Below are 56,706 nucleotides of genomic sequence, written 5' to 3'. Positions count from 1 at the left end.
GCCGCGGCGATGAACATCTTCAGCTACTGGAATTCCGACAAGATGGTGCTGTCGATGTACGGCGCCCGCGAGGTCGACGAACGCTCGGCGCCGGAATATTACGGCATCGTCAAGCGCCTCGCCGCGCGCGCCGGATTGCCCATGCCCCGTGTCTTCGTCATCGATTCGCCGCAGCCGAACGCGTTTGCGACCGGCCGCAACCCTCAGAACGCCGCCGTCGCGGCGTCGACCGGGCTGCTGCGGACGCTCTCCGCCGACGAGGTCGCCGGGGTCATGGCGCATGAGCTGGCGCATGTGAAGCACCATGACACGCTGACCATGACGATAACGGCGACCATCGCCGGTGCCGTGTCCATGCTTGCGAATTTCGTCTTCTTCTTCGGCGGGCACCGCGACGAGCGCAGCCCCTTCGGCGCCATCGGCGCGATCGCGGCCGCCCTGCTGGCGCCGATCGCGGCCATGCTGGTGCAGATGGCGATCAGCCGGACGCGCGAATATTCGGCCGACCGCACGGGCGCCGAGATCTGCGGCGAGCCGCGCGCGCTCGCCTCCGCCCTCGCCAAAATCGCCGGGGCCGCCGGCCATATTCCGAACGAGGCTGCCGAGGCCAATCCGGCGACGGCGCACCTCTTCATCATCAACCCCCTTTCAGGGCAGCGGATGGACAATCTCTTCTCGACTCACCCGGCGACGGAGAATCGCATCGCGGCGCTGATGGAGCTCGACCGGCAGATGGGCGGCACGCCGACCTATTCGGGACGCGTCGACCTACCGGGCGGCTTCGGCACGCGCCGGGCAACGAGCGGCACGCGCGGCCCCTGGGGAGGCTCCGGCAATGGCGCCTCCTCCGGCCGGGGTCCCTGGGGTTGACCGCCCCGACGGGAGGCCGCCCGAACCGCAAGCCTGGAGCCGGGAAACCCGCCCGCGCGAATGTGGATCCCGGATACGCCGCGCGCGATGCGGCGTCCTTTGCCTATGACCTGATCCTCGGCGAGGGCGTCGCGATCGACGTCGCCATCGAGGCGGATGGCAGCCCGTTCCGCCGGCTGGAGACGCGCGACCGCGCGCTCGCCCGCGCCATCCTCGGCACGACGCTGCGCCGGCGCGGCCAGATCCGCGAGGCGCTCGGCCGCTTCCTCGACAAGGCTTTGCCGCGCAAGAGCGGTCGCCTGTCGGCGATCCTCGAGACCGGAGCGGCGCAGATCCTGTTCATGGATGTCGCCGACCACGCCGCCGTCTCGATCGCCGTCAACCTCGCTGCGGCCGACCGTGACGCACGCCATTTCAAGGGTCTCGCCAATGCGGTCCTGCGGCGAGTGGTCGGCAGCCGCGAGGCGATCCTCGCCGAACAGGACGCCGAACGCCTCGCGACGCCGCCCTGGCTGTGGACGCGCTGGACGGACGCCTATGGCGCCGACACGGCCCGCGCCATCGCGGCGGCCCATCTGGTCGAGCCGCCGCTCGACCTGACCGTCAAGGGCGATGCCCCGCTCTGGGCCGAACGGCTGGGCGGGCTCGTCCTTCCGACGGGATCGGTGCGCCTCGCGGGCCACGGTCCGATCGAAAGCATGCCCGGCTTCGACGAGGGGGCCTGGTGGGTCCAGGACGCCGCGGCCGCCCTGCCCGCCCGCCTCTTCGGCGATCTTCGCGGCAAGACGGCCATCGATCTTTGCGCCGCGCCGGGCGGCAAGACGGCACAGCTCGCCGCGGCCGGCGCCCGTGTCACTGCGGTCGACATTTCGGAGCAGCGGCTCGGGCGGGTGCGTGAGAATCTCGCGCGCCTCCGTCTCGACGCTAAGGTGATCGCCGCCGATGCCGGGACGTTCGTTCCCGCCGAGCCCGTTGACGCCGTCCTGCTCGATGCCCCCTGCTCCGCCACCGGCACCATCCGCCGTCATCCCGACGTCGCATGGCTGAAGCATCCCGACGATATCGGCGCGCTGGCGACCATCCAGGCGCGGCTGATGCGGCATGCGACCACGATGCTGAAGCCGGGCGGTACGCTCGTCTACTGCACCTGCTCGCTGGAGCGGGAGGAAGGCGAGGAGCAGATCCATCGCGCGCTGGCCGAACTGCCGCTGGCGCTCGAACCCGTTGCGCCGGGCGATGTCGGCGGGATTGGGGAAATCTGCCGCGACGGCTTCATGAGGACCTTGCCCAGCGATCTTCCGATGGAGGATGCTCGCCTTTCGGGCCTCGACGGCTTCTTCGCCGCCCGCCTTCGCAAGATCGCCTGAGAGGCATCTCCCGCGAGGCGGTTCAATTCGAGGACAGTGGCCGCTAGATTGCAGCGCGATAGTATGGGCGATTCGTCGTGCGGGCGCTGGCGGCTGAAAAAGGGGCATTGAGTATGGCGCTCGGCGCGGGAACCGGAAAGGGACGACTTGTCCGGTACGCGGCCGCTTCGGCCTGGCGCCGGGCGCGCTACGACTTTCATGCCGGCCCGTTCTATCGCTGGCGCTATTTCGGTCAGGTCCCCGAGCGGCTGCTGATCGCGCCGACCGATCTTCGCACCGCCGATCCGACCATTGCGCACGACATCTATGCCGGCCGCTTCGTCTTCGCCGGCGACGTGGTCGACGTTTCCGGCTTCTCCGTCTTCGAGATCGAGGCGCCGTCGCGAGCCTGGGCGGCGGGCCTGCACGGCTTCGGCTGGCTGCGGCATCTGCGCGCGTCCGACCTCGCCGTTTCCCGCTCCAATGCGCGGGCGCTCGTCGACGAGTGGATCCGCTTCCAGCGCAGCCATGATCCGGTCGCGCGCGATCCGGAGGTGACGGCGCGGCGCGTGATGTCGTGGCTGGCGCAGACGCCGCTCGTTCTCGACGGCTGCGATCACGGCTTCTACCGCCGCTTCATGCGCATGCTGACGCGGCAGGTGCGACTGCTGCGGCGCGTTTCGCGCGATGTGAGGCCCGGCCTGCCGCGCCTCCGCGTTGCCATGGCGCTCGCCGCTGCCAGCCTCTCGCTCTCCGACCAGACGCGTTTCGCCCGCCAGGCCTCGCGCTTCGTCGACCAGGAACTGAACCGCCAGATCCTGCCCGATGGTGGCCATATTGATCGCAACCCCGGCACGGTGCTCGAGGTTCTCGTCGATCTGCTGCCGCTCCGTCAGGCGTTCACGGCGCGCGGATTGCAGCCGACGCCGGCGCTTCTCGGCGCGATCGACCGCATGATGCCGATGCTGCGCTTCTTCCGGCACGGCGACGGCTCCTTCGCCAAGTTCAACGGCATGGGCGAGACGCAGCTCGGCCTGCTGGCAACCGTGCTGGCCTATGACGATGCGCGCGGCGCGCCGGTGCGCAATGCGCCCTATGCCGGCTACCAGCGGCTCGACGCCGGCGAGACGGTCGTCATCGCCGACACCGGCCCGCCGCCGCTGCCGGTCCTTTCGACGACGGCCCATGCCGGCTGCCTCGCCTTCGAGATGAGCGTCGGCCGCCAGCCGCTGATCGTGAATTGCGGCGTGCCCGGCCCGGGCGCGACCGCGCTTCGCCGCCTCGCGCGCACCACCGCCGCCCATTCGACCGCCACGCTGAACGATTCCTCCTCCTGCCGTTTCCTGACCGGCGGCTACCTCGCCGAACGGCTGGGCGAAGTGATCATCGCCGGACCGACGCGGGTTCCGGTGACCCGCCAGGAGGAGCGCGGCGCCGTCGTCGTGACGGCCTCGCATGACGGCTATGTCGCGCGCTACGGCATCCTACATACGCGTCGCCTGTCGCTCTCGCGCTTCGGCGACCGCCTTTCGGGCATCGACAGCTTCACAAGCCCGAGCGGCAGCGCCATCGCCAAGGGCGGCCGGGATTCCTTCGCGATCCGCTTCCATCTGCATCCCGCGGTCCAGGCCAACCGTCTCGCGGGCGGTCACGGCGTGCTGCTCGTGCTGCCCGACGGCTCCGCCTGGCAGTTCGAGACGGACGCGCAGGAGCTCGCGATCGAGGAGAGCATCCGCCTTTCCGACATTCGCGGCAGCCGGCGGGCCGAGCAGATCGTGATCCATGGCCGGGCGCTCCGCCAGGCCGAGGTCAAGTGGCAGTTCCGGCGGGTCGCCGAGGCCGGCGGCCGCCGCTCGTCCGATCACGACGATGCCGAGGATGATCAGCCGGCATAGCCCGAGGTCTGATACGGCCCAAGGCGTGTTCACGGCTGCACAGGGCGCGGATTCGTGTTATCGCGCGGCAGCCCCATGACACCCAAGAGGATTTGAGATGGCCGTGCCGCCGCCCAAGGTCGCCGCTCCGGACCTGGTTCCGCTCACCCGCGCCCTGTTCTCGGTTTCCGACTCGCGCGGAATGATCGATCTCGCCCGGGCGCTCGACGCGCGCGGGGTACTTCTTTTTGCGACAGGGTCGACCGCCAAGGCGATTGCAGCGGCCGGCATGCCCGTCACCAATGTGGCCGACCTGATCGGCTTTCCCGAGATCCTCGGCGGGCGCGTGAAGACGCTGCATCCCAAGATCCATGGCGGCCTGCTCGGCATCCGCAACGATCCGGTACATGCGGCGGAGATGGAAGAGCACGGCATCGAGCCCTTCGATCTCGTGGTCTGCAATCTCTATCCCTTCGAAGCCACGGTCGCCGCGACCGACGACTATGCGACGATCGTCGAGAATATCGACATCGGCGGGCCGGCGATGACACGCGCCTCCGCGAAGAACCATGGTTTCGTCTCCGTCCTGGTCGATCCCGACGACTATGACGCGCTGCTCGCCGAGATCGAGGCGCATGGCGGCGCGACCACGCTCGCGGCGCGCAAGCGCTGGGCGGCCAAGGCCTTTGCCCGCACGGCGGCCTATGATGCGGCGGTCTCCGGCTGGTTCGCCGGCCAGGTCGGCGACACCACGCCGAAATGGCGCAGCCTCGGTGGCACGCTGCGCGAGGCGCTGCGCTACGGCGAGAATCCGCACCAGTCGGCAGCGTTCTATGCCACGGGCGAGAAGCGCCCCGGCGTGGTGACGGCGCGGCAGGTGCAGGGCAAGCAGCTCTCCTACAACAACATCAACGACACCGACGCGGCCTATGAGCTCGTCGCCGAGTTCGACCCGGCGGTGACGCCGGCCGTGGCGATCATCAAGCATGCGAACCCGTGCGGCGTCGCCACCGGCGCCTCGCTGCTCGAAGCCTATCGGCTGGCGCTGCGCTGCGATCCCGTCTCGGCCTTTGGCGGCATCGTGGCGCTCAACGGCACGCTCGACGCCGAGGCGGCGCGCGAGATCGTCGAGGTGTTCACCGAGGTGATCATCGCGCCCGACGCGACCGATGAGGCGATCGCCATCGTCGCGGCCAAGAAGAACCTGCGCCTGCTGCTGGCGGGCGGCCTGCCCGATCCAGCCGCGCCCGGCCTCTCGATCCGGACGGTCGCCGGCGGGTTTCTCGCGCAGGACCGCGATGCCGGCCGCGTCGCGCTCGGCGATGTGCGGGTGGTGACCAAGCGGGCGCCGAGCGAGGCCGAAATGGCCGATTTGCTCTTCGCGTTCCGCGTGGCGAAGCACGTGAAATCGAATGCCATCGTCTATGCGAAGGGCGGAACGACGGTCGGCATCGGCGCCGGCCAGATGAGCCGTGTCGATTCCTCGACCATCGCCGCCAAGAAGGCAGCGGAGGCGGCGCGGGCGGCGGGTCTCGCGGAGAGCCTCGCGATCGGCTCCGTCGTCGCGTCGGACGCGTTCTTCCCCTTCGCCGACGGCCTGCTGGCCGCAGCCGAGGCGGGCGCCACCGCGATCATTCAGCCGGGTGGCTCGATCCGTGACGAAGATGTGATCGCGGCCGCGGATTCTGCGGGTCTCGCCATGGTCTTCACCGGCATGCGTCACTTCCGGCATTGACGCCGGCCGGTCATGGGTGATGATTTCGCCCGCGCCGCCGAAGGGCCTCCGAGCGGGTTCGGAGAGCGAGACATCGGGCGGGGAAATCGTTACAAGGTCTGTCGCCCGGCCGCTCGCCCGGCCTGGCGCAGAGGCATGCGGTCGGTCATGGACCTGGCCGATCTGGTGTGCCGCAGGGAGAGTTCATGACGGCCGCAGTCAAAACTGTCTTGTTTGTCGATTACGACAGCCTCTATCTCAGCCTGCGAGCACGCGATCCGGGGATCGCTCGTCGCTTCGCCTCCCGGCCGGGAACCTGGATCGAGGCCATCGAGTCCGGGCTCCTCGCAACGCCGTCCGGTGAAAACCCCGTTCGCCGCCGCATCCTGATGCGCCGCTGCTATGCCGACCCGAAGCTGATCGGCAAGGCGCGGGCAGCCTTCCAGGGTCAGGGTTTCCAGATCGTCGACTGCCCGCCCCTTCCGGGCCGCGAGCGCAACTCGGCCGAAATCCATATGGTTCTGGATACGATCGATGCGCTCGGCCACCAGACCGGCTTTGAAGAATTCATCCTCCTGTCGGCGGATTCCGACCTGACGCCGGTGATCTTTCGCCTGCGCTCCTACAATCGCCAGACGACGATCTATTCGACGCTCCTCACGCCGGCGAGCTACCGCGCCGTTGCGGACAACGCGATCGACGAGGCCGCGCTGACCGCCATCCTGGCGACGACCGCCGATTCCGAGTCGCCTGAGGCCGAGGAGGTCGAGGACGATGCGGCCGGCCGGCCGGCCGGCGAGCGCGACGATCTCGCGACGCTTGCCCGCCGCATCCATCAGGCGACCAATGTTCCGCTGTTCCCGCCCAAGGTCTATGCCGAGCTCTTCCGGGCCCTTGCGCACGAGATCGCGGAGAACGGCTACCACTTCCAGGCGACCGCCGAGAATGTCGCCGCCCGGCTGATCGCCGCCGGCCGCAACGCCTCGCGCCGGCAGGTCGCCTTCGTCGTGAAGGGCCTCGCGCTGAAGGGCCACGTCTTCTCCGTGACCGACACGCCAGAGCGCCTCGCCGAGGTGTTCAAGGAGCAGGTGCTCTACCTCGCCCGCAATGCCGGCCTCGAAATCGACGACGCCGTCGAGATGCAGGTGAAGATCTGGGTCGGCGGGCGCTCCGGCCCCTCCGACATCCCCGCCCTGCCCCCGCCGCAGCCGACGATCGCCGTCGCCCCGAGCGTCAAGGCCGCGCCGCAGCCGGCTGCACCCCAGCCTGCCGCGCCGCCGCCTTCCACGGCACGGATGACGCCGATCCCGTCGCCGCCGCCGATGCCGGCATCGAGCGAGCCGGCCGCAAAGCCGCGGCCGATCATCGTGCGCGCTTCGGAGCCGCCGATGCCGCAGCCGATCCGCCCGATCACCGTTCGGCCGGCCGAGCCGGCGGCACAGCCCGAGCCGCAGCCGATCGCGCCCGGGCCCGCGCCCGTTCGCCCTGCACCAGAGCGCCGCGTCGCCGCGCCGCCCCCGGCAGCGCAGCCGCAGCCCCAGCCCCAGCCCCAGCCGCAGCCGACGGTTCAGCAGCAGCCCGAGCCTGTCGTCCCGTCGGCCCCGCCGGCCATCGATGCACCGCAGCCTGTGATCCGGCCCGCGCCCCCGGCGCCGCGGCCCGCGGCCTCACGGCCGGCGGTCGAGGTCGAGGAGCCGGTGCGTCCGCGGACGCCGATCAGCCCGCCGCGGGCCCGGACGGTACGCACGGGAACGACGCCCGAGGCGACGCCGCCTGCCCCGCCGCCACCGGCCCCGCCCGTACCGGCACGCAGCGCTTCGGTCGGTCCGGTTCGGCCGCCGGCACGACGCCCGGCGCCGGCCGCAGCCGCCGAGGCGCCGAAGCCCGCTGCGGATGGCGAGAAGGACAAGGATCCGATCGAGAGCTCGATCCTTGCCGCGATCGCCGAAGCGGTCGATGTGCTCGTGGTCGAGGATGGGACGGAGCCGCAGGTCGCCGAGGCGGCGGACACGGCGATTGCCGCGGAGAGCATCGCGGAGTCGACGCCCGCAAAGCGGTCGGCGCCGAAGCAGCAGCAGGCGCCCGTCGAGGATGACGGCGATATTGGCGACGAGATCCAGCGCATCCTCGCCGCCTACAGCCAGAACAGGAAGCCCTCCGGCAAATAGCCGGAGGGCTTCGCCCTCATTCAGCCATTGGCGATATACTGGCCGCCATTGATGGTGAGCACGGCGCCGGTCATGAAGGCGCTGGCATCGGAGGCGAGATAGGCGACGAGCGCCGCGATCTCGGAGGCCTGGCCGAGCCGACCGACCGGGATCTGGGCGATGATGCCCTCGAGCACCTTCTCCGGAACGGCAGCGACCATGTCGGTGTCGATATAGCCGGGGCAGATGCAGTTCACGGTGACGCCCTTGCGGGCATTCTCCAGCGCGAGCGCCTTGGAGAAGCCGATCACGCCGGCCTTGGCGGCGGAATAATTGACCTGGCCAAGCTGGCCCTTCTGGCCGTTGATCGACGAGATGTTGACGATGCGGCCGAAGCCGCGCTCGCGCATGCCGTCGATCACCGGACGGGTCATAGCGAACATCGAGCCGAGATTGGTGTTGATGACGCTGATCCAGGCGTCATGGTCCATCTTGTGGAACCAGCCGTCACGGGTGATGCCGGCATTGTTGACGAGGATGTCGACCGGTCCCAGCGCCGCCTCGACCTCGGCAATGCCCTTCACGCAGGCCTCGTGATCGGCGACGTCCCATTTGAACGTCTCGATCCCGGTCTCGGCCTTGAAGGCCTCGGCCTTCTCCACATTGCCGTGATAGGTCGCGGCCACGGTATGGCCGGCCGATTTGAGGCCGATGGCGATGGCGGCGCCGATGCCGCGGGTACCGCCGGTGACGAGGGCTACGCGTGCCATAGTTCTCCCTGCTCCCTGGAAAGGAGGGGCCGGTTCAATCCGGCCGCCTCACGACAAAGTCTGGCCAGCGGCCGGCTCAGCGCTCGATCGTCATGGCGATGCCCATGCCGCCGCCGATGCACAGCGTGGCGAGGCCCTTCTTCGCATCGCGGCGCACCATCTCATGCAGCAGCGTCACCAGAATGCGCGCACCCGACGCGCCGATCGGATGTCCGATGGCAATGGCGCCGCCATTGACGTTGACCTTGGACGTATCCCAGCCGAGGCCCTTGTTGACGGCGCAGGCCTGGGCCGCGAACGCCTCATTGGCCTCGATCAGGTCGAGATCGTCCTTGGACCAGCCCGCTTTCTCGAGCGCCTTCTTCGAGGCCGGGATCGGGCCCGAGCCCATCAGGGCCGGATCGACGCCGGCGGTCGCCCAGGACGCGATACGGCCGAGCGGCGTGACGCCGCGCTTCGCCGCCTCGGCGGCGGTCATCAGCACGACGGCCGCCGCCCCGTCATTGAGGCCGGAGGCATTGCCGGCGGTCACAGTGCCGTCCTTGGCAAAGGCGGGGCGCAGCTTGGCGACGGCGTCGAGGGTCGCGCCGGCGCGGATGTACTCGTCATTCTCGACGACGATATCGCCCTTCTTGGACGAGATGACGAAGGGGATGATCTCGTCCTTGAAGCGTCCCGCCTTCTGGGCCGCCTCGGCCTTGTTCTGCGAGGCGACGGCGAGTTCGTCCTGCTGCTCGCGCGTGATCTGATATTCGCGCGCCACATTCTCCGCAGTGACACCCATGTGATAGCCGTTGAAGGCATCCCAGAGGCCGTCCCGGATCATCGTGTCGATGAGGTTCAGGTCGCCGAACTTGGTGCCGGCGCGCAGATACGCCGCATGCGGCGCCAGCGACATCGACTCCTGCCCGCCGGCCACGATCACCGAAGCGTCGCCCGAGGCGATCTGCTGCATACCGAGCGCGACCGCGCGGAGGCCCGAGCCGCACACCTGGTTGAGACCGAAGGCCGTAGATTCGATCGGCAGTCCAGCCGCGATCGCCGCCTGTCGCGCCGGGTTCTGGCCCTGCGCGCCCGTCAGCACCTGGCCGAGAATCACCTCGTCGACCTCGCCCGCCTCGGCCTTGGCCCGCTCCAGCACGCCCTTGATCACGGCGGCGCCGAGCTGATGCGCGGGCGTCGACCCGAACGATCCGTTGAAGGAACCGACCGCGGTACGGCCCGCCGCCGCGATCACGATATCGACTTCATGGGCCATGGCGTAATCCTTGTTTGGAGATCCCTCGAGCGAGAGAAGACCGCGCCGTCCCCGCTGTCAACCAGAGGCGGCAGCGCCCGGCAGCGCCCGTGCCTCTCTCTTGTGCTGCGTCGCAGCGTTTGCGCAGCAAGAGTGCAGCAATGCGCCGCACAAAAGGATGGCGGCTGCTGTCAAAAGCACCTATCGTGACAAAAGGAGAGGAAGAGCCGGTCCTGGCGCTCGCGCGCTTCTGGCGCGCCCGACGCAACCGGCGGTATATGTCCATTGGCACTCAGGGAGCGGGTATGGCCAAGGATCAAGAACCGACGACGATCAAGAAATACGCCAATCGGCGGCTCTACAATACCGGTACCTCCACCTATGTGACGCTGGAGGACCTCGCATCCATGGTGAAGTCCGGCGAAGATTTTGTCGTCTATGACGCGAAGTCGGGCGATGACATCACGCGGTCGGTCCTCACGCAGATCATCTTCGAGCAGGAGAACAAGGGGCAGAACCTTCTGCCGATCACCTTCCTGCGCCAGCTGATCCGCTTCTATGGCGACTCGATGCAGAATCTGGTGCCGACCTATCTCGATTTCTCCATCGACAGCCTGACGCGCGACTCCGACAAGCTTCGCGGCCAGATGGCGAATGCCTTCGGCCCGAGCGCCTTCACCGCGATCGAGGAGACGGTGCGTCGCAATACGGAGATGTTCGAGCAGGCAATGCGCATGTTCCTGCCGTTCAGCGGCGGCCGGCCCGAGCCGAGCACGCAGGAGCGGCCGCGCACTGAGCCCAAGGCGGAGACGCGCAGCGAGGGCAAGGCCGACGGCGAGTTCGACACGCTGAAGCGCCAGCTCGAGGAGATGCAGAAGAAGATCGACGCGCTGGCCGGGAAGTCCTGACCGCTCCTGGCCTCGCTTTGCGAGCGGCGCGGCGCCTGTCGTGCCGATCGCCATTGCAGCGCGCCGCCACGCTTCCCATTTCTTTCCAGGCAGCTCTATCGAGCGCCTGGAGGTGATGAACGATGTTCGGCTGGAAGCGCGGCAGGAAGGCAGAACCCGTCGAGATCCACGGCCCCGATGATTTCGTGGCCGAAAGCGAGCGCGTACAGCGCGGTCTCTGGCAGACCCTGCGCCGTTCGGCGGGACGCATTCCCTTCGCCGAAGACGTGGTCGCCGCCTATTTCTGCGCGATGGATTCCAGCACGCCGTTTCGGGTCCGCGCGACGCTGATGGGCGCGCTCGCCTATTTCGTCATGCCCGTGGATGCGGTTCCCGACATTCTCGTCGGCATCGGTTTCGCCGATGACGCCACCGTGCTGATGACGGCTGTCACCATGCTGGGCGCGCATTTGAAGCCGGTTCACCGTGAGGCGGCCCGGCGCGCGCTCGATCGTGCCAGCAGCGAAGCAGCCTGATGCACGTTTGCCCCTCTAGGGCCATTTTCTTGCCCCATGAACTCCCTGCGTCGTGCTCGGGGGAGCGCGGCGTTTCGCGCAGGCGGATTGGTTCACGGAATGTTAATGTGACACCGCCAATTTGAGTTGGTTCCGAAGGCTGGTGGTATCCTCGCCGCCGGTGATTTGAAACTTGGGTGAGAGGATAATGAACGCAATCAGGATCGCGACCACGGCGCTTCTCCTCGGCGGCCTCGCCGGCGTGGCGCACGCTCAGACCCCGAATCGCGTCGGCACCTTCAAGGACTGGAGCGCCTACGCCTACGCGGACAAGAAGGGGAAGGTCTGCTACGCCGCCTCGCAGCCCAAGTCGCAGGAACCCAAGGGGGCCAACCGCGACCCGGCCTATTTCATGATCACGGCGCGGCCGAGCGAGAATGTGCGCTCGGAGGTGTCGGTGATCATCGGCTACCGCTTCAAGGACGGCTCGAAGGTCACCGTCGACATCGACGGGCAGAAATTCTCCATGTTCACCAAGGAGGATGGCGCCTGGATCGAGAACGCCGCGGAGGAAACCGCGATGATCGAGGCGATGAAGAAGGGCCACGCCATGTCGGTGTCCGGCACGTCGAGCCGCGGCACGGTCACGACCGACAATTATTCGCTTTCCGGCATCTCGGCCTCGCTCGATGCGATGGGCAAGAGCTGCCGTTAGGCCGAACTGATCCCGAGATCAGCCAACGAATTTGACGGGCGCCCCACGGCGCCCGTTTGCTTTTGCGCCTCAGGCCGGCAGCACGATGCCGAATCGGGAGCCGCCGCCCGGCCGTGCGGTGATCGCCAGCCGCCCGCCATGGGCGTCGACGATCTCGCGCACGATGGCGAGGCCGAGCCCTGCGCCGCCCGTGTCGCGTCCGCGCGAGGCCTCCAGCCGCTCGAACGGCTCCAGGATGCGCTCGCGGTCCGCCTCCGGGATGCCCGGACCGCGATCCTCGACAAAGATCCCGATCTCGTCTCGCCCTGCTTCGATCGACAGCTCCGCCGACCCGCCATAGGCGACGGCATTGTCGATCAGATTGCCGAGCGCCCGGCCGAGCGCCAGCCGCGACGCCAAGACCTGTATGGGCTCCGCCGGAGGCGTGAAGACGACCGGCGCGCCGGCCTCGATGCGCGAGCGGGCGATGTCATCGACCAGCGCCACGAGGTCGACCGGCGCCCGGGCCGCGGCGCTGCGTGTCGACTTGGCATAGGCGAGCGCCTCCTCGACCAGGGCCTGCATATCTTCGACATCGCGCTCCGCGCGATCCCGCATCGCGTCGTCCGGCAGCATCGCGACGCGCAGACGCAGCCGCGTCAGATGCGTGCGCAGATCATGCGCGATGGCTGCGACCACGAAGGTCCGGCCCTGGACCAGGCCCGCAATGCGCGACTGCATGGCGTTGAAGGCACGCACGAGCGACCGCGTCTCGGGCGACCCGGTCTCGGGCAGCGCCTCGGCCTGCATACCCTGGCCGAAGCGCTCGACCGCCGCGGCGAGGCGGGTGATCGGCCGCGTCTCGCGCAGGATGGCGAGCCCGGCCAGGATCGCGACCGCGAATCCGACCAGGCTCGCGACGAAACCGGAGGGGAAGCCGAACAGGCGGATATTGAGGCTGTCGGCTGGACGGAGGACGAGGCTTCGCCTGCCTGCGAGACCGACGATGATCTCGATCGGATCGCGCATGAACAGCCGGCGCAGGCCGCGGCGAACGGGCTGGCCCTCGAGCGCAGGGCCGGAGCGCCGCGCGACGACTTCGCGTCCGTCGCCCGGTGCCAGATTGCGACGAATCGCGGCCTCCAGCCAGCCGATGCGACTGCCCGCCTCGGCCATTGGCACCGGCGCCTCGCTCACGCTCGCATCGAAGCTCGGCCCGTTCAGCGCGCGCAGCACGAGACGCTGCTGCTCCGCCGATGCGCCGTCGAGGAGCGTCGCGAGCGACGCAACCTGATCGGGCAGCGGCGCGCGGAAGCCGGCCTCCGTGGCCGCGTCGCGACGGACGAAGAAGGCGACCGAGGAGAGGATCTGGAGGGCGATCACCGCAAGGATGAGCACGAGGCTGATGCGCCAGGCCAGGCTGAGACGGAGCATCTCAGCCGTCCCGCAGCTCGCCGGCGAAGAGATAGCCGCCATTGCGGACCGTGGTGATCAGCCCCTCCGCGCCGGGGCTCGCGTCGGTGAGCTTGCGCCGCAGGCGGCTGACGGAAACGTCGATCGTCCGGTCGAAGGGATCCGCCATGCGGCCGCGCGTCCAGTCGAGCAGCTGGTCGCGGGACAGGACCCGGCGCGGATGCTCGACGAAGCAGACGAGGAGATCGAATTCAGCGGAGGTGAGCGCGATCCGCCGTCCGCCGATCTCGAGGCTACGCATGTCGATATCGATTAGGAAATCGCCGAACCGATGGCGACGGCGCGGCACGGACTCGGCGGCGGCGACCGGCTCAATGCGGCGCAGGATGGCGCGGATGCGGGCCAGCAATTCGCGCGGATTGAACGGCTTGCCGAGATAATCGTCGGCCCCGAGTTCGAGCCCGACGATCCGATCGACGTCGTCGTCCTTGGCGGTGAGGATCAGGATCGGAATGCGGCTGCGCGCCCGCAGCCGGCGGCAGATCGAGAGCCCGTCTTCCCCGGGCAGCATCAGATCGAGGATGACGACATCGGGCTGGAGCGTGCGCAGCATCGCATCCATCGCCGCGCCCGACGGGGCGAGCTCGACGCGGAAACCCTCGCGCCCCAGGAAGGCGGACAAGAGCGCGCCGATCTCGCGATCGTCCTCGACGACCAGCAGGACCGGCTGCCGCGCCGCAATGCTCTCCGACACCGTCTCGTTCGCCCTGGCTTCCATGGAGCGGGAAGCTGCGCCCTCTTCGCGCGCGCTGCAACGCGTCGCGAGGCCATCGTTACAAAACATTACATCGCGGGCCGTTTCTGAAAAGCCGGCGCAAACTCGGCCGGCCATCCTCCAGGGCGTCGAAGCAAGACCCCAGCCTCCCGACAATTCGACCCCAGGAGAAGCACCATGATGAATGCGACCACCAGACTGCTCGTCGCCGGAGCCTTCGCCGCCGCCGCCGTGGCGATGACCGCCGCACCCGCCTCGGCCTGGACGCGGAGTTCCAGCGTGACCACGGCGCGTGGGACCTATACCGGCAGCGCGTCCGGCAAGTGTGCCTATGGCGCCGGCTGCCAGCGCGGCAGCAGCTGGACCGGACCGAATGGCGGGACCGTGAACCACCAGGGCTCCGCCTATGCGACCGGCAATGGCGCGATCAATTATGGCGGCTCGACCACCGGCCCCAACGGCGGCACGGTCTCGCGCAGCGGCACGATTTCGCGCTACTGAAGCCATGGCGCGCGACATCGGCATAGGCGGGACCGGCGCCGTCTGATCGGGCGTCCGCGCGCGCCGCAATTGACATTTCCGCGGTTTTTCCTTAAGAGCCGCGGAAATCTGCGAAGAGGTCACCTCCGAGCTGCCGACCGGAACGAGATTCCGGAGGTCAACGTCCGCCAGCGCGTTGCGCCCGCGGGCGGCGTACCTATTTGGCATGACGGTGGCGATCCCTCAAAGCAAGCGGGCCCGATGTTCGACAGTCTCTCAGAACGCCTTTCCGGCATTTTCGACAAGCTCACCCGGCGCGGTGCGCTGAGCGAGGCCGATGTCAACGAGGCGATGCGCGAGGTGCGCCGCGCGCTGATCGAGGCCGACGTAGCGCTCGACGTCGTCCGCTCCTTCACCGACAAGGTCCGCAGCCGCGCCGTCGGCGCCGAAGTCATCCGCTCGGTCACGCCGGGCCAGATGGTCGTCAAGATCGTCCACGACCAGCTCGTCGAGATGCTGGGCTCCGAGGCCGAGACGATCGACCTCAACGCGCCTGCGCCCGTGCCGATCATGATGGTCGGCCTGCAGGGCTCGGGCAAGACGACCACCACCGCCAAGATCGCCCGCCGGCTCAAGGAGCGCGACAAGCGCAAGGTGCTGATCGCCTCGCTCGACGTGCGCCGCCCGGCGGCGCAGGAGCAGCTCCGCGTGCTCGGCGAGCAGAACGGCATCGACAGCCTGCCCATCGTTGCCGGCCAGTCGCCGACAGACATCGCGACGCGCGCGCTGCAGGCGGCTCGCCTCGGCGGTTATGACGTCGTCATCCTCGACACCGCCGGCCGCACGCATATCGACGAGCCGCTGATGGTCGAGATGGCCGACATCAAGGCTATCGCCAAGCCGCACGAGATCCTGCTCGTCGCCGACAGCCTCACCGGCCAGGACGCCGTCAACCTCGCGCGTTCGTTCGATGAGCGCGTCGGCATTACCGGCATCGTGCTGACGCGTACCGACGGCGACGGCCGCGGCGGCGCCGCGCTCTCGATGCGCGCCGTCACCGGCAAGCCGATCAAGCTGCTCGGCACGGGCGAGAAGTCCGATGCGCTGGAGGATTTTCATCCCGGCCGCATCGCCAACCGCATTCTCGGCATGGGCGACATCGTCTCGCTCGTCGAGAAGGCGGCCCAGAACATCGACATGGAGCAGGCGAAGAAGGCCGCGGAGAAGATGCGCAAGGGCATCTTCGACCTCGACGACCTCGCCCAGCAGCTCCGCCAGATGGAAAAGATCGGCGGCATGTCGGGCATGCTCGGCATGATGCCGGGCGTCGGCAAGATCAAGAAGCAGCTCGAAGGCGCCAATCTCGACGACAGGGTGATCAAGCGCCAGGTCGCGATCATCGGCTCAATGACCAAGGAAGAGCGCCGCAATCCGGACGTGCTGAAGGCGAGCCGCAAGAAGCGCATCGCCTCGGGCTCCGGCACCAAGGTCGAGGACGTCAACCGCCTGCTCAAGATGCACCGCCAGATGGCCGACATGATGAAGGCCATGGGCAAGCAGAAGGGCGGCGGCATGCTCGGCAAGATGATGGGCGCGCTCGGCGGCGGCGGGATGGGCGGCATGCCCAATATCGACCCGGCCGAGCTCGAAAAGCTCGCCAAGCAGATGGGCGGCGGCGCCGGCGGACTTCCGCCCGGATTGCCGCAGGGCCTGTCGCAGGGCCTGTCGCAGGGCCTCAAGGGTATTCCCGGCCTCGGCGGGGCGAAGCTGCCCGGCCTTGGTGGTGGTGGTTTCCCGGGCTTGCCCGGAAAGAAGAAATAGGCGCGACGCGCCGCAGACCAATCTGGCTTTGAAAGGAAGAAGAAAATGTCCCTGAAGATCCGCCTCGCCCGCTCCGGCGCGAAGAAGCGTCCGTTCTACCGCATCGTCGTCGCCGACGCCCGTTCGCCGCGCGACGGCCGCTTCATCGAGCGTATCGGCTCCTTCGACCCGATGCTCGACAAGGAGAACGCGAACCGCGTCGTGCTCGACCAGGAGCGCGCCAAGCACTGGCTCTCGGTCGGCGCCCAGGCGACGGACCGCGTCGCCCGCTTCCTGAGCGATGCCGGCCTCTTGAACCGCGCGCCGCGCAACAACCCGCAGAAGGCCGTCCCGGGCAAGAAGGCCCAGGAGCGCGCCGCCGAGAAGGCCAAGAAGGCCGAAGCCGCCGCCGCTGCGGAGTAATGCGGCCACTTTGCCGCTGCCGCCCTCCCCTTCGCGGGGAGGGACCGGAGCTTCGCCATGGCGCATGACGATCCGCTGCGTGAGGACAGGATCCTCCTCGGCCAGTTCGGTGCCGCGCATGGCATTCGCGGCGAGGTGAAGCTGCACGCCTTCGCCGAGGATCCCGCGAGCCTCGCCGACTATGGCCCGCTGACGCTCGACGACGGCCGCGTCGTCGAGATCGTTCAGCTGCGTCCGCAGGGCGAGGCGCTTGTTGCGCGCGTCAAGGGCGTCGCCGACCGCAATGCGGCCGAGACGCTGCGCAACCGCAAGCTCTACATCCCCCGGTCGGCCCTGCCGCCGCTGGAGGACGAGGACGATTTCTATCACGCCGACCTCGTCGGCCTTTCGGCCGAGCGCCGCGATGGAACCTCGCTCGGCCGTGTCGTCGCCGTGCAGGATTTCGGCGCGGGCGACCTTCTGGAAATCCTCCCGGAAGGCGGACGCAGCTTCTACCTCCCCTTCACCCGCGCCGTGGTCCCGGTCGTCGACATCACCGGCGGGCGGCTCGTCGTCGAGCCGCCGGACGAGACCGAGGCGCGCGAGGGCGACGAGACGGCGAGCCCGGAGGACGGGTCGTGAGCGTTCCGCCCTGGCGCGCCACGGTCCTGACGCTCTATCCCGAGATGTTCCCCGGCCCGCTCGGCACATCGCTGGCCGGCCGTGCGCTCCAGGACGGCACCTGGGCGATCGAGGCGCGTGACATCCGCGCCTCGGCCACCTCACGCCATCGCAATGTCGATGATACGCCGGCCGGCGGCGGGCCGGGCATGGTGATGCGCGCCGACATCGTGGCGGCGGCGATCGATGCCGCACTCACGCCGGACGACACGCGCCCGCGCCTCCTGATGAGCCCGCGCGGCCGTCCGCTCCAGCAAAGCCGCGTGCGCGCTCTCGCGGAGGAGCAGGGCGTGATCGTCGTCTGCGGCCGGTTCGAGGGCGTGGACGAGCGGGTGATCGCGGGACGCGGCCTCGAGGAGGTCTCGATCGGCGACTATGTGCTGTCCGGCGGCGAGCTCGGCGCCATGGTGCTGATCGATGCCGTCGTCCGCCTGCTGCCCGGCGTCATGGGCGCGAGCGCCTCGGGCGAAGAGGAGAGCTTCGAGGGCGGGCTGCTCGAATACCCCCATTATACGCGGCCGCGCGAATGGGAGGGGCAGTCGATCCCCGAAATCCTGCTCTCCGGCGACCATCAGGCCATCGCCCGCTGGCGCCGCGCGGAAGCGGAGCGGATCACCCGCGAGAGACGGCCCGACCTCCTGGCCGCCCGCCGCTGAACGGCGCAGAAAAGGCCGATTTCCGACCGTTCGGCCTTGACAGGAACAGCCTCGCCCGTATAACAGCGGCCGATCACGGTGCGGCAGAGCAGTCGCGCCGTTTTTCATTCGCTTTAGCCTGACTGAAAGAAGCCGGCCCTTTGAGGCTGAGCTGAACAACGGAAAGAACAATGTTCGCAGTCATCAAGACCGGTGGCAAGCAGTACCGCGTTGCCGCCAATGACGAGCTCGCCGTCGAGCTTCTGGCCGGTGAAGCCGGCGATACCGTCACGTTCGACCAGGTGCTCCTGGTCGGCGACGAGGCAGGCACCACCGTCGGCGCGCCGACCGTTGCCGGCGCCACCGTCACCGGCGAGATCGTCGACCAGACCCGTACGCGCAAGATCCTTGTGTTCAAGAAGCGCCGGCGTCAGAATTCGAAGCGCAGCCGCGGCCATCGCCAGCACCAGACCGTGGTCCGGATCACCGGCATCTCGGCGGGCGCCTGAGCAGGCACCGAGCGGCGCTCCGGCCCAACGGCCGGGCACCAGGTTTCATCGAGGCTCCGCGGGTCGAACGCGTGAGCCGGGAAGACCGGGCCTGAGGCGGCTCGCTTCCTGAAGCGGAATTGGAGTGGATCATGGCACACAAGAAGGCAGGCGGTTCCTCGCGCAACGGTCGCGATTCCGCGGGTCGCCGTCTCGGCGTCAAGAAGTTCGGCGGCGAAGCCGTCGTCTCGGGCAACATCATCATCCGCCAGCGTGGCACGCAGTGGCATCCCGGCACGGGCGTTGGCCTGGGCAAGGATCACACGATTTTCGCCGTCGAGGACGGTGTGGTCGCGTTCCGCCGCAAAGCCAATGGCCGTACCTACGTCTCCGTCGCCCCAGTGGCGGTAGAGGCTGCAGAATAACCGGTCATTCCCAAGGAACGCCGGTGTCACCATGACCCCGGCCGCGCCTGATGACGGTCCAGTTGCGAGGGGAGATGGGACACCATCTCCCCTTTCTTCATGGCCCATCGGGAGGCGACGATGCAGGACGACGGCGGCGAAGCGGCGAGCGACGACGAAGAACGGTGGCTGCCGACACGGCGGCTGCAGCTTCGCCCGCCAAGGCGGGGCGATGTGGCCGCCCTTTCGGCAGCGCTCGACAATCCGCGGGTGGCGATGGGGCTGGTCAACGTGCCCTACCCCTATCTGCGGAACGACGCGGAGGCCTGGGTCGAGCGCGAGCGCGCGCGTCCCTGCGCCTCCGGCGCCAGCTATGTCGCCGTGGCGCGGCGCGAGGGCGGGCTGGTCGGGGCCGCCTTCCATAGCCGCAGCGACAGCTGGCCCGATGGCTTCGAGATCTCGTTCTGGATCGCCGAGCGCTTCTGGGGCCGGGGTTTCGGGACGGAGGTCGCGCATGCGATCGTCGACCACGCCTTTCAGGCCGGCGGCGCCGAGCGGCTCTGGTGCGCGATCCGCGTCAACAGCGCGGCGGCCCGGCGTGTCGCGGAGAAGTGCGGCTTCCAGTTCCGCGATACGGGCATGATACGCTCGCTCGCGGCGCGCGGCGCGGTGCCGATCGAACGCTTCGTGCTCGAGCGACGCGTCTGGGCCAGCCTCAAGGCCTGGGGCGCAGAGGGCGCGATGCGCAGGACGCCACAGGAGGCGGACAATGAAGACGATGCGATCGACGCCGCCTGACCGGATCCTGGCCACGGACCGGCTCGTCCTTCGGCCGGCCGAACTCTCGGACGCGCCCGCGATCGCGGCCGGCCTCGACGATTTCGAGGTGACGCGCTGGCTGGCGCGCGTGCCCTTTCCCTACAGTCTGGACGAGGCCGAGCGTTTCCTCGTCTGGGAGCGCGGGCAGCGCTGGGGCGGCGAGGATCGCGTGTTCATCGTCGACCGGAACGGCCCGATCGGTCTCGTTTCCCTGCGCGGTCGCGGCGCCGATCCCGTGCTCGGCTACTGGCTCTCGCGCCAGCACTGGGGCCAGGGGCTGATGAGCGAGGCGGTCGCCGCCGTCGTCGACGATGCTTTCGCCGATCCCATGATCGAAACGATCCAGTCCGGCGTCTTCGAGGGCAATCAGCGCTCGCTGGCGATCCAGACCAAGCTCGGCTTCGAGATCATCGGTCACTCGCGCCAGCATAATCTTGCGCTTCGGCGCGATCTTGATCATATCGACACCCAACTGACGCGCACGCGTCATGCCGAGTTCAAATCATGAAGTTTCTCGACGAGGCGAAGGTCTACATACGCTCCGGTGACGGTGGCGCGGGCAGCGTCTCCTTCCGCCGCGAGAAGTTCATCGAGTTCGGCGGTCCCGATGGCGGCGATGGCGGGCGGGGCGGCGACGTCTGGGCCGAATGCGTCGACGGGCTCAACACGCTGATCGACTATCGCTACCAGCAGCATTTCAAGGCCAAGACCGGCGTGCATGGCATGGGCCGCAACATGGCCGGCGGCCGAGGCGCCGACGTCGTGCTGAAGGTGCCGGTCGGCACGCAGATCTTCGACGAGGACAAGGAGACGCTGATCGCCGACCTGACGCATCCCGGCGAGCGTGTCCTGCTCGCCAAGGGCGGCAATGGCGGCTTCGGCAATGCCCATTTCAAGACCTCGACCAACCAGGCGCCGCGCCGCGCCAATCCCGGCCTCGAAGGCATCGAGCGCTGGATCTGGCTGCGGCTGAAGCTCATCGCCGATGCCGGTCTGGTGGGACTGCCGAACGCCGGCAAATCGACCTTCCTTGCCGCCGTCTCGGCCGCCCGGCCCAAGATCGCCGATTATCCCTTCACCACGCTCCACCCCAATCTCGGCGTCGTCCGCGTCGACAGCCGCGAATTCGTGATGGCCGATATTCCCGGCCTGATCGAGGGCGCGCATGAGGGTATCGGCCTCGGCGACCGCTTCCTCGGCCATGTCGAGCGCTGCCGCGTGCTGCTGCATCTGGTCGATGCAACGCAGGAGGACCCGGCGGAAGCCTACCGCGTCGTGCGCGGCGAGCTCGAGGCCTATGGGGCCGGGCTCGACGAGAAGCCGGAAGTCGTCGCGCTTTCCAAGGCCGATGCGCTGCCGCCGGACGAGATCGAGAAGAAGAAGAAGGCGCTCGCCCGCGTCGCTGGCAAGACGCCGGTGGTCCTCTCCTCCGCCTCGGGAGCCGGCGTCGAGGGCGCGCTCCGCGTGCTCTGGCGGATCATCGAGGAAGGGCGGACGAGCGACCCGAACGACGTGCCTTCGCGCAAGGCCGAAAGCTGGACACCATGAGCGCCACCGCCCTCGCCGCCGAGTCCTCGGCTGGCCTCAAGCCCGGCAATTTTCGCCGCATCGTCGTCAAGATCGGCTCGGCCCTGCTGGTCGACCGGGCGAATGGTCGGCTGCGCGAGGACTGGCTCGCGGCGCTGATCGAGGATGTGGCGGAACTCGCCTCCGGCGGCCGTGACGTGCTCCTCGTCTCCTCCGGCGCCATCGCGCTCGGGCGTGGCGTGCTCGGCCTTCCGGGCGGCGCGCTGCGGCTCGAAGAGAGCCAGGCGGCCGCGGCCGTCGGGCAGATCGCACTGGCGCGCGCCTATTCGCAGATGCTCGACCGGCACAACCTCCGCGCCGGGCAGATCCTGCTGACGCTCGGCGACACCGAGGAGCGGCGGCGCTATCTGAATGCGCGCTCGACGATCGGCACGCTGCTGAAGCTCGGCGCGATCCCCGTGATCAACGAGAACGACACGGTGGCGACGACCGAGATCCGCTATGGCGACAATGACCGCCTCGCGGCGCGCGTCGCCTCGATGATGGGCGCGGACCTGCTCGTCCTGCTGTCCGACATTGACGGGCTCTATACCGCCCCTCCGCACACCAATCCCGACGCCCGGCTGATCCCCGTCGTTCCGCGCATCACGCCGGAGATCGAGGCGATGGCGGGCGGTGCGGCGTCGGAATATTCGCGCGGCGGCATGAAGACCAAGGTCGACGCCGCGAAGATCGCGACGGCGGCGGGCGCCACCATGGCGATCGCGCTCGGCAAGCCGCTGCATCCGCTCAAGCGGATTGCGGAGGGCGGCACCGCGACCTGGTTCCTCGCCGAGGGCAGCCCCGTCGCGGCGCGCAAGAGCTGGATCGCCGGTCATCTCGATACGCATGGGCTGATCGTCATCGACGAAGGTGCGGTCCGGGCGCTGCGTTCTGGCAAGAGCCTGCTTCCGGCCGGCGTGCGCCGCGTCGAGGGCTCGTTCCAGCGCGGCGACGCGATCATCATCCAGGGGCCGGCGGGCGAGGAGGTCGGCCGTGGCCTCGTCGCCTATGACGCGGCCGATGCGGTCCGCATCGCCGGACGCAATTCGAGCGAGATCGCCACGATCCTCGGCTATACCGGCCGCGCCGCCATGGTGCACCGGGACGATATGGCGCTGCGGGGCGAATAGGCAGTTTTCGGGTGGAATGCACCCGGGCGAAGGGCGTTTGTCGGCGCCTCTTCGGGATCTGAGGGAATGATCATGACGACGACGGCCGTTCTGAAGCGCGAGAGCGAGGACGTGGCGAGCGTGATGCTGGCGATGGGCCGCAAGGCCCGTGCCGCCGCCCGCAGGATCGCCCTCGCCCCATCGGCCGCCAAGGATCAGGCGCTGCGCGCCATGGCGTCGGAGATCCGCGCCGCCGCGCCCGCCATCCTGGAAGCGAACGCGCTCGACGTAGCCGCCATCAAGGCTTCCGGCGCGCTCCCCTCCTTCATCGACCGCGCCACGCTGACGCCGGCTCGCATCGAGGCGATGGCCCGCGGCGTCGAGGAGATCGCCGACCTCGCGGACCCCGTCGGCGCCGTCACGGCAGCCTGGGACAGGCCGAACGGGCTGCATCTGGAACGCGTGCGCACGCCGCTCGGCGTGATCGGCGTCATCTATGAGAGCCGGCCCAACGTCACCGCCGACGCCGGCGCGCTGACGCTGAAATCCGGCAATGCCGTCATCCTGCGCGGCGGCTCGGACACGCTCCGCACATCGGCCGTCATCCATGCGGCGCTCGCGCGCGGCCTCGAGGCGGCCGGCCTGCCCGCCGACGCGATCCAGATGGTGCCGCTCGCCGACCGCGCCGCCGTGGGCGCCATGCTCGAAGGCCTCGGCGGGTCGATCGACGTGATCGTGCCGCGCGGCGGCAAGAGCCTGGTCGCGCGTGTGCAGGACGAGGCGCGCGTTCCCGTCTTCGCCCATCTCGAAGGCATCGTGCACATCTACATCCACGCGGCGGCCGATCTCGCCATGGCGATCCCGCTGGTCGTGAACGCCAAGATGCGGCGCACGGGCGTGTGCGGCGCGGCGGAGACGCTGCTGATCGACCGCGCCGTCGCCGGCACGCATCTGGTGCCGATCGTCCGCGCGCTGATCGATGCGGGCTGCTCGATCCGGGGCGACGAGGAGACGCGCCGCCTGGTCGCCGAAGCGACGCCGGCGAGCGAGGCGGACTGGTCGACGGAATATCTCGACGCGATCATTGCGGTGAAGGTCGTCGACGGCCTCGACGCGGCGATCGACCATATCGAGACCTATGGCTCGCACCACACCGATGCGATCATCACCGCCGACCAGGCTGCGGCCGACCGCTTCCTCGCCGAGGTCGATTCGGCCATCGTGCTGCACAATGCCTCGACCCAGTTCGCGGATGGCGGCGAGTTCGGTTTCGGCGGCGAGATCGGCATTGCGACGGGACGGATGCATGCGCGCGGGCCCGTCGGCGTCGAGCAGCTCACCTCGTTCAAATATCGGGTCCACGGCGCAGGCCAGACCCGGCCGTGAGCCCCGAGGATTATTCCGATCCCGCGCTGCGGGCTGCGCTGAAACTGCCGGCCGCCGCGGCCGGACAGCGCATCGGCCTGTTCGGCGGCTCCTTCGATCCCCCGCATGCCGGGCACCTGATGGTCAGCCGCGCCGCGCTCCGCCGGCTGAAGCTCGACCAGCTCTGGTGGCTGGTGACACCGGCCAATCCGCTGAAGGACCATGCGCCCGGCGCGCTGGCCCGCCGCGTCGAGGCCGCCCGGGCCATGGCTGCGAACGAGCCGCGCATCCGCGTCACCGCGATCGAGGCCGCGCTCGGCACGCGCTATACGGCCAAGACGCTGTCGATCCTCAAGGCGCGGCGGCCGGGCGTGCGGTTCGTCTGGATCATGGGCGCCGACAATCTGCGCCAGTTCCACCGCTGGCGGCAGTGGCGCGAGATCGCCGGCATGATGCCGATCGCCGTCTATGATAGGCCGGGCAGCACCTTCGCGGCCGGCGCCGCGCCGGCCGCCTCCGCGCTGGCATCGTTTCGTATCAGCGAGACGGACGCCGCCGGGCTCGCCTTCCGCGCGCCGCCCGCCTGGACGGTGCTGCACGGCCATCGCATGGCGATTTCCTCGACGGCGATCCGCGCCGGCGGCGCCAATCCGCACGATTCAGTCTGACGCATTGCAGACGGCGTCTTGAAAGCTTCACCCGCTCGTGCCTATCTTTTGAACATGCGGCAAAAGCTGCATGGGTTAGCGTTCTGTTCCGGCCATCTCGAAAGGCCAGATGCGCCCCATGGCGAAAGGAAGAACCACTGACGACGGCAATTCAAACCGAGGCCGCGCCTGAGCGCGTTCCTCAGCGGACGGCTGTGCGCCGGCAGATTGCGGCGGATGACGTCCTGAAGACTGTCCTCGAAAGCCTCGACGATTCGAAGGCCGAGGAAATCGTGTCCATCGACATTGCGGGCAAATCGGCGCTGGCGGACTACATGGTCGTCGCCACGGGCCGTTCGCAACGTCACGTCGGCGCGATCGCGGACCATATCGCCCGCGACATCGAGGAAGCCGGCGGACGCGTCTCCAGCATTGAGGGCACACCCCATTGTGACTGGGTGCTCATCGACGCGGGCGACGTGATCGTGCACGTCTTCCGTCCGGAAGTCCGCACCTTCTACAACATCGAGAAGATGTGGACGGCCGACGCGCCGAAGGCGACCGGCCTTCGCAGCGTGACGGAGCCGAACGCCGGCTGAGCGCCGGACGGACGATGCGTGTAGCAGTCTTCGCGATCGGGCGGCTCAAGTCGGGTCCCGACAGCCTTCTGATCGAGCGCTATGTCGAGCGCGCCAAACTCGCCGGCCGCAGTCTCGGGCTGGATGTGAGCGCGCGCGAATTTTCTGAGAGCCGGGCCGGCCGTGCGGAAGACCGCATGGACCAGGAAGCCACGACCATGCTGAACGCGCTGCCCAAGGGCGCGCGGTTGGTCGTGCTCGATGAACGCGGCACGGCGCCCACCAGCGCCGACTTCGCCCGCCGCATCGGGCGCCTGCGTGACGACGGCGTCCCCGACCTCGTCTTCGCCATCGGCGGCGCCGATGGGCACGGCGCCGCGATCAGGGCCCGCGCCGATGAACTGCTCGCCTTCGGGCCGATGACCTGGCCGCACCAGATCGTCCGCCTCCTGCTCGCCGAGCAGGTCTATCGCGCGGTGACCATTCTCTCGGGCCACCCTTATCATCGCGAATGATCCGTCGCGCTTCGGCCGCAATTGCCGAGCATGGATGAAAGGCGGCGGTGTATAGACAGCCGGCCCGCAGGGCCGCTGCGAGCGGCCGGCCGAACGCTTCTCTCGGTTCCTCATAACGTGCGACGCTGCTCGAATTCCACGTCATCCTTCCAGGCCGCCGCCATGGCGGCCGTGATGATGCTCGGGATGAATTCGGCGATGGCGCAGGACGTGCCGGCGCCGGCGCCCGGATCGGCGGCCGCCGCCGAACAGAGCGCCCGCCGCGCCGAGCTCGACGCGATCACGCATGACATCGAGGTCACCAAGGAGCGCCAGGACGCGCTGCAGGCCGAGATCGCCAGGCTCGAGCAGGACAGCACCTCGCTCAATACGGCTCTGGTCGACACGGGCGATCGCGCCCAGGAACTCGAAAAGAAGATCGACGACGCCGAAAAGCGCATGAGCAGCCTCCTCGACGAGGAGAAGACGGTTCGCGATTCGCTCGTAGCCCGGCGCGGCGTTCTCGCCAATGTGTTGGCCGCGCTGCAGCGCATGGGCCGCAAGCCGCCGCCGGCGATCGTCGTCCGACCGCAGGATGCCCTTTCCGCCGTGCGCAGCGCGATGCTGCTCGGCTCCGTCGTGCCGGAACTGCGGACCGAGGCGACATCACTCGCCGACGACCTCAACCATCTCGTGGCGCTCAAGGCCGAGCAGCAGCGCGAGCGCGACCGCATGCGGGCCGATGCCAGCGCCCTCGCCGAGGAGCGCACGCGCATCCAGCTGCTGGTGGAGGAAAAGAAGAAGGCCCGAACCGCGTCGCAGGATCAGCTGGTCGCGGAGCAGGCCCGCTCGGAAGAGCTCGCCAAGAAGGCGACCAGTCTCAAGGACCTGATCGCGAGCCTCGAGGACCAGATCGCGGCTTCGGCCGACGCCGCAGCCTCGGCGAAGCAGGCCGAGGCGGACAACCGGGCGGCGGTCGAATCCGGAAAGGCGCCGGCGCAGCCCTCCAATCTCGGCGCGCCGAACCGCATCGCGCCCGCCGTCGCCTTCGCCAGCACGAAGGGCATGCTGCCGCGCCCGGTCAACGGCACCGAGGTCAGGGGCTTCGGCGTGCCGGACGGCCTCGGCGGCATCACGCAGGGAATTTCGATGGCGACGCGCGCCGATGCCGGTGTTTCGTCGCCTTCGGATGGCTGGGTCGTCTATGCCGGCCCGTTCCGTTCCTACGGACAACTCTTGATCATCAACGCCGGCGGCGGATATCATGTGTTGTTGGCAGGAATGGAGCGGATCGACGTCGAACTTGGACAGTTCGTGCTGGCAGGCGAACCGGTCGCGGTCATGGGATCGCGACTTTTGGCCAGCAACAATGTCGACGGTATTGGCGCTACGCAGCCCGTGCTCTATGTCGAATTCAGAAAAGACGGAACCTCGATCGACCCGGCCCCATGGTGGGCGCGATCCAACGACGAAAAGGTTGGCGGATGATTCGTAATGCTACCCTGCTCCTGGCCGGCACGATCATCGGCGCCGCGGCCACGGTAACGCTGAGCCAGATGCCGGATCTGGTGCCCGGCGTGGCGCACGCCGCCGTTTCCGACACGTACCGGCAGCTCAACCTGTTCGGCGACGTGTTCGAACGGGTGCGCTCCGACTATGTCGAGAAGCCCGAGGATTCGGCGCTCGTCGAAGCCGCCGTCAACGGCATGCTGACGTCGCTGGACCCGCATTCAAGCTATATGAATGCGAAAGAGTTTAAGGACATGCAGGTGCAGACCCGCGGCGAGTTCGGCGGGCTCGGCATCGAGGTCACGATGGAGGACGGCGCCGTCAAGGTCGTGTCGCCCATCGACGACACCCCGGCGCAGAAGGCCGGCATCCAGGCGGGCGACCTGATCGTCGCGATCGACGGCGATGCGGTTCAGAACATGAACCTGAACCAGGCCGTCGAGAAGATGCGCGGCGCGGTCAACACGCCGATCACGCTGCAGATCCAGCGCAAGGGCGTCGCCAAGCCCTTCGACGTCAAGATCGTCCGCGACGTGATCCGCATCCAGTCGGTCAAGTCGCGTCCCGAAGGCGACATCGGCTATATCCGCATCTCCTCCTTCAACGAGCAGACCTTCGACGGGCTGAAGAGCGCGATCGATAAGCTCGACAACGAGATCGGCCGCGACAAGATCAAGGGCTACATCCTCGATCTCCGCAACAACCCCGGCGGCCTGCTCGACCAGGCGGTGGCCGTGGGCGATGCGTTCCTCGACAAGGGCGAGATCGTCGCGACTCGCGGGCGCCATTCCGACCAGAACACGCGCTACGATGCGCGGCCGGGCGATCTCTCCGACGGCAAGCCGGTCATCGTGCTCATCAATGGCGGCTCGGCCTCGGCGTCCGAGATCGTCGCCGGTGCCCTCCAGGACCAGAAGCGCGCGACCATTCTCGGCACGCGCTCCTTCGGCAAGGGCTCGGTCCAGACGATCATCCCGCTCGGCTCGAACGGCGCCATCCGTCTCACGACGGCGCGCTACTACACGCCGTCGGGCCGGTCGATCCAGGCCAAGGGCATCGATCCGGATATCCAGGTGCTGCAGGACCTGCCGCCGGAGCTGAAGGACCAGGTCACTGACACCAAGGGCGAGGCTTCGCTCAAGGGTCACCTGACCAACGAGGCGGGTGGCGCCGAGGGCGGCGGCTCGCAGGCCTATGTGCCGCCGGAGGCGAAGGACGACAAGCAGCTGCAGCAGGCGATCGGCCTGCTCGACGGCAAGGTCGCCAATAGCGCCTTCCCGCCGGACCCCAAGGCGGTCGTCCCGAACTGAGCAGCGAACGAGCGGCGCCCCTGAGGCGCCGCTTTTCTGCCGGCCGCGGCCTACCACAGCGTCATGCGCCGGCTGCCGTGGCCGCGCCGCAGGGATAGCGGCCCCCGACAGACAGGCGGGCCACGCTACGTCCTGCCGCATTCCAGCACAGGGTTCCGGAGCAGCGCTTGCCGGACGACTATTCCGCCCCTCTCGGATTGGATCGCGACCGCCGCGCCATGCGCTGGCGCATCTGGCCGATCGCGCTCGCCCTGTCGCTCGGCCTCGTTGGTTTCGTCGTGGGCTGGGCGATCGTGTTCCATGATCCCGATGGCGGGCAGCCCGTCCTCCGCCAGCAACTTCCGACCGTTCCGGCGGTCCTCCCAGCTCCCCCGCCGCCCGCCGAACCGGCCGACGATCCCTCCGGCCAGGTCATCATCCGCGATCCCTGATCGGCGCAGCCCGGCCGGTCGCGGCGTTGTCGCGAAGCGGACTTCCCTTCGCCCGAAAACGCTCTAAGTTGCCGGCGCCGGCGCTGGAGGCCGGATGCGATGTCCAAGAAGAAGCCGATCGATCCTTCGACCCTGCCCTATCGCCCCTGCGTCGGCGTCGTCGTCTTCAACGCCGCCGGGCTCGTCTTCATCGGCGAGCGCTCGCCCAATGCCGAGCTGGTCGCCGGCGATCCGGTCTGGCAATTGCCGCAGGGCGGTATCGATCCCGGCGAGGACCCGCTGCCGGCCGCGCGGCGCGAGCTCTATGAAGAAACCAACATCCAATCGGTGGCGCTGATCGAGGAGGCCGAGGGCTGGTTCGACTACGACCTGCCGCCGGAGCTGGTCGGCGTGGCGCTCAAGGGCAAGTATCGCGGCCAGCGCCAGAAGTGGTTCGCCTTCCGCTTCGAGGGCGAGGAGCGCGAGATCGACGTCCTCTCGCCCGGCGGCGGCGCCTTCGAGGCCGAGTTCATCTCCTGGCGCTGGGAGCGGCTCGAGGAACTGCCGCAGCTGATCGTGCCGTTCAAGCGCAAGGTCTATGAGAAGGTCGTGGCGGCCTTCCGCCATCTGGCGCCGTAACGCGTACCGTCAGTTCGAAGCCCCCAAACGAAACGGCCGCCCGATGGGCGGCCGCAATCACGTCGATGCCTTGTCGGTGGCTCAGTGCGCCAGCGCAGCCTGGGCTTCCTTGAGCTGCGCGATCTTCTGCGCAGCGGCCGACTTGGCCTCGTCATCCGTGGCGTCGGCGAGGTCTTCCTCGGCGTTCTTGATCTCCGTCGCGATCAGATTCGGATCGAGGCTCTCGACCGGAACCGCCTGCTCGGCCAGGATGGTCAGACCCGTGGGGCTGACATCGGCGAAGCCGCCGCGGATGAAGTATCGCTGGCTCGTGCCGGAGACCGGCGTGACGGTGATCACGCCCGGCTTGATGGTCGACATGAACGGCGCCATGTTCTTCAGCACCGTGAACTCGCCCTCGGTGCCCGGCACCACGACCGCGAGCACCTGCTCCGAGAAGAGCAGCCGCTCCGGCGAGACGAGTTCGAAGGAAAACGGTTCGGCCATGTGGCGCTTGCTCCTGCCGAGCGGCCACCGCGCGAGGCGATGGCACGCTTCAAACTAACCTGTCGGCGCCGCTGCGCCGCCGGAACGAGCCGGCCGCGCAGTGACGCGTCGTCGCGCGATCAGGCCGCCGCAGCGAGCTTCTTCGCCTTGGCGACGGCTTCCTCGATCGTGCCGACCATGTAGAAGGCGGCTTCCGGGAGGTGGTCGTAGTCGCCGTTGCAGAGGCCCTTAAAGCCCTTGATCGTGTCCTCGATGCGGACCTGGACGCCCGGCGAACCCGTGAAGGCCTCGGCGACGTCGAAGGGCTGCGACAGGAAGCGCTCGATCTTACGGGCGCGGGCCACGGTGAGCTTGTCCTCTTCCGACAGCTCGTCCATGCCCAGGATCGCGATGATGTCCTGGAGCGCCTTGTAGCGCTGCAGGATCTGCTGCACGCGACGGGCGACCGCATAGTGCTCCTCGCCGACGATCGCCGGCGTCAGCATGCGCGAGGTCGAGTCGAGCGGATCCACGGCCGGGTAGATGCCCTTCTCGGAGATGGCGCGCGAAAGCACCGTCGTCGCGTCGAGGTGGGCGAAGGAGGTGGCCGGCGCCGGGTCGGTCAGATCGTCGGCGGGCACGTAGATGGCCTGCACCGAGGTGATCGAACCCTTGTGGGTGGTGGTGATGCGCTCCTGCAACTGGCCCATGTCGGTCGCGAGCGTCGGCTGGTAGCCCACCGCCGACGGGATACGGCCGAGCAGAGCCGACACTTCCGAACCCGCCTGGGTGAAGCGGAAGATGTTGTCGACGAAGAACAGCACGTCCTGGCCCTGGTCGCGGAAATGCTCGGCGACGGTCAGGCCGGTCAGCGCGACGCGGGCGCGGGCGCCCGGCGGCTCGTTCATCTGGCCGAACACCAGCGCGCACTTGGACTTGACGTTCGAGTCCTTGTCATGCGGATCGGCGTTCACCTTGGAATCGATGAACTCGTGATAGAGGTCGTTGCCCTCGCGGGTCCGCTCGCCGACGCCGGCGAACACCGAATAGCCGCCGTGAACCTTGGCGACGTTGTTGATCAGCTCCTGGATCAGCACCGTCTTGCCGACGCCGGCGCCGCCGAACAGGCCGATCTTGCCGCCCTTGGCGTAAGGCGCCAGCAGGTCGACGACCTTGATGCCGGTGACGAGGATCTGACCTTCGGTCGACTGCTCGGAATAGCTCGGGGCCGGGGCGTGGATCGGGCGCAGGCCCTCCGCGTCAACCGGGCCGGCCTCGTCGATCGGCTCGCCGATCACGTTCATGATGCGGCCGAGCGTGCCGATACCGACCGGAACCTGGATCGGAGCGCCGGTGTCGCGCACGGGCTGGCCGCGCACGAGGCCTTCCGACACGTCCATGGCGATGCAGCGCACCGTCGACTCGCCGAGATGCTGGGCGACCTCGAGCACGAGACGGTTGCCGTTGTTCTCGGTCTCGAGCGCGTTCAGGATGGCGGGCAGATGGCCTTCGAACTGAACGTCGACAACGGCGCCGATGACCTGCGTGATGTGGCCCGAATGACCGGTCTGCTGATTGGTGTTCGCCATGGTGTTCAACCTCTTCAAGAATCCGGTCAGAGCGCCTCGGCGCCCGAGATGATTTCGATCAGTTCCTTGGTGATCATCGCCTGGCGCGTCCGGTTGTAACGGAGCGTGTACTTCTTGATCATCTCGCCGGCATTGCGCGTGGCATTATCCATCGCCGACATCTTGGCGCCCATCTCGGAAGCGACGTTCTCGAGCAGAGCAGACAGGATCTGGATCGAGACGTTGCGCGGCAGCAGATCCTCGAGGATCGCGGCTTCGTCGGGCTCGTATTCGTAGATGACCTTTGCGCCGTCAGCCTCTTCCGCGGCCGTCACCTCGGCCGGGATGATCTGCTGCGCGGTGGGCAGCTGCTGGATGACGGAGCGGAACTTCGCATAGAACAGCGTCGCGACGTCGAACTCGCCCTTCTGGTAGAGCGACAGCACCTTGCGGCCGATCTGCTCGGCCTCGTTGAAGCCGATCTGACGGACGGAGCGCAGCTCCACCAGCTCAATGATCTGGTCCTTGAACTGGCGGCGGAGCAGATCATAGCCCTTCTTGCCGACGCAGAGGATCTTCACGATCTTGCCGTCGCGCTGCAGGGCGATCGCCTGATCGCGCGCCAGACGCGCGATCGAGGAATTGAACGCGCCGCAGAGGCCGCGCTCGGCGGTGCAGACGATCAGGAGATGCGTCGCGTCCGAGCCGGTTCCCGCGAGAAGGCGCGGTGCATCGGCGCGGCCAGCGACGCCGGCTGCGACATTCGACAGCACCACGCTCATGCGCTCGGCATAGGGACGCGCGGCCTCGGCCGCGGCCTGCGCACGGCGAAGCTTCGCCGCGGCGACCATCTGCATCGCCTTGGTGATCTTCTGCGTCGCCTTAACCGAGGCGATGCGGTTTCGTAGGTCCTTAAGGCTCGGCATGAGCGTCCCTGTCGAGGCGAGGGAGGGCCGGCGCGCTCATCGCGCCAGCCCGACCTTCAGCTTCAGGCGTAGTTCTTCGAGAAGGCGTCGAGGGCGGCCTTGAGCTTGCCGCGGATCTCGTCGTTCAGCTCGCGCTTGTCGCGGATCGCATCGAGCAGGTCCTTGTGCTCGGTGCGCAGCGAGGTGAGCAGGGCCTGCTCGAAGGGGCCGACCTGGCTGACCTGGAGCTTGTCGAGATAGCCGTTCACGCCGGCGAAGATCACCGCGACCTGCTCCTCGACCTTCAGCGGCGAGAACTGCGGCTGCTTCAGGAGTTCGGTCAGGCGGGCGCCACGATTCAGCAGGCGCTGCGTCGTCGCGTCGAGGTCGGAGCCGAACTGCGCGAACGCCGCCATCTCGCGGTACTGCGACAGCTCGCCCTTGATCGGGCCGGCAACCTGCTTCATCGCCTTGATCTGCGCGGCGGAGCCGACGCGCGACACCGACAGACCGACGTTCACCGCCGGACGGATGCCCTGGTAGAAGAGGTCCGTCTCGAGGAAGATCTGGCCGTCGGTGATCGAGATCACGTTGGTCGGAATGTAGGCCGACACGTCGTTGGCCTGCGTCTCGATGATCGGCAGCGCCGTCAGCGAACCATTGCCATTGTCGTCGTTCAGCTTGGCCGCGCGCTCGAGCAGGCGCGAATGCAGGTAGAAAACGTCACCCGGATAGGCTTCGCGGCCCGGCGGACGGCGGAGCAGCAGCGACATCTGGCGGTAGGCCACGGCCTGCTTGGAGAGATCGTCATAGACGATCAGGGCATGCATGCCGTTGTCGCGGAAGAACTCGCCCATGGCGCAGCCGGCGAAGGGCGCCAGGTACTGCATCGGCGCCGGGTCGGAGGCGGTGGCCGCGATGATGATCGAATATTCGAGCGCGCCGCGCTCCTCGAGCACCTTCACGAACTGCGCGACGGTGGAGCGCTTCTGCCCGATAGCGACATAGACGCAATAGAGCTTCTTCGACTCGTCGCCGCTCTCGTTGATCGGCTTCTGGTTCAGGATCGTGTCGAGCGCCACGGCGGTCTTGCCGGTCTGGCGATCGCCGATGATGAGCTCGCGCTGGCCGCGGCCGATCGGGATCATGGCGTCGATCGCCTTGAGGCCGGTCTGCATCGGCTCGTGCACCGACTTGCGCGGAATGATGCCCGGCGCCTTCACGTCGACGCGGCGACGCTCGGTGTATTCGATCGGGCCCTTGCCGTCGATCGGGTTACCGAGCGCGTCGACGACGCGGCCGAGCAGGCCCTTGCCGACCGGAACGTCCACGATCGCGCCGGTGCGCTTGACCGTATCGCCCTCGGAGATGTCGCGGTCGGAACCGAAGATCACGACGCCGACATTGTCGGTTTCGAGGTTCAGCGCCATGCCTCGGGTCCCGTTCGGGAACTCGATCATCTCGCCGGCCTGGACATTGTCGAGACCGTAGATGCGGGCGATGCCGTCACCGACCGACAGGACCTGTCCGACTTCGGAAACCTGAGCCTCGGAGCCGAAGTTCTTGATCTGCTCCTTGAGGATTGCGGAGATTTCTGCGGCGCGGATGTCCATCAGCCGACCTCTTTCATGGCGATCTTAAGGGAATTGAGTTTGGAACGGAGCGAGGTGTCGACCATGCGGCTGCCGACCTTCACGACGAGACCGCCGAGAAGGGCGGGATCGACGGACGTCGCCAGCGTGACATCCTTGCCGAGCTGCGCCTTGAGCGCATCCTTGAGCGAGGCGGTCTGCGCGTCGCTGAGCGGCTCGGCGCTCGTCACCTCAGCAGTCACCTCGCCGCGGTGACGGGCAACCATCGCGCGGAACGCTACGATCATGCCGGGCACGGCGAACAGGCGACGATTATTGGCCGCGACCTTCACGAAATTGCCGACCAGGCCGGAGATGCCCGCCTTGTCGAGAACCGCCGACATCGCACGGGCCTGATCCTCGGCGGCGAAAACGGGGCTCTTGACGAGACGGGTCAGATCCTCGCTCTCGGCCAGCAAAGCAGTGAATCGGGTCAGATCGGCTTCGACGGCATCGATCGTGCCGCTTTCGAGCGCGAGTTCGAAGAGAGCCGACGCGTAGCGCTGGGCCACTCCTGAGACGATACTTTGCTGCTCCGCCACCTGAACCTCGCTGTCAGACCTTGCGCCGGGCTCCGGCACCACCAGGGGTCGCTTATCGCAACACGTTGATCGGATTGGAATTTTCTTGAGCGCCTTGAAAGCGTCAAAATGGCCTGCCCGAAGGCCGCGCGTTCGTTAGCACAGCCTCCGCGCCATCGCAACTCGCCAGCGGCGCCGAAAGTGCCCTGTGGGCGATCGAATTGCCCAGCGGCAGCCCTCTAGGCCCGAAGACACGGATTCGGAGCAACCGGTATCCGCAGCCCATCCTGCCGGGCCGCCGTTCGCGCCAGATCCGGTTGCTCCTTTCGAGACCGAAAGGTATAGCCTTCGCAAACGCGGAGGCGCAGATGGGTTCCACCACGGTTGGCATCAAGGTCGATGACGAGACCAAGGCGCGGCTCAAATCCGCCGCCGACGTGATCGGCAAGTCGCCGCACTGGCTCGCCAAGAAGGGGTTGATGGCCGCCATTGCCGAAGCGGAAGGCGGCGCCGGCGATGCCGCTTATCCCGCCGAACCGGATCGGCCGTTCCTCGCCCTGGCCGGCTCGGTCCGCCCGCAGAGCCCGTTGCGGGCGCGGATCACCGCAGCCGCGCGCCTCCCCGAGACCGACTGCCTGCCGCTTTTGATCAGCGAAGCGACGCTGCCGCCCGCCGTCCGGGCCGATGCCGCGGCGATCGCGCGGGGGCTTGTCGAGCGGCTGCGCGCCAAGGCCGGCAGCGGCCGTGTCGAAGGCCTCATCCGGGAATATGCGCTCTCGACCCAGGAAGGCGTCGCGCTGATGTGCCTCGCCGAGGCGCTGCTGCGCATACCCGACCGCGCGACGCGCGACGCGCTGATCCGCGACAAGATCGCGGCCGGCGACTGGCGCGCCCATGTCGGGCAGAGCCCCTCTCTCTTCGTCAATGCCGCGACCTGGGGCCTCGTCGTCACCGGCAAGCTCACCGGCACCGCCAGCGAATCCGGCCTCTCGACTGCGCTGTCGCGGCTGATCACGCGCGGCGGCGAGGGTGTCATCCGCAAGGGCGTCGAGATCGCCATGCGCCTGATGGGCGAGCAGTTCGTCACCGGCCAGAATATCGGCGAGGCGCTGGCGAATGCCCGGCGTCTGGAGGCGAAGGGCTTCCGCTATTCCTATGACATGCTCGGCGAAGCGGCGATGACCGAGGCCGATGCGGCACGCTATCTCGCCTCCTATGAACAGGCGATCCACGCGATCGGCAAGGCTGCGGGCGGGCGCGGCATCTATGAAGGGCCGGGCATCTCGATCAAGCTCTCGGCGCTGCATCCGCGCTATGCCCGCGCGCAGGTCGAGCGCGTGGCGAGCGAGCTTCTGCCGCGTCTCAAGAGCCTCGCCCTGCTCGCGCGGCGCTATGATATCGGCATCAACATCGACGCCGAGGAGGCGGATCGGCTCGAGCTCTCGCTCGATCTCCTTGAGGCGCTCTGCTTCGATCCGGAGCTTGAGGGCTGGAACGGCATCGGCTTCGTCATCCAGGCCTATGGCAAGCGCTGCCCCTTCGTCATCGACTGGCTGATCGATCTCGGCCGCCGCAGCCGGCACCGGTTGATGGTGCGCCTCGTCAAGGGCGCCTATTGGGACAGCGAGATCAAGCGGGCACAGGAGGGCGGGCTCGAAGACTTCCCGGTCTATACGCGCAAGATCCACACCGATGTGTCCTACATCGCCTGCGCCAAGCGGCTGCTGGCCGCGCCCGACGCGATCTTCCCGCAATTCGCGACCCACAACGCACTGACGCTCGCGACCGTCATGAAGCTGGCCGGGGCGAATTTCTATGCCGGGCAATATGAGTTCCAGTGCCTGCACGGCATGGGCGAGCCGCTCTACGAGGATGTCGTCGGGCCGGACAGGCTGAACCGGCCCTGCCGCATCTACGCACCGGTCGGCACGCACGAGACGCTGCTGGCCTATCTGGTGCGCCGCCTGCTGGAGAACGGTGCCAACACCTCGTTCGTCAACCGGATCTCGGATCCATCGGTGTCGATCGAGGCGCTGATCGCCGATCCGGTCGAGCAGGCGGCCGCGCTCGAGCCCGTCGGCGCGCCGCATCCGGCGATTCGCGCGCCGCGCGCCCTCTATGGCGGGCGGGAGAATTCGCTCGGGCTCGATCTCTCCAGCGAGCAGACGCTGGCCTCCCTTGCTGCGACGCTGGTCGGCGAATCGGGCCGGCGCTGGCGGGCGGCGCCGATGGTCGGCGGCGAGATTCTCGGCGGCGAGGGCGCGGCGATCCGCAATCCCGCCGATGCGCGCGACGTCGTGGGAACGGTCGTCGCGTCGGATGCGGCCTCCGTTGCGCTGGCCTTCGACCACGCCGAGGCGATTGCGCCGATCTGGGCCGCCACACCGGCTTCGGAGCGTGCGGCGATCCTGCGCCGCGGCGCCGACCGGATCGAGGCGGCGATGCCGTCGCTGATCGGCCTTCTGGTGCGCGAGGCCGGCAAGACGATCCCGAATGCGGTGTCGGAAGTGCGCGAGACCGTCGATTTCCTGCGCTTCTATGCCGATGAAGCCGAGCGCAGCTGTGCCCATCGCCGCCCGCTCGGGCCTATCGTCTGCATCAGCCCGTGGAATTTCCCGCTCGCCATCTTCACCGGCCAGATCGCGGCGGCGCTCGCCGCCGGCAATCCGGTGCTGGCCAAGCCCGCCGAGGAGACGCCGCTGGTCGCCGCGGAGGCCGTGCGGATCCTGCGCCAGGCCGGGGTGCCGCCGGCGGCGCTGCAGCTTCTGCCGGGCGCCGGCGACACCGGCGCGGCGCTCGTCGCCGATCCGCGGACGCGCGCCGTCATGTTCACCGGCTCGACGGAGGTCGCCAAGCTGATCGAGGCAAGCCTCGCCGGCCGGCTGACGCCGGAGGGTCGTGGCGTGCCGCTGATCGCCGAGACCGGCGGCCAGAACGTCATGATCGTCGATTCCTCAGCGTTGGCCGAACAGGTGACGGCCGACGTGATCCAGTCCGCCTTCGACAGCGCCGGCCAGCGCTGCTCGGCGCTGCGCATTCTCTGCATCCAGGAGGATGTCGCGGACCGCACCATCGCCATGCTCAAGGGCGCGATGGCGGAACTTGCGATCGGCCGGCCGGATCGCCTATCGACCGATGTCTGCCCCGTGATCCGCGCCGAGGCGCGCGACAAGCTGCTCGCCCATGTCGGCGCCATGGCGGAACGTGGTTTCGCGGTCCATGCGCTGGACCTGCCGGCCGAGGCCGAATCCGGCACTTTCATGCCGCCGACGCTGATCGAGATCGGCTCCATTGCGGATGTCGACCACGAGGTGTTCGGCCCGGTTCTCCATATCCTGCGCTTTGCCCGCAGCGACCTGCCGGCGCTGCTCGATGATGTGAATGCGACCGGCTACGGGCTGACCTTCGGCATCCACACCCGCATCGACGAGACCATCGCGGCCACTACGCGCGCGATCCACGCCGGCAATATCTATGTGAACCGCAACATGATCGGCGCGGTGGTCGGCGTGCAGCCCTTCGGCGGCAACGGGCTTTCGGGCACCGGTCCTAAGGCGGGCGGCCCGCTCTATCTGCTGCGCCTGTCGCTTCCGGAGCCGGCCGCGGAGACCGGCGAGACGCCCGCCCTGCCCCCGGCGCTCGCGGCGCATCTTGACTGGCTCGAGGGGAACGGCAAAGCCGCGCTCGCCGCGCTTGCGCTCGACCAACTGCGGGCTGCCCCGCCGCTGGCACCCCGCGAACTCGCGGGACCGGTCGGCGAGCGCGACGAATATCGCACCCGCCCGCGCGGCCGCATCCGCATCGAAGCCGAAACCGAGACGGGGCTTCATCTCGCGATCGCGGCGGTGCTCGCGACCGGCAACCGCTTCGTGGTCGACGACGAACCGGTCGTCGCGGCCCTGCCGGAACCGGTGCGCGCGGCCTTCGACCGGGATGGCGACGACGTCGCGGCGGTGCTGTTCGAGGGCGGCGGCGACGCACTGCTTCGCCTGCGCACCGCACTTGTCGGCCAGAACGGGCCGATCGTTCCGGTCCATGCCGTCTCGCCCGAAGGCCTCGCGGCGGGACGTGAGGTGTTCCCGCTCGAAATGCTCGTCGAGGAGGTCTCGATCAGCACCAACACGGCGGCGGCTGGCGGCAATGCCAGCCTGATGACGATCGGCTAGTCGAGCGCCGCCCGGAGCGCCGCTGCGGCGGCGATCGGGGCGAGGACGAGCGAGGCGAGCGACAGCGCTGCGAGGATCATGAGCGGCGTTCCGGCCCCGCCCGATCCGAGCGCGCCGGACACCGTGCCGACGCCGAAGATCAGCACGGGGATGGTGAAGGGCAGCACGAGCACGGCCACGACGAGGCCGCCGCGCCGCATTGCGGTGATCAGCGCCGCGCCGATCGTGCCGATCAGCGTCAAGGCCGGCGTTCCGAGCAGCAGCGTCAGCGCGACGAGACCGATAGCGTTCGCATTGAGGCCGAGGATCAGGCCGAAGACCGGCGTGCCGATGACCAATGGCAGGCCCGTCGCCAGCCAGTGGCCGATCGCCTTGGCGAGCACGACCAGTTCGAGCGGCATCCCCGACAGGATCAGATGGTCGAGCGAGCCGTCGTCGCGATCGTCCTGAAACAGGCGGTCGAGCCCGAGCAGGGTCGCGAGCAACGCCGCGATCCACAGCATCGCCGGCCCGATGCGTGCGAGCAGCGGCATATCCGGACCGACGCCGAACGGCACCACCGCGACCACCGAGAGAAAGAAGACGAGCCCGCTATAGGCGCCGCCACCGGCGCGGAGCGAAAGACGGGCCGTACGTCCGGCGAGGGCGAGAAAGAGGCTCATGCGATGCCGCCCGCGCCGAGCCGGAGGACCGTGGCCGCCTCGATCGGCAAGGGCCTGTGCGTCGCCACGATCGCCGAGCCACCGGACGCCAGATGCTGGCCGAGCAGCGCGCCGAACACCTGCTCCGCCTCGGTGTCGAGCGCGGAGGTCGGCTCGTCGAGCAGCCAGATCGGGCGGCGCACCAGCAGGAGCCGCGCGAAGCCGACGCGTCGCCTCTGTCCCGCCGAGAGATAGGCAGCCGGCAGATCGGCGAGCGCATCGAGGCCGATGCGCGCCAGCGCCTCCTCGACGGCGAGCCCCGGCGCGCCGGCGACACGGGTCCAGAGCCCGAGATTGTCGGCGACGGAGAGCGAGGGCTTCAAGGCGTCGAGATGACCGAAATAGTGGCAGGCTTCGGCCATCGGCGGCTCGTCGGGAACGAGGCGGATCGCGCCCTCGGATCGCGGCAGCAGGCCGGCCACGGCGCGCAGCAGCGTTGATTTGCCCGCGCCGTTGAGCCCCGTGAGGACGATGAGTTCCCCGGCCCGCAGCACGAACGACACGTCGCTCAGGATCAGCCTCCCACCGCGTTCGACGGCGAGATCCGAGACGTCCAGCTGTGTCACCGGGCCTCCGTCGGGTGGGAGCGGCCTCTCGCCGCAGTCTCGAAAGGTTCCAGCTGCAGCGAGTTTCCTTGTTCTGGCTTCTCCTTACGAAATTCACTATAAGGCCTGCAACCCGGCGCTTGCTGCGTCGCGGCAAGACCTGTGTCACTACCGAGGTCAGACCCGAGCGGTGCGCTTCCGTGGTCTTCCCTCAGGTTGCCCGACCGGGTCGGGCACGCTTCGTGCATCGACTTCGGCCAGGCGTTACGCGACCGAACCGAGGACGACTCTATCGTGAGCAACGAGCATCCAGACAGCTTCAAGTCCCGCAAGACCCTCGAGGTCGGCGACCAGAGCTACGTCTATTTCAGCCTTCCGGACGCCGAGAAGAACGGCCTGCCGGGCATCGGCAATCTGCCGTTCTCCCTGAAGGTGCTGCTCGAGAACCTGCTGCGCAACGAAGACGGGCGCACGGTCACGGCCGACGACATTCGCGCGATCGCCGAATGGCTCGTCACCAAGAAGAGCGACCGCGAGATCGCCTTCCGCCCCGCCCGCGTGCTGATGCAGGACTTCACCGGCGTCCCCGCCGTGGTCGACCTCGCCGCGATGCGCGACGCGATGGTGGCGCTCGGCGGCGATCCGCAGAAGATCAACCCGCTCGTTCCGGTCGACCTTGTGATCGACCATTCCGTCGTCGTCGATTTCTTCGGCAATGCCTCGGCGTTCAAGCAGAATGTCGACCGCGAATATGAGCAGAACCAGGAGCGCTATCGCTTCCTGAAGTGGGGCCAGTCGGCCTTTTCGAACTTCCGCGTCGTGCCGCCGGGCACCGGCATCTGCCACCAGGTGAACCTCGAATATCTGGCGCAGACGGTCTGGACCAAGAGCGAGGACGGCGTCGAGATCGCCTATCCCGACACGCTCGTCGGCACCGACAGCCATACGACGATGGTCAACGGCCTCGGCGTGCTCGGCTGGGGCGTCGGCGGCATCGAGGCCGAGGCGGCCATGCTCGGCCAGCCCATCTCGATGCTGGTTCCCGAGGTCATCGGCTTCAAGCTGACCGGCGCGCTGAAGGAAGGCATCACGGCGACCGACCTCGTGCTGACGGTCACGCAGATGCTGCGCAAGAAGGGCGTGGTCGGCAAGTTCGTCGAGTTCTATGGCGACGGCCTCAACCATCTCTCGCTCGCCGACCGCGCGACGATCGCCAATATGGCGCCCGAATATGGCGCGACCTGCGGGTTCTTCCCGGTCGATTCCGAGACGATCGACTATCTCGTCGAAACCGGCCGCGCCGACCAGCGCGTCGCGCTCGTCGAGAAGTATTCGCAGGCCCAGGGCCTGTGGCGGAACGAGTCGACGCTCGATCCGGTCTTCACCGACACGCTCGAGCTCGACATCGGCTCGGTCCTGCCCTCGCTGGCCGGCCCGAAGCGCCCGCAGGACCGCGTCCTGCTCACCGACGCCAAGAGCGGCTTCCAGGCCGCTCTCGAGGGCGAATTCAAGAAGCCGGGCGAGGCGGCGAAGCGCGCTGCCGTCGCCGGCACGGATTTCGACCTCGGCCATGGCGACGTGACGATCGCCGCGATCACGTCCTGCACCAACACCTCCAACCCGTCGGTGCTGATCGGCGCGGGCCTCCTCGCCCGCAACGCGGTCGCCAAGGGCCTGAAGACCAAGCCCTGGGTCAAGACTTCGCTCGCACCCGGAAGCCAGGTGGTCGAGGAGTACCTCACCAAGTCGGGCCTGCAGAAGGATCTCGACAAGCTCGGCTTCAATCTCGTCGGCTTCGGCTGCACGACCTGCATCGGGAATTCGGGCCCGCTGCCGCCGGATATCTCGCGCACGATCAACGAGCATGATCTGGTCGCGGCTGCGGTGCTCTCGGGCAATCGCAATTTCGAGGGCCGCGTCAATCCCGACGTGAAGGCGAACTATCTCGCCTCGCCGCCGCTCGTCGTCGCCTATGCGCTCGCCGGTTCGCTGCAGGTCGACCTGACGAGCGAGCCGCTCGGCACGGGCAGCGACGGCCAGCCGGTCTATCTCAAGGACATCTGGCCGTCCTCGCAGGAGATCGCCAAGTTCATCGCCGAGAACATCACCCAGGCGATGTTCAAGTCGAAATATGCCGACGTGTTCAAGGGCGACGCCAACTGGCAGAAGATCCAGGCGCCGAAGGGCGACACCTATGCCTGGGACAACCAGTCGACCTATGTGCAGAACCCGCCCTATTTCGTCGGCATGGGCCGCAAGCCGGGCGACGTCACCGACGTCGTGAACGCACGCGTTCTCGGCCTCTTCCTCGATTCGATCACCACGGACCACATCTCGCCGGCCGGCTCGATCAAGCCGGCCTCGCCGGCGGGCAAGTACCTGACCGACAACGGCGTCGCGGTGATCGACTTCAACCAGTACGGCACGCGGCGCGGCAATCACGAAGTGATGATGCGCGGCACCTTCGCCAATATCCGCATCAAGAACCAGATGCTGGGCGGCAAGGAAGGCGGCTTCACCATCCATTATCCGGATGCCGTCGAGATGCCGATCTATGACGCGGCCATGAAGTACAAGGCCGAGGGCGTTCCGCTGGTGATCTTCGCCGGCAAGGAATACGGCACCGGGTCGTCGCGCGACTGGGCCGCCAAGGGCACCAATTTGCTCGGCGTGCGCGCCGTGGTCGCTCAGTCCTTCGAGCGCATCCACCGCTCGAACCTCGTCGGCATGGGCATCGTCCCGCTCGTCTTCGAGGAGGGCACCTCCTGGCAGACGCTCGGCCTCAAGGGCGACGAGACGGTCACGATCCGCGGGATCGCCGGCGATCTCAAGCCGCGCCAGATGCTCGACGCCGAGATCACCTTTGCCGACGGCTCCAAGAAGGTGGTTCCGCTGCTCTGCCGCATCGATACGCTGGACGAGCTCGACTACTTCAAGAATGGCGGCATCCTGCAATACGTGCTGCGCAATCTGGTCGCCTGAGGCGGCAAGCAACAAGGGGGCGGCACCTGGAAGGGTGCCGCCCTTTCCTTTTCCGGCGCGGTCACCCGGAATTGACTGGTACGCGATCGGCTGGAAACCTTATCAAGCTGCATCGAAGCCGGCCGCCTTGGACCGGCGCACCCATTGGACCGGCCCAACGCCATGCTGAGCCACAAGCCCGCTCTCGCCGCAGCCCTGATCTGCACCGCTCTCGCCTCGAGCGCGGCGGCGGCTGAGCGGCAGATCGGTGCGGTCATCGAGCTGTTCACCAGCCAGGGCTGCTCCTCCTGCCCGCCGGCGGACGAGCTGCTCGAGGAATATGCCAAGCGGCCCGACGTGGTGGCGCTGTCCTATTCGGTCGACTATTGGGACTATCAAGGCTGGAAGGACACACTCGCCAGCCACGAGTTCACCGATCGCCAGAAGGCCTATGCCGCCGCGCGCGGCGACCGTCAGGTCTATACGCCCCAGGTCGTCGTCAACGGGCAGCTGCCCGCGATCGGCAGCAACGACAAGGCCATCAAGGAAGCGATCGAGCACAGCGCCAAGCCGTTCGTGCCGATCGACGTGTCGATGAATGGCGACGCCGTCAGCGTCTCGGTCGGCAAGGTCGAGGGCTGGGCCGATCGCAAGGCGACACTCTGGCTGGTGCTCTATGACCGCCATGCCCAGGTCCCGATCGGGCGCGGCGAGAACAGCAACAAGACCCTCGACTATTACAACGCCGTGCGGCGCATGCAGCCCGTCGCCATGTGGCGCGGCGAGCCGATCAAGGTCGACCTGCCGATGAGCAAATATCATCAGGGCGACGCGGATGGCTGCGCGCTGATCCTGCAGGAAGAAAGCCCCGGCGGCGTTGCCGGCCCGATCATCGGTGCGGCCCGCATCGAAAGCCCGGCCGGCAGCTGGTAAGTCCGCCTCGGGCGACTCAGAACCGTCCGCCGAAGCCGGGGATCGCGAGGGGATTGGCCGCCGCAACTTCGAGATCGGCCCGATCCGTCGCCGGGATGCCCGCGAACTCATCGGCAAGCCGGTCCGATTCCGCGTCGCTCATGTCCTGCACGATGAAGACGAGCACTGACCGCCGGTCGCCGGACGGCCAGTCCGGAAGACGCGCCGGCGGGTGAAACAGCTTCTGCGCCGCCTGGACCACGAGCGGCCGGCTCGGATCCTCGGTGGTCGCGACGATGCCCTTGATGCGCAGCAGCTGTTCGCCATGGGCCCGCAGGACGCGGCCGAGGAAATCCTCCAGCGCATGGATCCCGATCGGCGCGGCGCGACGGAGCACGAAGCTGCGGATGCGCGCATCGTGCCGGCTCACATCATGGTGGTGATGCGATCCGTGGTGATGGTGTCCGCCGTGATCATCATGGTGGTGATCGTGGTGATGATCGTGGCCGTCATCGGTCCCGGCCGACAGCCAGAGCGCGACGTCGTCGATCTTGCCCTCCGTCGAGAAGGGTGAGACCCCGAACAGGCGACCCGCTTCCGCCTCGCCCTTCGCGGGGTCGAGGATGGGCGCGATCGGGTTAAGCACGCGGGCCGCGGCGATGGTCGCTGCGGGATCGGCGATGTCCGTTTTGGTCAGCACGATCCGGTCGGCGACGGCGACCTGCCGCGCGGCCTCGGCATGGCTGGCGAGCGTCGCGGCGCCATTCGCGGCGTCGAGCACCGTGATGACCCCGTCGAGCAGATAGCGGATCGACAGATAGGGATGCAGCAGAACGCTCTGCAGCACCGGCGCGGGATCCGCGAGGCCGGTCGTCTCGATCACCACGCGGTCGAGCCGCTCGATGCGGTGATTGTCGAGCGCGCGCAGCAGGTTCTCCAGCGTCGTCACCAGCTCGCCGCGGATGGTGCAGCAGAGGCACCCCGAGGAGAGCTCGACGATCCCCTCATCCGCCTGGCCGACGAGGAGCTGATCGAGACCGACCTCGCCGAACTCGTTCACGATCACGGCCGTACCGGCGAGCGCGGGATCGCTCAGAAGCCGGTTGAGCAGCGTGGTCTTGCCCGAACCGAGGAAGCCCGTGACCACGGAAAGGGGAATGGGCGGACGCCGGCCGCCGGCGCCGCTCACTGCGTCGCCGGTGCCGGCACATCCGGCAGAGGCGCGATATCGGTCGAATCGAAGGGAACGCCGACCTCGATCTTCGACGACGGCTTCGCCGCCTTCTTCGTCGCGGATTTCGGCGGGCTGTCGACGAGCGTCGGCGCGGGCGCTTCCTGCGAGGCCGTCGCATCGGGCGAGGCCTTCTTCTTGACGACCTTCTTCTTGGCAGGCTTGGCCGGAGCGGCCGGCTTGTCGGTTGGATCGACGCCCGCCGCCTTGATGTCGCCGGAAGGCGTACGCATGCCGAGCGTCGTCACCACGACGGGCTCCATCAGCTTGAAGCGCGGCTCGAGTGCGCTCGCGACCGGGCCGCCGGCATTCTCGGCATCGGCCTCGTTCTCGCCCTTGTTGCGCTTGCCGCAGACGTCATCGCGCATGTCGATCGCATAGGGCACCGGCGAGGAGCCGCGGAAACTCGCCAGCGTCGGGCGCGGCGTCAGGGAAATCGGCTTCGAGAAGCCGTCGTTCAGCAGGCGCGCCGTCAGCTCCGCCCGGTCCTTGGAGCTGTCGGAGCCGAGTACCACGGCGACGAGGGTCCGGCCGTTGCGCTTGGCCACGGCGACGATGTTGAAGCCGGAGGAGCAGATGAACCCGGTCTTGAGGCCGAGCGTCCCCGTATAGCGCTCCAGCAGGTTGTTCGCCGATTTCAGCACGCGCTTGCCGGACTTGATGGCGCTGATCTGGAAGACCGGGCGCTGCTGCGGAAACTCCGTCCAGAGCGCGCGAGCGAGCACGGCGAGGTCGCGCGCCGTCGTCGCCTGACCCGGCCCCGGCAAGCCGTTCGGATTGACGAAATGCGTCGAGGTCATGCCGAGGCGCGCGGCTTCGGCGTTCATCATGTCGACGTAGTTCTGCTCGGTGCCGCCGATCGTCTGCGCGACGGCGACGGCGATATCGTTCGAGGAATGGACGAGCATCATCTTGAGGGCGTTGTCGAGATCGATCACGGTCCCGACCTTGAAGCCCATCTTGCTCGGCGGCTCGGCCAGCGCCTCTGGCGTGACCACCACCTCGGTCTGCAGCGTCACACGCCCCTCGCGCAGCGCCTTGAACACCACATAGGCATTCATCAACTTCGTGACCGAAGCCGGATACCAGAGCTGGTGCGCGTTGCGTTCGGCGAGGACCTTGCCGCTGTCCATATCGGCGACGAGATAGGGCGTTTCCACCGCTGCCGCCGCGCCGGCTGTGAGGATGAGGGCGAAGAAGGTCGCGATGAGCTGGGCGATCGGCCGCGTCACGGGTCTGTCCTGGAGTTCCGGTCCACGCTGGGATTTGGGTCCGCGAGAGGCATGCAGCATGCCGTCGATGCTGTGCGAACCATAACCAACGGTCGCCGCTTTGGCAAAGCGACACACCTGCCACCTGTGCTCAACATGGACGGCGTCGCGCTTTACAAGGGCGAGGGCATGACCGATCCTGCCGCCATGCTCGATCTTCCGATGCCTGCCATGGCGCACGCGCCCGCCGAATCGCCGCCGCGCCTGCAGCGCGCCCAGGGCCATGCCCGCATCGCCTTTCGCCGCGTCGAGGAGCGCACGCGGCTGCTGGAATTCTACCAGCAGGGCTGCTGCAAGGTGCGCCTGCCGCGCCCCGAACCGGGCCGCCCGGTCGAGGCCGTCCTGCTCAATACCTCGGGCGGGATCACGGGCGGCGACCGGCTCGAATACGAAATCGCCGTCGGTGCGGGTGCCGAGCTGGTGGTGACGACCCAGGCCGCGGAGCGGATCTATCGCAGCCCGGCCGGCCCCGGCTTCGTCATCAATCGCCTGAACGTCGCGGCGGGCGGATCGCTGGACTGGCTGCCGCAGGAGACGATCCTGTTCGACCGCTGCGGGTTGGATCGTCGCCTAGAGGTCGACCTTGCCGGCGATGCGACGGCGCTCCTCGCCGAGACGATCGTGTTCGGCCGCGGCGCCATGGGCGAAGCGGTCCGCACGCTTGAGCTGACGGACCGCTGGCGCGTGCGGCGCGACGGCGCCCTCGTCTTTGCCGACGGCATCGTCGTGAACGGCGACGCAACCGCGATCCTCGCCGGTGGCGCAACGGCGTCGGCGGCGACGGCGATCGGCAGCCTCGTCTTCGTGGCGCCGGATGCACCTCGGCGCCTCGATGAGGTCCGCGCGGTGCTCGGCGAATGTGCAGGCGAGACCGGTGCCAGCGCTTGGCCGGGCCTTCTGAATGTGCGATTTGTTGCAGCGTCGAGCCAGATCCTGAGAGCGGATCTGCGGCGGGTCGCCGAAGCGCTCAGACGCCGTCCACTGCCGCGTGTCTGGCACTGCTGAGAACCGAGAATTGGGAGACGGACTTCGATGAATCTGACGCCGAGGGAAAAGGACAAGCTGCTGATCTCCATGGCAGCGATGGTCGCCCGCCGGCGGCTGGAGCGCGGGGTCAAGCTCAACCATCCGGAGGCGATCGCGCTGATCACTGACTACGTCGTGGAGGGCGCACGTGACGGGCGGACCGTCGCCGACCTCATGGAGGCCGGCGCGCATGTCATCTCGCGCAGCCAGGTCATGGACGGCATCGCCGAGATGATCCACGACGTCCAGGTCGAGGCGACCTTCCCGGACGGCACCAAGCTCGTCACGGTTCACGAGCCCATCCGCTAGGGCACACCATGCTGGAGCTGCGTCCCAACTGCGAATGCTGCGACCGGGATCTGCCGCCGGACAGCGTCGACGCGCTCATCTGCACCTTCGAATGCACCTTCTGCGCCGACTGTGCGCGCACGGTCTTCAACGGCCGCTGCCCCAATTGCGGCGGCAACCTGGTTGCCCGGCCCATCAGGCCGGCCGAGAAGCTCATCCGCAATCCCGCCTCCATGGTGCGCGTGCTGCGGGACGGCGACTGCCTATCCCGGCGCGTATCGCCGGGCGCTCCGTGAATCCGAGAGGACGACAGCACCATGATTCCAGGCGAGATCATCACGGCGCATGAGGACATCGAGCTTAATGCCGGCGCGCCGACCGTGACGCTCGAGGTTGCCAACACCGGCGACCGTCCGGTGCAGATCGGCAGCCACTATCATTTCTTCGAGACGAACAACGCCCTCGCCTTCGACCGCGAGAAGGCGCGCGGCATGCGCCTCGATATCGCTGCCGGCACGGCGGTGCGCTTCGAACCCGGCCAGACCCGCACGGTCACGCTCGTCCCCTTCGGCGGCAGCCGCGTGGTCTACGGCTTCCAGCAGAAGATCATGGGCGCGCTCTAGGCGCTGCGAACGGGCCATGTCCCGCGGCTCGGCATAACGATAACGGGCCGAAGGGCCTTTCGGAGACGGATCGATGTCCTTCAAGATTTCCCGCCACGCCTATGCCCACATGTTCGGCCCGACCGTCGGCGACAAGGTGCGCCTCGCCGATACGGACCTGATCATCGAGGTGGAGAAGGACTTCACGACCTATGGCGAGGAGGTGAAGTTCGGCGGCGGCAAGGTGATCCGCGACGGCATGGGCCAGAGTCAGGTGACGCGCGCTGGCGGCGCGGTCGACACCGTGATCACCAACGCGCTGATCCTCGACCACTGGGGCATCGTGAAGGCCGATATCGGCCTCAAGGACGGGCGCATCGTCGCCATCGGCAAGTCGGGCAATCCGGATACGCAGAACGGCGTCACGATCATCGTCGGCCCGGGCACCGAGGTGATCGCCGGCGAAGGCAAGATCATCACGGCCGGCGGCATCGACTCGCACATCCATTTCATCGCGCCGCAGCAGATCGAGGAGGCGCTGATGTCCGGCGTCACCACCTTCGTCGGTGGCGGCACCGGTCCGGCCCATGGCACGCTGGCGACGACCTGCACGCCCGGCCCGTGGCACATCGCCCGCATGATCCAGTCGCTGGACGCCTTCCCGATCAATGTCGCGGTGGCCGGCAAGGGCAATGCCTCGCGCCCCGAGGCACTGGTCGAGATGATCGAGGCCGGTGCCTCCTGCCTCAAACTGCATGAGGACTGGGGCACCACACCGGCGGCGATCGACTGCTGCCTCTCGGTCGCCGACGATTATGACGTGCAGGTGATGATCCACACCGACACGCTGAACGAGAGCGGATTCGTCGAGGACACGATCGCGGCAATGAAGGGCCGCACGATCCACGCCTTCCATACCGAGGGTGCGGGCGGCGGCCATGCGCCGGACATCATCCGCGTCGTCGGCCTGCCGAACGTCATCCCCTCCTCGACCAATCCGACGCGGCCCTACACGCGCAACACGCTCGAGGAACACCTCGACATGTTGATGGTCTGCCACCACCTCGACAATTCGATCCCCGAGGACATTGCCTTCGCCGAGAGCCGCATCCGCAAGGAGACGATCGCGGCCGAGGATATCCTGCACGATCTCGGCGCGTTCTCGATCATCTCTTCCGACAGCCAGGCCATGGGCCGCGTCGGCGAGGTGCCGCTCAGGACCTGGCAGACCGCGCACAAGATGCGCGTGCAGCGCGGGCGCCTGACGCAGGAGAGCGGCGACAACGACAATTTCCGCGCCAAGCGCTATGTCGCGAAATACACGATCAACCCGGCGATCGCGCACGGACTCTCGAAGGAGATCGGCTCGATCGAGATCGGCAAGCGCGCCGACATCGTGATCTGGTCTCCGGCCTTCTTCGGCGTGAAGCCGGACATGGTCCTGGTCGGCGGCACCATCGCCGCGGCGCCGATGGGCGATCTGAACGCCTCGATCCCGACGCCGCAGCCCGTGCATTACCGCCCGATGTGGGGCGCCTTCGGCAAGGCACTGACCAATTCCTCCGTGACCTTCGTCTCGCAGGCGGCGATCGACAATGGCCTCAGGGAGCGGATCGGCGTCGACAAGACGCTGGTCGCCGTGGAGAACACGCGCGGCGGCATCGGCAAGCACTCGATGATCCACAACAGCGCGACGCCGAACATCACGGTCGACCCGGAGACCTACGAGGTGCGCGCGGACGGCGAACTCTTGACCTGCGAGCCGGCCTCAGAGCTGCCGATGGCGCAGAGGTACTTCCTGTTCTAGGTTGAGGACATGAGCACCAAAACCACCACGCGTCCGTCGACCAGCTATGACGACGATTTCTATGCCTGGACGCAGGATCAGGCGGAGAAGCTGCGTGCCCGACGCCACAACGAGATCGACTGGGACAACCTGGCCGAGGAGATCGAGAGCGTGGGCAGGTCGCAGAAGTCGGAAATTCGAAATCGCCTGCGTGTCCTGCTACAGCACCTGCTCAAGTGGCATTTCCAGCCCGAGCTTCGATGCCACTCATGGCAATCGACGATCAGTGAGCAGCGTGTGCATATTGAGGGCGTGATCGAGGACAGCCCCAGTCTATCTGCTTTTCCAGAAGACGCCTTGGACTGGGCCTATCGTGGCGCCATACGCAAGGCCGCGGAAGAGACGAAACTCGCTCAGGACATATTCCCGACGGCGTGCCCCTACACGATCGAGCAAATCCTCGCTTATGATTTCATGCCTGGCCGGCCGTGGCATCCAGACGATCTGATCGGAGACTAGCTTGATCCGCGCTCTCTCCGTCTATCCCGCCGGCCTCTGGTCCAAGGCGCCTGCCGACGCCGTCGTGCTCGATTTCGACGCGCGGCACCGGCGCCGGATCGCCATGACCGCGAAGGGCGGGACCGAATTCCTGCTCGACCTGCCCGAGGCCGTGGCGCTGAAGCAGGGTGACGGGCTGCTGCTCGAGGACGGGCGCATCATTGCGGTCGAGGCGGCGCCCGAGGCGCTGGTCGAGGTGACAGCCAAGGATGGGGCGCATCTGCTGCGCCTCGCCTGGCACCTCGGCAACCGGCACCTGCCGACCGAACTGCTGGGCGACCGCCTGCGCATCCGCCGTGATCACGTGATCGAGGACATGCTCGTCCAGCTCGGCGCCTATGTCGTGCCCGTCGACGCCCCCTTCCATCCCGAAGGCGGCGCCTATGGTCACGGCCGCGTCCACGGCCATGACGATCACGACCATGAGCACGAACACGCTCACGACGCGCACGATCACCACGGCCACGCCCATCATGACCATGACGACCATGCGCATGCCCATGAGCATCATCACGGCAGCCATGAGCACGGGCATGATCACGCCCACGCCCATGATCACCATGACCACGACCATCATCACGGCCATGCGCATGACCATCATGGTCATCGCGGCCACGGACATGATTGATGGGAAGCGCTGACGGCGGCGGTCCCGACATGACGGTGACCGGTCTCGATTTCGCCGGGCTGCATCGTCTGCTGGCCTGGCTGTCCCCCTCCTTTCCGGTCGGCTCCTTCTCCTATTCGCATGGGCTCGAATGGGCGATCGAAGACGGGACGGTGCGCACCGCGGCCGATCTCGCTGCCTGGGTCGCCGCGATCCTGGAACATGGCGCCGGACGGTCGGATGCGATCCTGTTCGCGCATGGCTACCGTGCCGCGGCGGCCGGCCGGATCGACGAGCTCGCCGAAATCGCGGAGCTTGCCACCGCCTTCCAGCCGAGCGCCGAGCGGCGGCTCGAATCGCTGGCGCAGGGCCGGGCCTTCCTCCTCGCCGTCCGCGCCGCCTGGGCGGATCCCGCGCTCGAAACGACCGCCGAGGCGATCCTCGGCGAGGACGGCGCGCCGTTCTCGCTCGCCGTCGCCATCACCGCGGCGACGCATCGCGTCGCGGAGGCCCCGGCGCTGCACGCCTATCTGCATGCCTTCTCGGCCAATATCGTCTCGGCGGGACTGCGCGCCGTGCCGCTCGGCCAGACCGACGGCCAGCGCATCATCGCCGCGCTCGGACCGACGATCGGGGCTGTCGTGCGCGCGACGCAGGATCTGCCGCTCGACGCGCTCGGCGGCGCCGCGTTCCGCGCCGATATCGCCAGCATGAAGCACGAAACCCAGTATACGAGGCTTTTCCGGTCATGACCCGCTCTTCGAACGGCCCTCTCCGCGTCGGCGTCGGCGGACCCGTCGGTTCCGGCAAGACGGCGCTGATGGACGCGCTCTGCAAGCGGCTGCGCGAGCACTACGACATCGCCGCCATCACCAACGACATCTACACCAAGGAAGACGCTGAGTTCCTGACGCGCTCCGGCGCGCTCTCGCCCGACCGCATTCTCGGCGTCGAGACCGGCGGCTGCCCGCATACAGCGATCCGCGAGGATGCCTCGATCAACCTCGCCGCCGTCGCCGATCTCAATCGCCGCTTCCCGATGCTCGACGTGATCCTGATCGAATCGGGCGGCGACAATCTCGCGGCGACCTTCTCGCCCGAGCTTGCCGACATCACAATCTACGTCATCGACGTCTCGGCCGGCGACAAGATCCCGCGCAAGGGCGGGCCGGGCATCACGCGCTCCGACCTCCTCGTCATCAACAAGATCGATCTCGCCCCCATGGTCGGTGCGTCGCTCGAGGTGATGGACCGCGACTCGAAGCGCATGCGCGGCACGCGGCCCTTCGTCTTCACCAATGTCCGCGCCGGGCACAATGTGGACGACGTCGTCGCCTTCATCGAGCGGGCCGGCGGACTCAAAGCGGCGGCGTGATTTTCTGCTGCAGTGCAGCTAGACTTGTTCTTTGTATCGCTGGGGAACGCTTCGATGCCGATCATCAACCGTCTCGCCGACTTCCACGACGACATCACGGCCTGGCGGCGCGATTTTCATCGCCATCCTGAACTGCTCTATGACGTCCAGCGCACGGCCGAGGTCGTGGCCGATCGCCTGCGCGATTTCGGCGTCGACGAGGTCGTGACCGGCATCGGCCGCACCGGCGTCGTCGGGGTCATCCGCGGCCGCAAGGCTGAGGCCGGTCAGACCATTGCGCTTCGCGCCGACATGGATGCGCTGCCGATCGAGGAAGCGACCGGCAAGCCCTATGCCTCGACCGTGCCGGGCAAGATGCACGCCTGCGGCCATGACGGGCACACCGCCATGCTGCTCGGCGCCGCGCGCTATCTCGCCGAGACGCGGAACTTCGACGGCACCGCCGTCGTCGTCTTCCAGCCGGCCGAGGAGGGCGGCGCGGGCGGCAAGGCCATGGTCGATGACGGTCTGATGCAGCGTTTCGGCATCGACGAGGTCTATGGCCTGCACAATATGCCGGGCCTGCCCGTCGGCAAGTTCGCGATCCGGCCGGGCCCGATTATGGCGGCGACCGACGAGTTCGAGATCCGCATCATCGGCCATGGCGGGCATGCCGCGAAGCCGCATGTCACGATCGATCCGATCCTGATCGGCGCCCATGTCGTGCAGGCGCTGCAGTCGATCGCTTCGCGCTCCGTCGACCCGCTCGACGCCGTCGTCGTGTCAGTGACGACGTTCCACGCCGGCCGCGCCCACAACATCATCCCCGGTTCTGCGGCGATCGGCGGCACGGTCCGCAGCCTCAGCCCGGAGGTCCGCGACCTCGCCGAGCGGCGGATCAACGAGATCGTGCAGGGCATCGCCGGCGCCTTTGGCGCCAAGGCGGAGGTCGGCTATCACCGCAACTATCCGGTGACGGTGAACCACCCGGATCAGACGGCCTTTGCCGTCGAGGTCGCCAAGCAGATCGTCGGCGAGGCCAATGTCGACGCGGCGTCGCCGCCGATGATGGGCGGCGAGGACTTCTCCTACATGCTGCTGGAGCGTCCCGGCGCCTTCATCTTCCTCGGCAATGGCGACACGGCCGGGCTGCACAATCCCGAATACGACTTCAACGACGCCGCGATCCCGATCGGCTCGTCCTATCTCGCCCGCCTGGTCGAGACGGCGCTTCAGCCCCGCTGAGGCGCCTTCTCGGCCTCGCCGCTCGTCTTCCAGAGCGAGACGACCACGCCGCCGCCGAGCAGGCCGACCGTGAGGCCGAGCGAGATCCAGGACGGGACCGGGCCGACGAGGTGCGCCCAGTAGATCTTGGCACCGACCGCGATCAGCACCAAAGCGAGCGCATATTTCAGATAGTGGAAGCGGTGCACGGCGGCGGCGAGCGCGAAATAGAGCGCGCGCAGGCCCAGGATCGCGAAGATATTGCTCGTATAGACGATATAGGGATCGGTCGTGATCGCGAAGACGGCCGGCACGCTGTCGACCGCGAAGACGATGTCGGCGATCTCGATCGAGACCAGCGCCAGCATCAGCGGCGTCGCCACGCGGCGCAGCTTGCCGGTCACCGGGTGCGGCTCATGGGTCAGGAATTTGTGGCCGTCCAGCTTCGATGACACCGGGATCATCCGCCTGACGATGCGCACGACGGGATTCTTCTCGATATCGACCGGCTCGTCGCTGGCGAACAGCATCTTGACGCCGGTGAAGAACAGGAAGGCGCCGAAGATATAGAGGATCCAGGAGAAATTGCTGATCAGCGTGGCGCCGACGCCGATCATGACGGCACGCAGGACCACGACGCCGACGATGCCCCAGAACAGCACGCGGTGCTGATAGGCGCGCGGGATCGCAAAGGCCGCGAAGATCAGCGAGATGACGAAGATGTTGTCGAGCGCGAGGCTCTTCTCGACCAGGAAGCCCGTCAGATAGTCCATCCCGGCCTTCGCGCCGAGGTCGACCCAGACCCAGGCGCCGAAGAGCAGCGCCACGGCGATGTAGAAGGCGGAGAAGACGAGGCTGCGCGAGATGCCGATCTCGTGGTCGCCCTTGTTGGCGAAGCCGAGATCGAAGGCGAGCAGCGCCACGATGATGACGAAAAAGATCGCCCACGCACTGGCAGGCTGGCCGAGGAACTCGGCCGACAGGAACGGAATGATGGACATGGTTGAGCGAGCGCAGGTCGCCGTGTTGCTGTGCTCTAGAGGTCCGACATCGCGGTGGGCGACACACCGCCAGAGGGGCCCGGACCCCGCTCGTTCCGTATAATGTGAGACGGCCCGCATGGCCTTGCAAGGGGCATGGCCGGGCATTTTTTCTCGACAGACTTCGGATTCTCGTGCATCGACACTATCTTTCCTCACCGGCCCGAAAGAGGCCGCAGCAGCCCCCACGCCAATCGCCACCGATGCGAGGATAAAATGCCTGCCTATCGCTCCCGCACGACCACCCACGGCCGCAACATGGCCGGCGCCCGCGGCCTCTGGCGCGCGACGGGCATGAAGGACAGCGATTTCGGCAAGCCCATTATCGCCGTGGTGAACTCGTTCACCCAGTTCGTGCCCGGCCATGTGCATCTGAAGGACCTCGGCCAGCTCGTCGCGCGCGAGATCGAGCTCGCCGGCGGCGTCGCCAAGGAGTTCAACACGATCGCCGTCGATGACGGCATCGCGATGGGCCATGACGGCATGCTCTATTCGCTGCCCTCGCGCGAGGTGATCGCCGACAGCGTCGAATACATGGTCAACGCGCATTGCGCGGATGCGATGGTCTGCATCTCCAACTGCGACAAGATCACACCCGGCATGCTGATGGCCGCGCTGCGCCTCAACATCCCCGCCGTCTTCGTTTCGGGCGGCCCGATGGAGGCCGGCAAGGCCACGGTCGCCGGCAAGAAGGTGGCGCTCGACCTCGTCGACGCGATGGTCGCCGCCGCCGACGACAAGGTGACCGACGAGGACGTCAAGGTCATCGAGCGCTCGGCCTGCCCGACCTGCGGCTCCTGCTCAGGCATGTTCACCGCCAATTCGATGAACTGCCTGACCGAAGCGCTCGGCCTGTCGCTGCCCGGCAATGGCTCGATGCTGGCGACCCATTCGGACCGCGAGCGGCTCTTCGTCGAGGCCGGCCATCTGATCGTCGATCTCGCCCGCCGCTATTACGAGCAGGACGACGAGACCGTGCTGCCGCGCAACGTCGCCTCCTTCGGCGCGTTCGAGAATGCGATGCGGCTCGACATCGCCATGGGCGGCTCGACCAACACGGTCCTCCATATCCTCGCGGCCGCGCATGAGGCCGGGATCGATTTCGACCTCGACGACATCGACCGCCTCTCGCGCGAGGTTCCGGTGCTGTGCAAGGTCGCGCCGGCCAAGCAGGACGTTCATATGGAAGACGTCCACCGCGCCGGCGGCATCATGGCGATCCTCGGCGAGCTGGCGCGCGGCGGCATCCTGAACACCGAGCTGCCGACCGTGCACGCCTCGACCATGGCCGAGGCGATCGCGCGCTGGGATATCCGCCAGACCAATTCCGAGAGCGTGCGCGACTTCTTCAAGGCGGCCCCCGGCGGCGTGCCGACCCAGGTCGCCTTCAGCCAGTCCGCGCGCTGGGAGGAGCTCGATCTCGACCGCGAGAAGGGGGCGATCCGCGACGTGCCGCATGCCTTCTCGCAGGATGGCGGTCTCGCCGTGCTCAAGGGCAATCTGGCGCCCGATGGCTGCGTCGTGAAGACGGCCGGCGTCGACGATTCGATCCTGAAGTTCACCGGCCCCGCCGTCATCTTCGAGAGCCAGGACGATGCCGTGCACGGCATCCTGAACAAGAAGGTCAAGGAAGGCGACGTCGTCATCATCCGCTATGAGGGCCCGCGCGGCGGTCCCGGCATGCAGGAGATGCTCTATCCGACGAGCTATCTGAAGTCGCGCGGCCTCGGCAAGGCCTGCGCGCTGATCACCGATGGCCGGTT

At 67.8% G+C, this 56,706-nt stretch carries 55 protein-coding genes (2 of these 55 only partly in view); 41 read left to right on the top strand and 14 right to left on the bottom strand.

The features are described 5' to 3' along the window. The 5 genes from htpX to GGR25_RS12650 all read left to right on the top strand — a co-directional run. A protein-coding gene (gene htpX / locus GGR25_RS12670) for a zinc metalloprotease HtpX (protein WP_183399143.1) crosses the window boundary here: on the top strand, positions 1–870 show its 3' portion. Its footprint begins 108 nt before the window's first position; the window shows 870 of its 978 coding nt (coding positions 109–978); its start codon lies off the left edge, out of view; its stop codon occupies positions 868–870. A 62-nt stretch (positions 871–932) separates the two neighbouring features. After that, on the top strand, positions 933–2,237 hold the full coding sequence (locus GGR25_RS12665; RefSeq protein WP_183399142.1) for a transcription antitermination factor NusB: 1,305 nt from the start codon (positions 933–935) through the stop codon (positions 2,235–2,237). A gap of 113 nt (positions 2,238–2,350) precedes the next feature. Next, positions 2,351–4,111 (top strand): heparinase II/III family protein, encoded by a 1,761-nt coding sequence (locus tag GGR25_RS12660; RefSeq protein WP_183399141.1) that lies wholly within the window; start codon positions 2,351–2,353, stop codon positions 4,109–4,111. Positions 4,112–4,208: 97 nt separating this feature from the next. Further along, positions 4,209–5,825: a bifunctional phosphoribosylaminoimidazolecarboxamide formyltransferase/IMP cyclohydrolase gene (purH, locus tag GGR25_RS12655; protein WP_183399140.1), complete on the top strand. Its 1,617-nt coding sequence runs from the start codon at positions 4,209–4,211 to the stop codon at positions 5,823–5,825. 185 nt (positions 5,826–6,010) lie between these two features. Beyond that, positions 6,011–7,972 carry an NYN domain-containing protein gene (locus GGR25_RS12650; RefSeq protein ID WP_183399139.1) on the top strand — a complete coding sequence of 654 codons (1,962 nt, stop codon included), beginning with the start codon at positions 6,011–6,013 and terminating at the stop codon, positions 7,970–7,972. A gap of 20 nt (positions 7,973–7,992) precedes the next feature. On the opposite strand, the gene phbB is transcribed toward GGR25_RS12650, so the two are convergent. Together phbB and GGR25_RS12640 are read right to left on the bottom strand one after the other, a co-directional pair. Further along, positions 7,993–8,721, bottom strand: a complete 729-nt coding sequence (gene phbB / locus GGR25_RS12645; RefSeq protein WP_183399138.1) for an acetoacetyl-CoA reductase — start codon at positions 8,719–8,721, stop codon at positions 7,993–7,995. 76 nt (positions 8,722–8,797) lie between these two features. Continuing rightward, entirely contained in the window at positions 8,798–9,979 is a 1,182-nt protein-coding gene (locus GGR25_RS12640; RefSeq protein ID WP_183399137.1) for an acetyl-CoA C-acetyltransferase, read from the bottom strand. A gap of 284 nt (positions 9,980–10,263) precedes the next feature. Here GGR25_RS12640 and phaR point away from each other — a divergent pair, with 284 nt between their 5' ends. The 3 genes from phaR to GGR25_RS12625 all read left to right on the top strand — a co-directional run bounded on the left by phaR (position 10,264) and on the right by GGR25_RS12625 (position 12,075). Then, entirely contained in the window at positions 10,264–10,866 is a 603-nt protein-coding gene (phaR, locus tag GGR25_RS12635) for a polyhydroxyalkanoate synthesis repressor PhaR (protein ID WP_183399136.1), read from the top strand. A 122-nt stretch (positions 10,867–10,988) separates the two neighbouring features. After that, positions 10,989–11,381, top strand: a complete 393-nt coding sequence (locus GGR25_RS12630; protein WP_183399135.1) for a YkvA family protein — start codon at positions 10,989–10,991, stop codon at positions 11,379–11,381. A gap of 187 nt (positions 11,382–11,568) precedes the next feature. Beyond that, a complete protein-coding gene (locus GGR25_RS12625) occupies positions 11,569–12,075 on the top strand; it encodes an invasion associated locus B family protein (protein ID WP_183399134.1) in 507 nt (168 codons plus the stop codon). A gap of 69 nt (positions 12,076–12,144) precedes the next feature. Here GGR25_RS12625 and GGR25_RS12620 read toward each other — a convergent pair whose 3' ends face one another. Further along, positions 12,145–13,083, bottom strand: coding sequence for an ATP-binding protein (locus GGR25_RS12620; RefSeq protein ID WP_425486152.1), 939 nt, complete (start codon positions 13,081–13,083; stop codon positions 12,145–12,147). 406 nt (positions 13,084–13,489) lie between these two features. Next, complete coding sequence (locus tag GGR25_RS12615) at positions 13,490–14,245, bottom strand: response regulator (protein WP_183399132.1); 756 nt, start codon at positions 14,243–14,245, stop codon at positions 13,490–13,492. A 174-nt stretch (positions 14,246–14,419) separates the two neighbouring features. Here GGR25_RS12615 and GGR25_RS12610 point away from each other — a divergent pair, with 174 nt between their 5' ends. The 19 genes from GGR25_RS12610 (at position 14,420) to GGR25_RS12520 (ending at position 29,581) form a co-directional block, all read left to right on the top strand. After that, the gene (locus GGR25_RS12610) at positions 14,420–14,743 is read left to right on the top strand and encodes a hypothetical protein (protein ID WP_246409605.1); all 324 of its coding nucleotides are present in this window, start codon (positions 14,420–14,422) and stop codon (positions 14,741–14,743) included. A gap of 240 nt (positions 14,744–14,983) precedes the next feature. Further along, positions 14,984–16,543, top strand: a complete 1,560-nt coding sequence (ffh, locus tag GGR25_RS12605) for a signal recognition particle protein (RefSeq protein ID WP_183399131.1) — start codon at positions 14,984–14,986, stop codon at positions 16,541–16,543. Positions 16,544–16,588: 45 nt separating this feature from the next. After that, positions 16,589–16,945, top strand: a complete 357-nt coding sequence (rpsP, locus tag GGR25_RS12600) for a 30S ribosomal protein S16 (protein ID WP_183399130.1) — start codon at positions 16,589–16,591, stop codon at positions 16,943–16,945. A gap of 57 nt (positions 16,946–17,002) precedes the next feature. Continuing rightward, complete coding sequence (gene rimM / locus GGR25_RS12595) at positions 17,003–17,566, top strand: ribosome maturation factor RimM (RefSeq protein ID WP_183399129.1); 564 nt, start codon at positions 17,003–17,005, stop codon at positions 17,564–17,566. Next, on the top strand, positions 17,563–18,261 hold the full coding sequence (gene trmD / locus GGR25_RS12590; RefSeq protein WP_183399128.1) for a tRNA (guanosine(37)-N1)-methyltransferase TrmD: 699 nt from the start codon (positions 17,563–17,565) through the stop codon (positions 18,259–18,261). The genes rimM and trmD overlap by 4 nt, the downstream gene beginning before the upstream one ends. A gap of 170 nt (positions 18,262–18,431) precedes the next feature. Further along, complete coding sequence (gene rplU / locus GGR25_RS12585) at positions 18,432–18,749, top strand: 50S ribosomal protein L21 (RefSeq protein WP_183399127.1); 318 nt, start codon at positions 18,432–18,434, stop codon at positions 18,747–18,749. Between the two features lie 131 nt (positions 18,750–18,880). Further along, on the top strand, positions 18,881–19,153 hold the full coding sequence (gene rpmA / locus GGR25_RS12580) for a 50S ribosomal protein L27 (RefSeq protein ID WP_183399126.1): 273 nt from the start codon (positions 18,881–18,883) through the stop codon (positions 19,151–19,153). Between the two features lie 120 nt (positions 19,154–19,273). After that, positions 19,274–19,930: a GNAT family N-acetyltransferase gene (locus GGR25_RS12575; protein WP_183399125.1), complete on the top strand. Its 657-nt coding sequence runs from the start codon at positions 19,274–19,276 to the stop codon at positions 19,928–19,930. Next, positions 19,902–20,459, top strand: coding sequence for a GNAT family N-acetyltransferase (locus GGR25_RS12570; protein ID WP_183399124.1), 558 nt, complete (start codon positions 19,902–19,904; stop codon positions 20,457–20,459). Before GGR25_RS12575 ends, GGR25_RS12570 begins: the two co-directional genes overlap by 29 nt. Next, complete coding sequence (obgE, locus tag GGR25_RS12565; protein WP_183399123.1) at positions 20,456–21,499, top strand: GTPase ObgE; 1,044 nt, start codon at positions 20,456–20,458, stop codon at positions 21,497–21,499. Before GGR25_RS12570 ends, obgE begins: the two co-directional genes overlap by 4 nt. After that, the gene (gene proB / locus GGR25_RS12560) at positions 21,496–22,650 is read left to right on the top strand and encodes a glutamate 5-kinase (RefSeq protein ID WP_183399122.1); all 1,155 of its coding nucleotides are present in this window, start codon (positions 21,496–21,498) and stop codon (positions 22,648–22,650) included. Before obgE ends, proB begins: the two co-directional genes overlap by 4 nt. A gap of 72 nt (positions 22,651–22,722) precedes the next feature. After that, positions 22,723–24,015, top strand: a complete 1,293-nt coding sequence (locus tag GGR25_RS12555; RefSeq protein WP_183399121.1) for a glutamate-5-semialdehyde dehydrogenase — start codon at positions 22,723–22,725, stop codon at positions 24,013–24,015. Further along, the gene (locus GGR25_RS12550) at positions 24,012–24,662 is read left to right on the top strand and encodes a nicotinate-nucleotide adenylyltransferase (protein WP_380146719.1); all 651 of its coding nucleotides are present in this window, start codon (positions 24,012–24,014) and stop codon (positions 24,660–24,662) included. Before GGR25_RS12555 ends, GGR25_RS12550 begins: the two co-directional genes overlap by 4 nt. A 194-nt stretch (positions 24,663–24,856) precedes the next feature. Next, positions 24,857–25,240 (top strand): ribosome silencing factor, encoded by a 384-nt coding sequence (gene rsfS, locus GGR25_RS12545; RefSeq protein ID WP_183399120.1) that lies wholly within the window; start codon positions 24,857–24,859, stop codon positions 25,238–25,240. A gap of 14 nt (positions 25,241–25,254) precedes the next feature. Beyond that, positions 25,255–25,734: a 23S rRNA (pseudouridine(1915)-N(3))-methyltransferase RlmH gene (rlmH, locus tag GGR25_RS12540; protein WP_183399119.1), complete on the top strand. Its 480-nt coding sequence runs from the start codon at positions 25,255–25,257 to the stop codon at positions 25,732–25,734. A gap of 174 nt (positions 25,735–25,908) precedes the next feature. Continuing rightward, positions 25,909–27,201, top strand: coding sequence for a murein hydrolase activator EnvC family protein (locus GGR25_RS12535; protein ID WP_246409603.1), 1,293 nt, complete (start codon positions 25,909–25,911; stop codon positions 27,199–27,201). After that, positions 27,198–28,532 (top strand): S41 family peptidase, encoded by a 1,335-nt coding sequence (locus GGR25_RS12530; RefSeq protein ID WP_183399117.1) that lies wholly within the window; start codon positions 27,198–27,200, stop codon positions 28,530–28,532. Before GGR25_RS12535 ends, GGR25_RS12530 begins: the two co-directional genes overlap by 4 nt. 167 nt (positions 28,533–28,699) lie before the next feature. Then, positions 28,700–28,963 carry a hypothetical protein gene (locus GGR25_RS12525; RefSeq protein WP_183399116.1) on the top strand — a complete coding sequence of 88 codons (264 nt, stop codon included), beginning with the start codon at positions 28,700–28,702 and terminating at the stop codon, positions 28,961–28,963. Between the two features lie 99 nt (positions 28,964–29,062). Then, entirely contained in the window at positions 29,063–29,581 is a 519-nt protein-coding gene (locus tag GGR25_RS12520) for an RNA pyrophosphohydrolase (RefSeq protein ID WP_183399115.1), read from the top strand. A gap of 81 nt (positions 29,582–29,662) precedes the next feature. Here the strand turns inward: GGR25_RS12520 and GGR25_RS12515 are convergent, their stop codons facing one another. The 5 genes from GGR25_RS12515 to GGR25_RS12495 form a co-directional block, all read right to left on the bottom strand. Next, positions 29,663–30,067, bottom strand: a complete 405-nt coding sequence (locus GGR25_RS12515) for a F0F1 ATP synthase subunit epsilon (RefSeq protein WP_183399114.1) — start codon at positions 30,065–30,067, stop codon at positions 29,663–29,665. A 119-nt stretch (positions 30,068–30,186) separates the two neighbouring features. Next, a complete protein-coding gene (atpD, locus tag GGR25_RS12510; protein ID WP_183399113.1) occupies positions 30,187–31,635 on the bottom strand; it encodes a F0F1 ATP synthase subunit beta in 1,449 nt (482 codons plus the stop codon). A 26-nt stretch (positions 31,636–31,661) separates the two neighbouring features. Further along, the gene (locus tag GGR25_RS12505; RefSeq protein ID WP_183399112.1) at positions 31,662–32,540 is read right to left on the bottom strand and encodes a F0F1 ATP synthase subunit gamma; all 879 of its coding nucleotides are present in this window, start codon (positions 32,538–32,540) and stop codon (positions 31,662–31,664) included. A gap of 62 nt (positions 32,541–32,602) precedes the next feature. Continuing rightward, on the bottom strand, positions 32,603–34,132 hold the full coding sequence (atpA, locus tag GGR25_RS12500) for a F0F1 ATP synthase subunit alpha (RefSeq protein ID WP_183399111.1): 1,530 nt from the start codon (positions 34,130–34,132) through the stop codon (positions 32,603–32,605). Continuing rightward, positions 34,132–34,692 (bottom strand): F0F1 ATP synthase subunit delta, encoded by a 561-nt coding sequence (locus GGR25_RS12495; protein WP_183399110.1) that lies wholly within the window; start codon positions 34,690–34,692, stop codon positions 34,132–34,134. The genes atpA and GGR25_RS12495 overlap by 1 nt, the downstream gene beginning before the upstream one ends. A gap of 347 nt (positions 34,693–35,039) precedes the next feature. On the opposite strand from GGR25_RS12495, the gene putA reads away from it, so the two are divergent. Beyond that, positions 35,040–38,837 carry a trifunctional transcriptional regulator/proline dehydrogenase/L-glutamate gamma-semialdehyde dehydrogenase gene (gene putA, locus GGR25_RS12490; RefSeq protein ID WP_183399109.1) on the top strand — a complete coding sequence of 1,266 codons (3,798 nt, stop codon included), beginning with the start codon at positions 35,040–35,042 and terminating at the stop codon, positions 38,835–38,837. Here the strand turns inward: putA and ccmB are convergent. Then, positions 38,834–39,499 carry a heme exporter protein CcmB gene (gene ccmB / locus GGR25_RS12485; protein WP_183399108.1) on the bottom strand — a complete coding sequence of 222 codons (666 nt, stop codon included), beginning with the start codon at positions 39,497–39,499 and terminating at the stop codon, positions 38,834–38,836. The genes putA and ccmB overlap by 4 nt on opposite strands. After that, positions 39,496–40,104 (bottom strand): heme ABC exporter ATP-binding protein CcmA, encoded by a 609-nt coding sequence (ccmA, locus tag GGR25_RS12480; RefSeq protein WP_183399107.1) that lies wholly within the window; start codon positions 40,102–40,104, stop codon positions 39,496–39,498. The genes ccmB and ccmA overlap by 4 nt, the downstream gene beginning before the upstream one ends. Before the next feature lie 273 nt (positions 40,105–40,377). On the opposite strand from ccmA, the gene acnA reads away from it, so the two are divergent. Together acnA and GGR25_RS12470 are read left to right on the top strand one after the other, a co-directional pair. Beyond that, a complete protein-coding gene (gene acnA, locus GGR25_RS12475; RefSeq protein ID WP_183399106.1) occupies positions 40,378–43,065 on the top strand; it encodes an aconitate hydratase AcnA in 2,688 nt (895 codons plus the stop codon). A 162-nt stretch (positions 43,066–43,227) separates the two neighbouring features. Next, on the top strand, positions 43,228–43,977 hold the full coding sequence (locus GGR25_RS12470; protein ID WP_183399105.1) for a DUF1223 domain-containing protein: 750 nt from the start codon (positions 43,228–43,230) through the stop codon (positions 43,975–43,977). 16 nt (positions 43,978–43,993) lie between these two features. On the opposite strand, the gene GGR25_RS25020 is transcribed toward GGR25_RS12470, so the two are convergent. Together GGR25_RS25020 and GGR25_RS24730 are read right to left on the bottom strand one after the other, a co-directional pair. After that, positions 43,994–45,145, bottom strand: coding sequence for a GTP-binding protein (locus tag GGR25_RS25020; RefSeq protein ID WP_183399104.1), 1,152 nt, complete (start codon positions 45,143–45,145; stop codon positions 43,994–43,996). Next, positions 45,142–46,419 (bottom strand): serine hydrolase, encoded by a 1,278-nt coding sequence (locus tag GGR25_RS24730; protein ID WP_183399103.1) that lies wholly within the window; start codon positions 46,417–46,419, stop codon positions 45,142–45,144. The genes GGR25_RS25020 and GGR25_RS24730 overlap by 4 nt, the downstream gene beginning before the upstream one ends. Before the next feature lie 168 nt (positions 46,420–46,587). Here GGR25_RS24730 and GGR25_RS12455 point away from each other — a divergent pair, with 168 nt between their 5' ends. The 10 genes from GGR25_RS12455 to GGR25_RS12410 all read left to right on the top strand — a co-directional run bounded on the left by GGR25_RS12455 (position 46,588) and on the right by GGR25_RS12410 (position 53,924). After that, positions 46,588–47,463 (top strand): urease accessory protein UreD, encoded by an 876-nt coding sequence (locus GGR25_RS12455; protein ID WP_210299919.1) that lies wholly within the window; start codon positions 46,588–46,590, stop codon positions 47,461–47,463. A gap of 27 nt (positions 47,464–47,490) precedes the next feature. Beyond that, complete coding sequence (locus tag GGR25_RS12450; protein WP_183399102.1) at positions 47,491–47,793, top strand: urease subunit gamma; 303 nt, start codon at positions 47,491–47,493, stop codon at positions 47,791–47,793. An 8-nt stretch (positions 47,794–47,801) separates the two neighbouring features. Next, the gene (locus GGR25_RS12445; protein WP_183399101.1) at positions 47,802–48,068 is read left to right on the top strand and encodes a DUF1272 domain-containing protein; all 267 of its coding nucleotides are present in this window, start codon (positions 47,802–47,804) and stop codon (positions 48,066–48,068) included. Between the two features lie 21 nt (positions 48,069–48,089). Then, positions 48,090–48,395 (top strand): urease subunit beta, encoded by a 306-nt coding sequence (locus tag GGR25_RS12440; RefSeq protein WP_183399100.1) that lies wholly within the window; start codon positions 48,090–48,092, stop codon positions 48,393–48,395. 73 nt (positions 48,396–48,468) lie between these two features. Next, positions 48,469–50,181, top strand: a complete 1,713-nt coding sequence (gene ureC, locus GGR25_RS12435) for an urease subunit alpha (protein WP_183399099.1) — start codon at positions 48,469–48,471, stop codon at positions 50,179–50,181. A gap of 9 nt (positions 50,182–50,190) precedes the next feature. Continuing rightward, positions 50,191–50,679 carry a DUF29 domain-containing protein gene (locus tag GGR25_RS12430; protein WP_183399098.1) on the top strand — a complete coding sequence of 163 codons (489 nt, stop codon included), beginning with the start codon at positions 50,191–50,193 and terminating at the stop codon, positions 50,677–50,679. Position 50,680: 1 nt separating this feature from the next. Then, positions 50,681–51,346 (top strand): urease accessory protein UreE, encoded by a 666-nt coding sequence (locus GGR25_RS12425; protein WP_183399097.1) that lies wholly within the window; start codon positions 50,681–50,683, stop codon positions 51,344–51,346. After that, positions 51,346–52,077, top strand: a complete 732-nt coding sequence (locus GGR25_RS12420; protein ID WP_183399096.1) for an urease accessory protein UreF — start codon at positions 51,346–51,348, stop codon at positions 52,075–52,077. The genes GGR25_RS12425 and GGR25_RS12420 overlap by 1 nt, the downstream gene beginning before the upstream one ends. Then, the gene (ureG, locus tag GGR25_RS12415) at positions 52,074–52,700 is read left to right on the top strand and encodes an urease accessory protein UreG (RefSeq protein ID WP_183399095.1); all 627 of its coding nucleotides are present in this window, start codon (positions 52,074–52,076) and stop codon (positions 52,698–52,700) included. The genes GGR25_RS12420 and ureG overlap by 4 nt, the downstream gene beginning before the upstream one ends. 54 nt (positions 52,701–52,754) lie before the next feature. Beyond that, complete coding sequence (locus tag GGR25_RS12410) at positions 52,755–53,924, top strand: M20 aminoacylase family protein (protein WP_183399094.1); 1,170 nt, start codon at positions 52,755–52,757, stop codon at positions 53,922–53,924. Here GGR25_RS12410 and GGR25_RS12405 read toward each other — a convergent pair. After that, positions 53,912–54,904: a TerC family protein gene (locus GGR25_RS12405; protein ID WP_183399093.1), complete on the bottom strand. Its 993-nt coding sequence runs from the start codon at positions 54,902–54,904 to the stop codon at positions 53,912–53,914. The two genes, GGR25_RS12410 and GGR25_RS12405, sit on opposite strands and share 13 nt — an antisense overlap. A gap of 255 nt (positions 54,905–55,159) precedes the next feature. Between GGR25_RS12405 and ilvD the strand changes: the two genes are divergently transcribed. Then, positions 55,160–56,706: the 5' portion of a dihydroxy-acid dehydratase gene (gene ilvD, locus GGR25_RS12400; RefSeq protein WP_183399092.1), read on the top strand. It continues 307 nt past the right edge of the window; 1,547 of the gene's 1,854 nt are visible here — the first part of the coding sequence; its start codon is at positions 55,160–55,162; its stop codon lies off the right edge, out of view.

Origin of the sequence: Kaistia hirudinis (genome assembly GCF_014196455.1) — a bacterium.
GTDB lineage: Bacteria > Pseudomonadota > Alphaproteobacteria > Rhizobiales > Kaistiaceae > Kaistia > Kaistia hirudinis.
This window is presented reverse-complemented; position numbering and strand designations above follow the sequence as displayed.

Bases quoted from the DNA above. Each gene is read 5' to 3' on its own strand.
- rplU (WP_183399127.1), top strand. From the start codon at position 18,432: ATGTTCGCAGTCATCAAGACCGGTGGCAAGCAGTACCGCGTTGCCGCC.
- rimM (WP_183399129.1), top strand. From the start codon at position 17,003: ATGGCGCATGACGATCCGCTGCGTGAGGACAGGATCCTCCTCGGCCAG.
- GGR25_RS12410 (WP_183399094.1), top strand. From the start codon at position 52,755: ATGCCGATCATCAACCGTCTCGCCGACTTCCACGACGACATCACGGCC.
- phbB (WP_183399138.1), bottom strand. From the start codon at position 8,721: ATGGCACGCGTAGCCCTCGTCACCGGCGGTACCCGCGGCATCGGCGCC.
- GGR25_RS12455 (WP_210299919.1), top strand. From the start codon at position 46,588: ATGACCGATCCTGCCGCCATGCTCGATCTTCCGATGCCTGCCATGGCG.
- GGR25_RS12430 (WP_183399098.1), top strand. From the start codon at position 50,191: ATGAGCACCAAAACCACCACGCGTCCGTCGACCAGCTATGACGACGAT.
- GGR25_RS12450 (WP_183399102.1), top strand. From the start codon at position 47,491: ATGAATCTGACGCCGAGGGAAAAGGACAAGCTGCTGATCTCCATGGCA.
- GGR25_RS12470 (WP_183399105.1), top strand. From the start codon at position 43,228: ATGCTGAGCCACAAGCCCGCTCTCGCCGCAGCCCTGATCTGCACCGCT.
- GGR25_RS12615 (WP_183399132.1), bottom strand. From the start codon at position 14,245: ATGGAAGCCAGGGCGAACGAGACGGTGTCGGAGAGCATTGCGGCGCGG.
- ureC (WP_183399099.1), top strand. From the start codon at position 48,469: ATGTCCTTCAAGATTTCCCGCCACGCCTATGCCCACATGTTCGGCCCG.
- obgE (WP_183399123.1), top strand. From the start codon at position 20,456: ATGAAGTTTCTCGACGAGGCGAAGGTCTACATACGCTCCGGTGACGGT.
- phaR (WP_183399136.1), top strand. From the start codon at position 10,264: ATGGCCAAGGATCAAGAACCGACGACGATCAAGAAATACGCCAATCGG.
- GGR25_RS12520 (WP_183399115.1), top strand. From the start codon at position 29,063: ATGTCCAAGAAGAAGCCGATCGATCCTTCGACCCTGCCCTATCGCCCC.
- GGR25_RS12650 (WP_183399139.1), top strand. From the start codon at position 6,011: ATGACGGCCGCAGTCAAAACTGTCTTGTTTGTCGATTACGACAGCCTC.
- GGR25_RS12515 (WP_183399114.1), bottom strand. From the start codon at position 30,067: ATGGCCGAACCGTTTTCCTTCGAACTCGTCTCGCCGGAGCGGCTGCTC.
- rpsP (WP_183399130.1), top strand. From the start codon at position 16,589: ATGTCCCTGAAGATCCGCCTCGCCCGCTCCGGCGCGAAGAAGCGTCCG.
- GGR25_RS12505 (WP_183399112.1), bottom strand. From the start codon at position 32,540: ATGCCGAGCCTTAAGGACCTACGAAACCGCATCGCCTCGGTTAAGGCG.
- GGR25_RS12640 (WP_183399137.1), bottom strand. From the start codon at position 9,979: ATGGCCCATGAAGTCGATATCGTGATCGCGGCGGCGGGCCGTACCGCG.
- GGR25_RS12660 (WP_183399141.1), top strand. From the start codon at position 2,351: ATGGCGCTCGGCGCGGGAACCGGAAAGGGACGACTTGTCCGGTACGCG.
- atpD (WP_183399113.1), bottom strand. From the start codon at position 31,635: ATGGCGAACACCAATCAGCAGACCGGTCATTCGGGCCACATCACGCAG.
- GGR25_RS12445 (WP_183399101.1), top strand. From the start codon at position 47,802: ATGCTGGAGCTGCGTCCCAACTGCGAATGCTGCGACCGGGATCTGCCG.
- proB (WP_183399122.1), top strand. From the start codon at position 21,496: ATGAGCGCCACCGCCCTCGCCGCCGAGTCCTCGGCTGGCCTCAAGCCC.
- ureG (WP_183399095.1), top strand. From the start codon at position 52,074: ATGACCCGCTCTTCGAACGGCCCTCTCCGCGTCGGCGTCGGCGGACCC.
- GGR25_RS12625 (WP_183399134.1), top strand. From the start codon at position 11,569: ATGAACGCAATCAGGATCGCGACCACGGCGCTTCTCCTCGGCGGCCTC.
- GGR25_RS12555 (WP_183399121.1), top strand. From the start codon at position 22,723: ATGACGACGACGGCCGTTCTGAAGCGCGAGAGCGAGGACGTGGCGAGC.
- GGR25_RS12405 (WP_183399093.1), bottom strand. From the start codon at position 54,904: ATGTCCATCATTCCGTTCCTGTCGGCCGAGTTCCTCGGCCAGCCTGCC.
- purH (WP_183399140.1), top strand. From the start codon at position 4,209: ATGGCCGTGCCGCCGCCCAAGGTCGCCGCTCCGGACCTGGTTCCGCTC.
- GGR25_RS12620 (WP_425486152.1), bottom strand. From the start codon at position 13,083: ATGCGCGATCCGATCGAGATCATCGTCGGTCTCGCAGGCAGGCGAAGC.
- ccmB (WP_183399108.1), bottom strand. From the start codon at position 39,499: ATGAGCCTCTTTCTCGCCCTCGCCGGACGTACGGCCCGTCTTTCGCTC.
- rpmA (WP_183399126.1), top strand. From the start codon at position 18,881: ATGGCACACAAGAAGGCAGGCGGTTCCTCGCGCAACGGTCGCGATTCC.
- GGR25_RS12575 (WP_183399125.1), top strand. From the start codon at position 19,274: ATGCAGGACGACGGCGGCGAAGCGGCGAGCGACGACGAAGAACGGTGG.
- GGR25_RS12535 (WP_246409603.1), top strand. From the start codon at position 25,909: ATGATGCTCGGGATGAATTCGGCGATGGCGCAGGACGTGCCGGCGCCG.
- rlmH (WP_183399119.1), top strand. From the start codon at position 25,255: ATGCGTGTAGCAGTCTTCGCGATCGGGCGGCTCAAGTCGGGTCCCGAC.
- GGR25_RS12610 (WP_246409605.1), top strand. From the start codon at position 14,420: ATGATGAATGCGACCACCAGACTGCTCGTCGCCGGAGCCTTCGCCGCC.
- GGR25_RS12570 (WP_183399124.1), top strand. From the start codon at position 19,902: ATGAAGACGATGCGATCGACGCCGCCTGACCGGATCCTGGCCACGGAC.
- atpA (WP_183399111.1), bottom strand. From the start codon at position 34,132: ATGGACATCCGCGCCGCAGAAATCTCCGCAATCCTCAAGGAGCAGATC.
- putA (WP_183399109.1), top strand. From the start codon at position 35,040: ATGGGTTCCACCACGGTTGGCATCAAGGTCGATGACGAGACCAAGGCG.
- GGR25_RS12630 (WP_183399135.1), top strand. From the start codon at position 10,989: ATGTTCGGCTGGAAGCGCGGCAGGAAGGCAGAACCCGTCGAGATCCAC.
- GGR25_RS12440 (WP_183399100.1), top strand. From the start codon at position 48,090: ATGATTCCAGGCGAGATCATCACGGCGCATGAGGACATCGAGCTTAAT.
- GGR25_RS12530 (WP_183399117.1), top strand. From the start codon at position 27,198: ATGATTCGTAATGCTACCCTGCTCCTGGCCGGCACGATCATCGGCGCC.
- GGR25_RS12420 (WP_183399096.1), top strand. From the start codon at position 51,346: ATGGGAAGCGCTGACGGCGGCGGTCCCGACATGACGGTGACCGGTCTC.
- ffh (WP_183399131.1), top strand. From the start codon at position 14,984: ATGTTCGACAGTCTCTCAGAACGCCTTTCCGGCATTTTCGACAAGCTC.